Genomic DNA, 57,671 nt, shown 5'->3' with positions numbered 1-57,671 from the left:
CGTACCCTCCATTGCGTGGTCTGGTTCGGCTGCAGCACGACCATCCCCGTATCCTCAGCCTTAGCCCACTCATGTCCAAAGGGATCGTCGTAGTTGAACTGTGGTTCGATCGAAATATACGATCCGTCCAACGGAGCGTATACCCGCAAAGCCTTGATGGTAGGCGACGTTGCCGTGATCCGGAGTCCATAGCCGCTCTCCGGATCGCGCAGCTCCGCGACCGGGCCATCTGCCATCATGCCCCGCTTCAACTGCACAAAGCTGTCGTCGAGGTTTAGCGCACCCAACTGTGCCCCCTCCCGCCTGGTAAAGTCATACTCGGTTCCTGTCACCGGCAGCAGTCTTCCACTCAACTCCCCGCTGCGACGATCCTTCACCTCCGCGCGAAGGCCTTCCGGCAGACGCAGTAGCATCTGGCCGCGATGCCCGCTCAAAATCGCAAATCGCGGATGCCAGCCGATGCCGATCGGTTCCGCGGTATCGCCGACATTATGAGCGACGATCCTCATCTCGATCACCCTGCCGCTCAACTCGACAGTCGTCGTAATCTCCGTCTTCGACAGCCAGTGGCCGTCGAAATCCCCCGGCTTAAACGTCGCCCTGGCCTCCCCTCCATCCGGCATGATGTTCGTGCTCACCGAAGTAGAAGGCTCCTTCAACAGTAACCCTCCAGCCGCAGCTGCACCATCGAGCCCGTAGCTGTCCTTCACCCCGGTCGGCAGGTTCAAATGAACTCCGCGCCACACCGCGGTCAGTCCTCCGTCCGGTGTTCGCGTCCCATAGATCCGGCCTGCCCAGGGAGCTTCAATCGCCGCCCCCATCGCCAGGCTCTTTGTTCCCGCAGCATCCGCCCCACTGCCGCTCAACTGCTCCGCCGCACTCTCAAGAGGTGGCGAAGCAAGCAGATTCACCTCTCCCATCTTTGGAAGATAGGCCGAAATCTGCAACATATTCATGCCGCGTCCCGGTAGCAACGTGGCCGACAGAAACTCCGGCCCGTTCCCGCCTACCATCTGGGTACGCTGCAGTTTAATCACATCCTGCCCACCCGGCCGAAACACAACGTCCTGCTTTGGCTTCGCCCGCAGCTGCTTCTTCAGCATCGCAAACTGTCCCAGTCTGTGGGTCCGCCACCCAAATGCCAAACCCGCCAGCAGCAGCGCCAGAACCAGCACAGTCAGCAGGCCGGAACGCATCACCGCCACATGCCATATGCTCCTGCGACGCTTAGCGGCCCACTCCTTCAGGAGTGCCCAGTACATCCTGCTCAGTCTTGGATCTTCCAACTTCCCGCCTATTCCCGTCGTGATATACGAACATCATTCTACTCAGTTGTTGGACGCGCCCATCTACCCTACCGTCTCCCACCAACTATGATGAGAAAGAGTGACACCCGCCAACACACAAAGTACGTCTCCACTCCTGCAGCAGATTCGCGAAACCATCATCACCTGTGAGCGTTGCCCACGTCTTCGCGACTACTGCCGCGGCATCGGCGAGACCAAACGCCGCGCCTACCTCGACCAGACCTACTGGTCACGCCCTGTTCCCGGCTTCGGAGATCCTCGCGCTCGCATCCTCATCCTCGGCCTCGCCCCTGGCGCACATGGAGCCAACCGCACCGGCCGTCCCTTCACCGGCGACGGCTCCGGCGACTTCATGTATCCCGTCCTCCATGAGCTCGGCCTCGCCAGCAAACCTCGCGCCGTCACCCGCGACGACGGCCTCAAGCTTCGTCACGCCTGGATCGCCTCCGTCGTTCGCTGCGCCCCGCCCGGCGACAAGCCACTCCCTCAGGAGATTCGCAACTGCGGCACGCACCTCGCTCACGAGATCCAAGCCTTACCCCGCGTGCGCGTCGTCGTCTGTCTCGGAAAGATAGCCTTCGACGGCTACATGGCGTTTCTTCTGCAGACTGGCGCCATCACCCGCAAATCAGACTATCGCTTCTCTCACGGAGCCGAATACCTTCTCCCCAACGGTCTTCATCTGCTCGCCACCTACCACCCATCCCTGCGCAACACCAACACCGGCCGCCTCAATCGATTGATGTTCACACGCATCTTCCTGCGGGCAAGGGAACTGGCCGGACTCACCGTCTAGAGCTGGTTCTTCTCCCCAAAGACATCCAGGGCAAAGAAGGCTGGTCCCACGATCATTGCAAGGAAAACAAGCGCGATCAAAACGTCTTTCATTGTCCACCTCTTCCTCACTGTAGCCTGCACCTACCCACTTTTTTGCGGAGCATGCAAAGTCAGGGAACCACCTCGCCATTACCTCGAATGATTCCCTGTAACTGTCTCAAAACCTTCGCAATATCAAAAAACAACCAACCAATTGCTGCCCCGGCGAATCCTATCCTCTAGAGAAGCAAAATCTCGCACGAGGTACTTCGAATGAGTGCAAAGAATTACTGGTTTGCCTTCGGCATCGGCGTTAGCGCAGGAGCCGCAATCGCTCTTCTCTACGCTCCACAAACCGGAGTCAAAACTCGCAAGCAGCTCCGCAAAAGAGCGGAGGACGCAGGCGACTATCTGGAGGACGCAGGCAACTACCTCAAGGCTCAGGCCGAGCGCCTCAGCGACGAGGCTCAGAAGGCCATCAAACGCACCAAGGGACAGGTGGATTACGCCGTCGACAAGGCAGGCGATGTCGTCAACAGTGCTGTGAAGTCGGCACAATCTCTCGTTTAGTTTTTCATTGTCCCAATCTGCCTTCTCTGGAACGCGAACATCCCGGAACCTTCCGGGATGTTTCGCGTTAACCCATCCGAAGCCTGTCAAATCGCCAAAAGTTCACACCGCCAAGAACCCGTCATTCTGAGCGCAGCCAAGAACCTCTACATTTGCTTTTGCTGTTGCCTGTTCTTTCACCCACCCTCAAAAAAACATCGTCATTTCGACCGAAGCTGTTCACGGCCTCATCGTGAACAGCTCAGTGGATTGCGGCTACAACTTTCAATTGCAGCGAACCGATTCATGCTGCGGTATCCGTCAAGACCCCCGCATTTCGCCTTTGCTGTTGTCCGTTCTTCACTCACGCTATTTCAAGCTTCGGCAAGCTCCAAAAAATCAAACGCCCCGGCGGTCAGCCGAGGCGTTTGAAGTCGAATCCGCGCTAACAGCGCTAAACGGTGGTCAGTTCAAGCCCAGCCATCTTCTCTTCGCCATCGGCCGAGATCGGACGGTAGTACAGCTTGTTGTTCTCCATGTAGACCTCAAGGAACGCCGGCCGCTCAACGATCCCGCCGCCGATCAGCGCCTCCGACAGAGGATCCTCGACGAACCGTTGCAGTGCGCGACGCAGAGGCCGCGCCCCATAGCTCCGATCCGAAGCCGTCTTCTCGATGATCCACTTCTTCGCATCATCGGCCACAGAGATAGTGATCGCCTTGTGCACAAGGTTCACGTTCAACTGTTGCACCAGCAGCTCGAGAATCTGCATCAGGTCAGCATCCGACAGCGACGTGAAGATGATGATCTCGTCCAGACGATTCAGGAACTCCGGGTTGAAGGTCCGCTTCACCTCGCCCCGCACCAGCTCCTCCATCTTGTCGAGAACCATATCCTCCTTCTCGCTCTGGAAGCCCAGCCCCTGCCGCTTCTGCAGATGCTTCGCTCCAATATTTGACGTCATGATAACGATGCAGTTCTTGTAGTCGACCGTGTTGCCCAGACCATCCGTCAGCTGCCCGTCTTCAAACACCTGCAGCAGAAGATTGAACACATCCGGATGTGCCTTCTCGATCTCATCGAGCAGCACCACGCAGTACGGATTACGCTTCACGCGCTCCGTAAGCTGGCCGCCCTCTTCATACCCCACATATCCCGGAGGCGAACCGATCAACTTGCTCACAGAGTGCTTCTCCATGAACTCCGACATATCGAAACGAATAAGCGCCTTCTCGCTGCCGAACAGGAACTGCGCCAGCGTCCGCGCCATCTCCGTCTTACCCACGCCCGTAGGTCCAAGGAACAGGAAGCTTCCAATCGGTCGGGCAGGATTCTTCAACCCCGCACGCGATCGCCGAATAGCCCGCGCCAGCGCCGAGATCGCCTTATCCTGCGAGATCACGCGCTTGTGCAGCTCCTCCTCGACCCGCAGCAACCGCTGCGTCTCCTCTTCCTTCAGTGACGTAATCGGCACGCCCGTCCAGCGGCTCACCACATCCTCGATATCTCCCCGCGTCACAATCCCCGCCGAAGAATCGTCCAGGTGATACTTGTCGCGCAGCGCCCGCAGATTCTCCCGCTCCTTGCGCTCTTCATCCGAGTAGAACCGAGCCTTCTCGAACTCATGATTCGCAATCGCGTTCTCCATCCTGTGCACGATGAACTTGATCCGCTTCTGCACCTCGGTCAGCTCTTCAGGCATCGAGGTCTGCCGCAACTTCACGCGCGCACCAGCCTCATCGATCAAATCAATCGCCTTATCCGGCAGGAACCGATCAGGAATATACCGGCTCGAGTGCGACACCGAAAACGTAATCGCGTCGTCCGTATAACTCACCGCATGGAACTTCTCGTACTTCTCTTTGATCCCCATGATGATCTTGATCGCATCTTCTTCGTTCGGCGGTGGAACTTTAACCGCCTGGAATCTGCGCTCAAGCGACCGATCCTTCTCAATCGACTTCCGGTACTCCGCAGGGGTTGTCGCGCCGATGCACTGAATCTCACCGCGAGACAGAGCAGGCTTGAGGATATTGGCAGCATCCAGGGACCCCTCCGCCGACCCAGCGCCAACCAGCGTATGCAACTCATCGATAAACACGATCGAGTTCTGATTCTCCATCAGCTCCTTCATGATCGTCTTCAGCCGTTCTTCAAATTGCCCGCGATACTTCGTTCCCGCAACGATCAGCGAAAGATCAAGCGCCAGCACCCGCTTATCCGCAAGGAAACTCGGCACCTCGCCATCGGCAATCTTCTGCGCTAGCCCTTCAACGATGGCAGTCTTACCCACGCCAGGCTCACCAATCAGCACCGGATTATTCTTCGTGCGCCGGCACAGAATCTGGATCACCCGATCCACTTCGCTATCCCTGCCAACCAGCGGATCGAGTTGTTGATCCATCGCCGACTGCGTCAGGTCCCGCGAAAACTCCGCCAGCATGCTCTGCTCGCCGCGCTGTCCCTTTCCGCTGCCAGACGAAGGAGCCTTCTCCTGCGTCGTCCGCTGCAGCTCTTCACGAATCGCCGGCAACCGCAACCCACGCTCCTGCAGAATCTCTGCCGCAAAGCACTTCTCCTCGCGCAGCAGTCCCAGCAGCAGATGCTCGGTCCCAATATGTTTATGCGAGAGCCGCTCTGCCTCCTCCGCCGCATACGCCAACACTCGCTTGCACTCATTCGAGAGCGGCAGATCGACCGAAGTCGACACCTTCTCCCGAATCGTCGTATGGCCTTCAATCTGTTTGCGTATCGACTCCACCGACGCGTGCGACCGCAAGAAGCGGTTCGTCAATGCCTTGTCCTCACGCAACAGACCAAGCAGCAGGTGCTCAGTCTCGATGTAAGGCGACCCAAACTGACTGGCCTCATAGCGAGCAAAAAAGATCACCCGCCGCGCCTTCTCCGTATAGCGTTCGAACATATATCCCCTTCAAGCCGGCCACCATCCAGCCCGAAGGCCGCATAGCGCCGTTGGTCCCAACAACCGTCTCCGTGCCGCTCGCTCCCAGAGACAAATCAGGCTACTTCAACCTGCGAAGCATCCATCCCACTACTTCTTAGTGTAGTCGTCCGTCCAAAATATTCGAAATCCCTCGAAAGTTATGCATAACTTAGCACTCTTTTAGACGCAACCTGTGCAAAACCAGCACCAAATTAGGTGCACTTTAGAAAACTTCCATTCCTTCTGTTGATTAGATGATTTCGAGAGCAGGGAAGGAGCAGTCTTGCCAAATCACTGAAGGATAGGAAGATCGGACGCTGTTCACTGTGGAGATCTCGGTCCTCTCGGAGGTTGCTTCCCAAAAAAACACTAAGTCGAATCAAAGCCGCCACAGCAAAGATACGAGTCAGCTTTGTCAGATCGTGAACGCCCGAACGTAGCGGCTGAACCTTCGATCTCTCGATCCCGTTCCGTTCGAACTACATCTTCCCCGTTCGCGCGTCCACCAACCGACCCTCTCGCAGCTTCAGCACCCGATCGCATCGCTCGGCAAACTCCAGGTTATGCGTCACCAGCACACTCGTCAGCCCATGCGCCTCATGCAGCCGCTGAATCAAACTGAACACCGCCTCCGCCGTCTTCCCATCCAGATCGCCCGTCGGCTCATCCGCCAGCAGCAGCCTCGGCTCCGTCACCAGCGCCCGCGCCAGGCTCACCCTCTGTTGCTCTCCTCCGCTCAACTCCCCCGAACGGTGCTCCGCCCGATCCCCCAGTCCCACCTGCCCCAGCCAAAACCGCGCCTTCTCCAGCGCCTCCGCCCGTTTCAAGCCGCGAGCCAGCAGCGGCATCGCCACATTCTCCAGCGCCGAAAACTCCGGCAACAAGTAATGAAACTGCCAGACATACCCCACATCGCGATTGCGATACTCCGCAGCCTGCTTCGGCGTAAACGAGCTCAACCGACTATCACCGCACCAAACCTCGCCCGCCGTCGGCGTATCCAGCGCCGCCAGCAGATGCAGCAGGGAACTCTTCCCCGCGCCACTCTCGCCCACAATCGCGACCATCTCGCCAGCGTGAACCCGTAGATCCAGCCCACGAAACAGCTCCAGCGCCGGTCGCGCCGAGCTACTACTCGCCGAACCTCTGCTCGAAGACCCGCCACTCGAAGCAACCGCCGCATAGATCTTCGTCAGCCCAACCGCCCGCATCACCACCGTCCGCTCCCGCACCACCGGCAATGGCTCCAGCGTCCCCTCATTCTCAAACCGAACATCGCCATTCAGCGGATCGCTCAACCCTTCACCTCATCCATCCATTCCCAATAGAAGCGCCATCTCGACCGGAGTCGCGCGGCCTCATCGCGCGACGCAGTGGAGAGACCCCCGCATTTTGCCATTCAGCCACGTATCTCTCCACCGACGCCCTTCGCACTGCCGTGCCCCGAATGCGCCCCCAGCGAAATCGCAATCCGATTCCAGGCATTGATCGTCGTAATCACCAGCGTCAAATTCACTGTCTCGATCTCGCTGAAGTGCTCCCTCACCTCGTCATACACCGCATCCGGAGCATGTCCATCCTGAATATTCGTCACCGCCTCCGTCCAGGCCAGCGCCGCCCGCTCCCGCTTCGTGTAAGCCTCAGACCCGCGCCAATCACCAACCTCCGCAATCCGCTCCGCCGTCTCATTCGCCCTCTTCAGCTCCGCAGTATGCACACGAACGCAATACTCACATCCATTCGTCAACGAAGCCTTCAACCGCACCAACCCCATCAACGAAGCCTCCAGCCCCGTCTGAGTATTCAGGTAATGCTCCAGCTCTTGCATCCGCGCCAAACCCTCCGGCGCCAACTGCCCATACTTCAATCTCGGACTATTCATATCGCAAAGCCTCCGCCGGCAACACCTTCGCCGCACTTCCACTCGGGTAAATCGTAGCAATCAGACTCACTCCCAGACTCACCGCCGCCACAATCACCGCATCCACAACCCGCGGCGCGAACGGCAGATAATCAATCGAATAAACCGCAGCATCCAGCCGGATAAACCGGTAGTGCCCACCCAGCCAACTCAATCCATATCCAAGAATCAACCCCAACACCGTCCCAATCACCGAGATCAGCAACCCCTGCATCAAGAAGATCCGCCGCACCTGATCCGCCCTCACCCCGAAGCTCATCAGCACTGCAATATCGCGCGTCTTCTCCATCACCATCATGGTCAGCGCAATCAGAATATTCAGCGCAGCCACACAAACAATCAGCGCCAGCACGATAAACGTCACCACCTGCTCCAGCTTCAGTGCGCGAAACAACTCACGATTCTGCTCCATCCAGTTCGTCGTCTGAAACCCCTTGCCCGCCGCATCTTCAATCGCCCTTCCCACACGATCCGCGTGATAAAGATCATCCACCTTGAAGCTGATCACCGAGATCAGATCCGGCTCGCTGAACAGCCTCTGCGCATCCACCAACCGAAGAAACGCATAGCTCGAGTCATACTGATAAAACCCCGACTTGAAGATCCCCGCCAACTGAAACCGCTCATACTTCGGCACCAGCCCCAGCGGCGTCAACTCACCCTGAGGACTCGTCACCAGCACACCATCCCCAACCTTTGCCCCCAGCGACTCCGCCATATCCTGTCCAATCACAATCGGCGGAATCTCCCGCGACACACCTCCTCCGCAATCATTCCGCGCACTCGTCCCGCTCCCGCAAGGAGCAGCCGCCACAGCAACCGGCTCCAACGCCGCAGCCGAGCCCTGCACCACACTCTGCAGCAGATCCCCGACCGTCTTCTCATCCGCCGGAATCACGCCCTTCACCAACCCACCACCACTCCTCGCCCCCTTCGAGATCAGCACCTGCCCATACAATCCCGGAGCAGCGGCCACCACATGCGGCACGCCGCGAAGCCGCGCCAGCAGCGGTCGCCAGTCCCGTATCCCATCGCCCGCCACCCTCATCAGGTCCACATGCGAGGTCGACCCCACCAGCCGCTCCTGCAGATCCCGTCTCATCCCATTCGTAATGGCCAGCGCAATAATCAGCGATGCGACACCCGCCGCCACTCCAATCACTGAAATTGCCGTGATCACCCCTACCACAGCCTGCCGTCGCTTCGCCCGCAGATAACGCGCCGCAATAAAAAATTCAAATCGCATCGACTTCCAGCTTACTATCCGCCACAGCCGAGCAACGCGAGGCCCAACGCCTTTCACCCGCCTCAACAAGGTATACAAGTCACGAAGTGACCGCGCGCCGCGCAGGCGGCCCGTCCGGCAGGACAAGCAGCCTCAGTGCGAGATCACCTTAGGCAGATTCCAATGCCGCGCCACCGCCACCATCCGCAGCACAAAGCAACAAACCCCACCCACCGTCATAGCAATCGTCCTCGGCACCTTCAGCGCCAACCCAATCACCATCACTGCCGCTCCCGCCAGCGCAGCCGACGCATAAATATCCGTGTTCAAAATCCCTGGCACCCGCGTCATCAGCACATCCCGTATCGTCCCACCACCCACGCCGGTGAGCACACCCATCAGCACCGCGATCATCGGGTTGATCCCAAACTCCAGCGCCTTTCCCGCGCCTGCCATCGCAAACAACGCCAGCCCAGCCGCGTCCAGCGTAATCAACAACTGCTGCGGCACATGCTGAAACGATTGATAAAAACAAAACACCGCTCCACCACCCGCAAACGCCGTAGCTCCATACCTCCAATCGCGAATACTATTCGGAGGCACCGCCCCGATCAGCAGATCCCTCACCGTCCCACCACCGAGCGCCGTCACGAACGACACAACCAGCAGTCCCAGCAGATCCAACTCGCCGCGAATCCCCGCCAGCGCCCCCTCTACCGCAAACACGAACGTCCCCACCAGGTCCACCGCCAACAGCACCACATCCTGCCTGTACTTCGGAAACCAGTCTCGCAGCGCCACTACCGCACCACCGCCTTCACTGCGACGACATTCTCATACCGGTCGTATACCCTCACCGCCAGCACATGCTCCTTCGCATCCTGCGCGGCATCAGTCGCCTCCGGTGCCTCAACCGTAAAGTCATACACCTCCGTCATCGAATCAGAGACTTTTCCCTTTGGCTCCAAATACTGCCACGGCCCCGCATCGATGGAATACTCAGCGTGAGCGATCGGCGAAGTAGCGTCCCGAGCCTCCAGAGCCGCATGAATCCGAACCCATGAATATTCATTCGCTTTACCCGCACCACTCTTCGTAATTCCCCGGACGACAACCTCCGCCGTCAGCACCCCAGGCACCGGCGGCGTCGTATCCACCACAAATACCTCACTCGCCCGCTCTCCCGTCAACGCCTCCGCATCCGTATGCACAGGAGCATCGCTCGCCACCACCTTCACCTCGTATCTCCCATCAGGCAGCAGCGCAGAATCGAAGCTGTAGACCCTCTCCGAAATTTTGTCCTTCAATAACCGCCAGTTCGCCTCACCCACCCCGCGATACCACACGGCAAACATCAGATCATCGCCGTTGTCGTCATGTGCCATCCACCGCACCGTAACCGCCGTCTTGTCCTTCTGCGCCATCAGCGGAGCAGCGTTCGAATCTGTCGAAAAACTCACCGCAGGCGTAGCCCCCGCAGCAGCAGGGAAGGCGACCTGCACCGTAGCGTTCGCCGCAACCGGCGTCACCGGCGTCACCCGCGCCCCCGGCTGCACCACCACCTCGTCCACCACCGGAGCCAGATTCCGCTGCAGATAGTTCAGCCCCACAGCATCCACCGATCCGCCGCTACGCAGCACAGCCTTCCACTGCACAAATCGTCCCGGAGGCACCGCGAAGCTCCCGTCCCTGCCAACGCGAGCCCACTCACTCCATCCCATCACCGGGCTCTCCACATTACCGCTCCGCACAAACAGATCGAACCCCGCGGCCGACCCAGCCCTTACCTCCGCGCGCCCCCACTGCGAAAAGCTCTGCGCATCGAAGACATCACTCGTATAGGTCGCCGGCGCAACCGCATCTCCCAGCCGAAATACCTTCCCGCTATTACTCGTCGCTATCAGCAACCCATCCTTCACTGCGGCAAACGCCATCCCTTGCGAGGCCTCCAGATGCGCAACATCACTGAAGCGCCCGCTGCCACTCGCATCCAGGCGTCCCGCATCCGTCTTCCCCGCATCGATCTTGCCCACATCAATCCTGTAGACGCGCCCGCGATTTCCCGTCGCCGCCAGCAAACTCCCATTCCGAACCGCCAGCGCATACACCACATCATCCTTCAGCGTCAGCAGCTTCTGCGGAGCCCCATCCGCCGCAATCCTGTAGATCTCCGACCCATCCGGCACCAGCGTATTCGACCCCGCTGCCGTCGACGACCCCGGCTGCACAAACGTGATCGTCACCCCCACGCCGCCCGTCACCGGCAGCGGCGGCAGCGTCGAGTGTCCCTTCGTCCCCACACCCGCCGCATACACATCTCCAGCTGCATCCATCGCCAGCGCAGTAATCTCTCGCCGTCCCGCGGCGTAAGCCGCAAACGGCTTCGCCCCCACCGTCCCCGTCGCAAACCGGTACACCACACCCGAGCCATCCGACCCAGCCCACAACGTTCCATCTGGCGCCAGCAACAGACACCGAATGTGCTGATCCGCCGTCTTGAACAACACCTCCGCCTTGCCGCCTCCCGCAGGCACCCGGTACACCACCGCCGGAGCACCCGCCGCCACATACACCTCGCCGCCTTTACCCACCGCCAGGTCCCAAAGATACTTCGGCTTCTCCTCCGTCATCGCAGGATCGAACACCACCACCGCCGCCCCACCACCCCCAGGAATCCGATACACCTTCCCATCCGGCGAAGTCGCCGCCAGCACACTTCCATCCGCCGCCACACGAAGCGCCTGCACCGCCAGTTCCTTCCCCGCAAAGATCTGCGTAGCCGCCCCCTCCGGCGTCACCTTCATCACCAACGCTGACCCGGCCGCCGTCCCACCCAACCCCACGTAGCCGTTCCCCGCGGCATCGCTCGCCAGCGCCCACGCATAGCTCTTCCCACTCTCATACACCAGTGAACTGGCCGGCCCCGCCTCCAGCCGTCCATCGCTGCGGATAGACACACCTTCCGCATTGCCTTTTTCCATCTCGTCGTAGCGTTCCACGCTCCACAGCTTCGTACCCTGCGCGCTCGCCCACCCAGACAGCAGGGAAGACCCCACCACTAATCCAGTAACCAACACTCGTCGCATCATTCTGATCCTGAGTCTAAAGTATCTGCGCAAACTTGAGACCTCGACCTATTCAGCAGGCATGCCTAAAATCGAAGGTATGACCAAACCCGCCATCGTTCAAGCGGTCTTCACTGGCCAGCCCAAATCGATCACCGACGAGCGTGGCACCTGGACCTCGTCGATCTTTCGTGATCGCGTCGATGGTCCGGTGCAGGTCTCTCTTCACGGACTCGCCGGTGACAAGGTTGCCCAGCGTTATCATGGAGGTCCGGGCGCAGCGGTCTGCGCGCATTTGACCGATCACTACTCCTTCTGGAACACCCACTACAAGATGAATCTGCAAGCCGGATGTGTCGGAGAAAACGTCACCCTCGATCATATTGCCGAAGATCAGGTATGTGTGGGCGATAGAGTGCGGCTGGGAACCACGCTCGTCCAGGTCAGCGGCCCGCGCGTCCCTTGCGCCAATCTTGCCCGACGAATTGGACGTCCAGACTGGGTCAAGCTCACCATTCTCGAAAATCGCACTGGCTTTTATCTGCGCGTACTAGAACCGGGCACCCTTCAAGCAGGAAACCAGTGGATCATCGAGGAACGAGTCAACCAGGAGGGCTCGATACCGGCAATCAACCGCTGCATGTATCTCGAATTCGACGCTAGCTATGCTCGCAAAATGCTGGAGATGCCCGGTTTGGAAGCGTGGTGGAAAGACCAGGCCCGTCAAAAAATCCAGGATCAAACCGGCCACTGGACATCAACCATGAAGAGTGGAGGCAACTGATCGCTGTGCCCTCCGCAAGCTGATCTCAGCTCTGGAGCAATTTTTCTATTTGGTATAGAGATTCTTGTCATTCCGCAGCGAAGCGGAGGAATCTGCTTTTCGTCCTCAGTCGGCAGCCTCTATACCAAGCGAAATCCGCTCTAGTTCGTCAGTACAGCGCGATACCGTACCTGGTTCTTCTTCACCTTAGTCACAGCGTCGTTCGCCTTCGCCATCGCAAACCGCTCCGTAACCGCCTTAACCCCATGACGTGCCGCAACGTCCAGCATCTCGCTTATCTCATGCGGACTTCCGATGTTACTTCCGGCAACAACCTTCTGGCTCGTAATCAGCGATGCCCCCAGGATAGGCATCGGAGACGGCGGCGCCCCAACGATGCAAAGAGTCCCCTTGGGTCGCAGCGCATTCACATAAGCCTGCCAATCCTGATCCGCGCTTACCGTCGAAAGCAGAAGATCAAACGACCCGGCAACCTTCTTCAAGGCGCCAGTGTCACGCGTATTCACAAAATGATGCGCCCCCAGCTGCTTCGCCTCAGCCTCTTTATCCTTCGAGGTCGAGAACGCCGTCACCTCTGCGCCAAACGCCTTCGCAAACTGCAGTCCGAGATGCCCAAGACCGCCAATTCCGATTACCCCCACCCGCGACGACGGGCGAACTTCATAGTTCCTCAACGGCGAGTACACCGTAATTCCACCACACAGCAGCGGAGCCGCACTCTCACTCTCGAGCGTCGAGGGCAAAGGGACCGCAAACCGCGAATTTACACGGACCTTGTCGGCAAACCCCCCATTACGTCCTACACAAGTCGGTTGCGCCTTCGCGCACAGCTGCTCCTGCCCCTGCCGGCACCACTCGCAGATCCCACAGCTATCCGCCTGCCAGCCAACTCCCACACGCTCGCCCATCGTACGGTCCTTCACCGCCGAGCCCACCCCCACAATCGTCCCCACAATCTCATGGCCCGGAATAAACGGATACTTACTAATGCCCCAGTCATTGTCGATCAGGTGAACATCGCTATGGCACACGCCACAGTGCGAGATCTTGATCTCGACATCATTCCCCTGCAACTCGCCCGGATCGTATTTGTAAGCTAGTAAGTGTGCGCCGGCCGCATGAACAGCGAGACCATGTATTTCACTCATTTGAAGTCTTTCCCTTTTAGCGCGGAACATATCCGCCGCGCCTACCCTCTGATGCTACAACACCACCCCGAGCAAAAAAATCATCCACACGCTAATCGCACTTGTCGCAACCACCGTGTAACAAGACCTGCCTCACCACTTATTGGCCTGCCCTCATCTTCACCCTGCTACCTCACCACCAGATTCAATACCTGGTAGCCACTCACAGCATACCCCGCGTCCACCGACCCCGCAGCCAGCACACTCTCCCCCGTTAGTTGCATCTTCTGCGCATCTTTTAACGGCTCGAAAACATTCGCCATCGATAGCGGCACCCCCGGCAGAGCCTCACCCTCCAGCACCGCCTGCGTCGCATGATTCAGCAGCGTCACATACACACGGTCGTTCTCATGCATCCGGTTCAGCGTCGCCACCGTATCGGCCAGCCCCACCGACCGCTCCGCCCCCGTCTTCGTCGTCAGCCTATCTACGGTCGCGCCATCGCTCACCACAACACGCATCGCTCCCGCACTCACACTATCCGGAACCCTCACCTTCACCCGCACCATCCGAGCCTCAGCCTGGTACGGATGCACCACCGCCTCCACCTCAATCTCGTCCCCCGCACGCGCCTCCGTCCTGCTCAAGCGCGCCGACTCCAATACCGCCGACATCCGCGCCGGAATCGCCTCCACCTTCAGCCTCACCCCCGTCACCACCGGCTGATCCAGCGCATTCCCATACACCTTGCTGAACCGGTCATTCACCAGCAGAGCCGCATTGATCGTCGCCGGGTTCAACTCGTTTTGCGCCATCAGCCCCTGCATCCGCACCGGCGGCAGCCCCTTCACGTCGATCTCGCCCGACAGCCGGTAACTCAACTCCTCCGCCGCAGTATTGTTCGTCTGCAAGCTCTGGTACACCGACACCAGCATCGCCGACGGCGTCAGCTGCCGGTTATCCAGCACCTCAAAGTGCAGCGTCTTCGTCTTCCCCTGCAGTCCTTTCTCCATCGCAGGAGGAACCACCTCCACCACCACCGGAATCATCCGTGCCTCCACCCCAAACCGCCCCATAATCGCCGAAGCACGATCCTCCGTAAACGCCCCTACCGTCTCCGTCGTGTTAATAATCTTGAACGCATTCAGCGGAGAAGCCAGCGACGCTAGCACCGTTGCCTTGGTCATCGGCATATCCACCGGCCCATACTGCGTAATCGGATGTCCGCACGCCAGCAGCCGCGTCGGGTCCACATACGTCACCGTGCAAGTCCCCGCCATCGACAGATCCCCCCGCACCAGCACCGCGCTCACCGCACTCCCCGGCACCAGCGGCTCCGGCTGCACCGCAGCAGAGTCCGCCCCACCCAACCCCACTACCGGCGTCAACCCCATCGCCCGGAAACGATCCCCAAATCGCTCCACCGTCTCCTGGCTGAACCCGCCCATCACCAGCGGAGTCTCCATCGCCCGCATCTCCGGCTGCCCCTCAAACTCTCTGCTCACCTCAGGCAGCTTCACTCCGGCCAACTTCATCGCAGCCGCGCCGTCTCCATCCCGCACCTGCAGCATCGACTCGATCGGTGTAATCCCCGCAATCGGCTCCTTGCTGAACTGCCCAATCCGATAACTCAGCGCCCCCACCAGCCGCCCGTCGATGTACACCGGGCTCCCGCTCATCCCCGCCACCACGCCCGTATACTCCGGCTTATCCCCATGCAGCCTCGCCAGAATCATGTCCTGCCCCGGCCCCAGCGCATCTTTCAAAAGTCCGAGAATCTCCACCTGCATCGGCTCCGGGTTCACCCCTTCGAACACCGTATAAGCCACCCCGCGCATCCCCCGCTTCACCTCACCCAGCGGAAAAAACTTCGTCACCACCGGAGCAGTCGAAGGCGCCGCCACCGCAGTCCATCCCCCCGCCCCACTCACCGCCTGCCCCTCGGCCCAGGCCCCTTCTACCAGCACAGAACTCCCCAACATCCCGCCTACTGCCAGGCCAACTATCCACAACCGAGTCTTTACCGCAGCCATCACGTCTACAGACTACTAGAACGCCCTCATCATTGGCCGCCGTGCTCTATGCGAATATTGAGGCACTATGAACCGGAGACAGCTGCTCACCGCCGCCTGTTGTACCGCGCCCTCCATTCTGCTCTCCACCGGCAAAGCTCAATCGAAGCCACCCGGCAACCAACTTCAGGGCTCTCCCGCCCAAAGAGAGTCTCTCCACAAAACCGGCGATGCGATTCGATCCGCGTTCGCCAAGGGCGATGTCGACGAAATCCTCGCATACCACCACCCCGAGGTCATCAAAGCTCTCGCCTATCAGAACTACATCGTAGGCATCGAAGCCCTCAAAGCAAGTCTTCTCAGCACCTTTCGATCCTTCAAGCTGGAGTTCCTTGAAAACACTCCGGAAACCATCCTCTTCCACGAAGGTACCGCCGTAGAGATAAGCCTCTTCGCCATCCGAAGCGTCCCCAAGGCAGCTGGCTCACCCGCCATCTTCAAAGGACGTTCCATGGTCGTCTACGTCGAGTATCCTGCAAGTCCTACGGGCTGGGCCTCCATCCGGGAAACAGTCCAGCCCGCAACCTGAACCACAAGCCCGCCGACAACCACCCGGCCGAAGCCCCAACTCACCATCCCAATGAAAAGCCGTCCAACATTCGGAGTAAAGTTTTAGATGATGACTATCCTTCCGCATTTCAGGGCTCGCATCCTTCTCCTGCTCTCCTGCTCCATCGTTCTCACCCTGCCCGTCGCCCATGCGCAGGAAGCCCCGGCCCAAAACCCACCCCAGCAGACCAAGCCATCCCCCGACGACGCCGGCCCCGACACCGACAACGGCACCATCGTCCTCAAGAAAAAGAAGGAAGCCGACGAGCCACCACCTCCCGCCGCGCCCGTCGCCCCCAAGGTCAAAAATCCCGACAACGAAACCTTCTCCCTCCGCGTCGACGTCCCCATCGTCAACATCGACGCCAGCGTCATCCTCGACAAGACCCACCAGTTCGTCCCCGGCCTCAAGGCCAACAACTTCCTCATCCTCGAAGACGGCGTACCTCAGACCATCACCAGCGTCCGCACCATCCAGACCCCCATCACCGCCGTCATGCTGCTTGAGTTCGCCGCCAACAGCTACTACCTCATCAACGACATGCGGAACGCCTCCTACAGCTTCTTCCGCTCCCTCCGCCCCGACGACTACGTCGCCGTCGTCACCTACGACCTCCGCACCCACATCCTCACCGACTTCACCAACAACAAAGAGCTCATCGCCCAGTCGCTCCAGTCCCTCATGATCCCGGGCTTCTCAGACACCAACATGTTCGACGCCCTCTACGAGACCCTCGACCGCACCAGCCGCATCGAAGGCCGCAAGTACATCATCCTCATCGGCTCCGGCCGCGACACCTTCTCCAAGCTCACCCTCGACAAGATCCTCGCCAAAGTCAAAAACACCCCCAACGTAACCATCTTCACCATCGGCACCGGAGCCATGCTCAACGAACTCCGCTCCGGCGGCGGCCCACGCGAGCTCGACTACCTCCAGGCCCAGAACCAGATGCGGACCTTCGCCTCCATGACCGGCGGCCTCAGCTTCGCCCCCATCTTCCAGGGCGAGCTCCCCGACATCTTCGCCCAGATCAACCAATCCATCCGCAACGAGTACATCCTCACCTACCGCCCCACCAACAACAAGAGCGACGGCACCTATCGCAAGGTCAAGGTCCTCCTCGTCGACAACGAAGGGCACCCCCTTCGCATGCAGGACGAAAAGGGCAAACCGCAAAAATACTCCGTCATAGCCCGCGACGGGTACAGCGCCAAACTCCCGGTCGAATAACGCAGGCGTCGATTCTCAGACGTCGATCCTCAAAATACGATCAGAGATCCAATTCAATCTCTGACAAGGGTGTCGAGCAACAGATCAAAACGTCTCCCTCAGAGGGCCGATCAAGCGGCTCCGGCGCATAGTTGATTGTGCCGCCAATCAACCCGGACTCGCACACATGGCAGACGCCCGTCCGGCAAGCCCATCGGGCAGGAACATCGCAAGCTTCAGCGAATTCGAGAAGACTTCCATATCGCTCGTTCCACGGAACTGTGAGACCGCTGCGGGTGAAGAAAACCTTCGGGCCCCCGCCAACTGTTCCGGCAGGCTGATGCGGCTGCACCAATGTAGTAATTGCGATTCCCGGTGTTATTGCTGATTCCGTACCGAACGTCTCTGAATGAATGCAGGAATCAGCGATACCCCACGCCTTCAACGCTGTAGTCAGATCCGCAAGAAAACTGACAGGCCCACACAGATAGAAGTCCGCTGCCTTCGGTACGTTGCGCTCTTCCAATAAGGAGAGATTCAGATGCCCGCGAACGTCGTAGTCCTCTCCCAGCCGATCTCCCTCCTCTGGCTTGCTGTACGCAATCAACGAACGGCCTTGAGGAAGACCCTTCAAAAGCTCTCGTGCTTCCAGCGCAAATGGATGTTCTCCGCCGTTGCGGCTTCCGTAACACCACCAGATCTCCCGGTTGGAATCTGCTTCTGTCGCCGCAAGTGAGTGAAGCATGGACAGCACCGGCGTCGCCCCGATACCCGCGCTCAGCAGCACTACGGGTCTGTCGTTCGGAGCAAGTGTAAAGCTGCCTCTCGGCGCGCTCACCTGAAGTACATCGCCAACCTGAATACGTTCATGAAAGTAGCGGCTGCCTGCACCACCAGCCCGCTTCACGCTGACCCGATAGGTCCCTGCCCCCTGCGGACCAGACATCGAATAACTTCGCAGGATCGGAGCTGAGTTCTTCTCCACTTCAACCTTGAACACCAGAAACTGACCTGCAAGAGGCGCCGGCAATGGGCTCCGATCCTCCGACTCGAGAACAAAGGAGAGCACATCAAAGCTCTCTCGTCGCACCGCCCCCACTCGCAGCGACCGAAACCCGCTCCACGCCGGCGGTGGCGCTGAAGATCGGGCGAGGCCGGCATTGCCACCCTTCTCGTCTGCCTCCAGCAGAGCTTTCAACGACCCCTTCCAGCCTGCACTGAGTGCCGGGACACGAAGTGCACATTCCAGTCGATCGCGCGGATGGTCAGGCAAATAAAGCAGCGCATCGATCTCGGCAACGCTGACGCGCTCCTCTCCTTCCGCCACCTTGACAATCTCATCTCCCGCGCCGATCTCGCCTTCCTCAATTACGCGGAAGTAGAACCCCGGTCGCTTATGCGAAACCAGGAGCGCGGCCATCTGCGGGTTGTTCATCCTGATGCCGACGCGATAGCAGGTAACTCGCGGCTGCGTCACTTCGAACAGCGCTCCACCGATCCGGTAGCGATCGCCAATACAGACCTCCTCATCGGACAGACCGTCAACCGTCAGGTTCTCGCCGAACTGACCATACTCAAAGTCATGCCGCTTCAGGTGCGTCTCCCAATAGCGATAAGAGTCGAGTTGATACACCATCACCGCGCGGTGCTCTCCGCCGTGTCCTGCAAGGTCGCCCTGCCCATCGCCATCAAGATTAATACGACGCGCCATCACCCGGCCTGGCACTGATCGCTTCCAAACAGCAGTGCGGACCACCTTGCCTTGCCACTCCAAGTCGCGTGGCAGACCGACATTCACCGAAATAAGAGCACTCATCGTCTGGCTCCCTCACGCTGAAGATACAGCGGAATTATCTCCGATGAGCCGTGCGCTTCTATGAACCTCCCTGGCACCGCGTCCCAGTCACCGGCCGCCTTACTGTGTCAGCGTGAAAGCCAAACTGCGAGTCCGCCGGGCCAACCGCGCACCAGCAGCCCAAACGCCGCTGGCACGCAGTCCGCTCAGACTAGGAGTACTTCATCTGTTCGAGATCGGCGATCAGCCCGGGCCCCGTCGGGTGCCATCCCAGCCGCTCCTGGGTTTGAGCGCTTGACGCCGGCATATCCCAACCGACAAACGGCGCAAGCCATCCAAAATGCCCCGCCGCGTCCTCTTGAGACAGAGAGGCCACCGGTACCTTCAGCCCTCGCCCAATCACTTCAGCGATGTCCCGAACCGTCACACCTTCTTCAGCAACGGCGTTATACCTTGCGCCTGCCTCTGCCTTTTCCAGTGCCAGCCTGTAGAGACGCGCAGTATCGAGCACATGCGCCGCAGGCCAGCGGTTCAGCCCATCGCCCACATAAGCCGAGATACCCTTCTCGCGAGCCACTGCGACTGCATAGGTGACCAGTCCTTGCTTCACCGTATCGTGCACCTGAGGAAGCCGCACAACCGACACATTGACACCCCGCGCCGCCACGGAAGCCGCCGCTAACTCCGAACTTTTACGCGGATTCGGGTGATTAGGATCGAAGTGATCTTCAGTCGCGGGTTTACCCGGCGCAGCGTTACCCATTCCGGTCCCGGAGGTGATCACCAACGGGCGGTCAGATCCGACGAGCGCGTCGCCGAGAGCCTCGATGGCGCGCCTGTCCTTCTCGCAAATCGCCACGAAGTTCGAGAAGTCGTGGTCGAACGCGAGGTGAATCACGCCGTCCGCCTTGGCCGCCCCGGCCCGCAGGCTATCCGGGTCTTCGAGATTGCCCCGATGCACCTCGGCTCCGGCGGCGATGAGAGACTGAGCGCCCGCATCCGACCGCGTTAGTCCGAGTACCTGATGGCCAGCATTGATAAGCTCCGGAACAAGGGCGGAACCGATAAAACCGGTAGCGCCGGTGACAAAGATACGCATGATGAATTCTCCTTTTACTTCGGTTGAGGGATGTAGTTGTAGCTAGTTATTGGAGGTAAATCGATTCGCATCTGCTCAGGCTTTGAAGTAGTCCGCCCCATCGAGATCCGAGAGCAGGCCGGTCTGTGTTGGGCGCCACCCCAGCCGTTCCTGGGTCAACTTGCTCGAGGTGGGATTGTCGACGGGGACGAAAAGACCTAGAAAGCTAAACTGTTTGGCGGCCTGAGCTGGAGTTTTGCTCACAACCGGCACGTTCAGGTGTCGCCCGATGACCCCGGCTATGTCTCGGAACGGCACGCCCTCTTCAGCAACTCCGTGATACGTTGCTCCCGCCGGTCCCTTCTCCAGCGCCAGACGAAAGAGACGGGCCGCATCGAGCCGATGCACCGCGGCCCATCGGTTGCGACCATCTCCAACATACGCGGACTCTCTCTTCTTCTTGGCAATCTGGAACAGCCGTGGAGCGAAACCGCCGTCGCCTTCGCCATGAACGATGGGCGGAAGGCGAATCACCGAGGTGCGGATGCCGAGCGAAGCCAGCTCCCGCATGGCGTCTTCCGACGCACCCCGCGCAGCCCCAACGGAGTTGGTGTCGTACGCATCATCCTCCAGAGCGAGTCGACCTGGAGTCATCGCCATGGTTCCAAACGCCGCAACCAACGGGCGGTCCGGTCCTGCCAGCGCTCGGCCCATCGTCTTCAGTGCGCGCCTGTCTGTTCCGACGGCCGCCGAGAGAAATCTCGACACAATGCCGCTCGGACTTCCACCCAGGAACACACGCAGCCGCGTTCCAACACCCATATGCGTGATCTCGTGATAGAACGCCGTGTGAATCGCCCCATCCGCAGCGGCCGCGCCACGGCGCAGGCACTCCACGTCTTCAATCGAACCACGATGCACTCGCGCACCAGCAGCGACCAATTTCTGAGCGGAAGCCTCCGAGCGTGCCAGCCCGGTAACTTGATGGCCTGCGTCGATCAGCTCCTTCACAACGGCAGATCCGATAAACCCTGTTGCCCCAGTTACAAAAACACGCATCGTTTGTCTCCTCCGCTTCCTTGAAAGGCCGCAGTCGCGTCCTGTCCTATAGCTAGATGGGCTTGCAGGAGATACGATCTATGCAGAAAGTCCGTACTATTGGCTCGATCGTCCGGAGGCTTCATGGATCCACTCTCAGATGTGTTGTCGTTGCTCAAACCGCGAAGCTATTCCTCCGGCGGCTTCGAGGTCCGTGGTGACATGTCTATCCAATGGCCAAAACATCCCGGCATCAAGTGCTACGCCATGGTCTCGGGACAGTGCTGGCTCTCGGTGGAAGGCGTCCCTGATCCTGTCCTCCTCACAGCCGGCGACTGTTTTCTCTTGCCGCGTGGACTACCCTTCAGCCTTTCGACCGATCTGTCACTCAAGCCTGTCGACTTCAACATATTTCTCACAGCACTGAGGAATGGTGAGCTGTCGCGCAACGGAAACGGCGACCGCTACATCGTAGGCGGCCACTTCATCCTGACCGGCAGTCACGCTGAGATTCTGCTCAAGTCTCTGCCGCCCATCGTGCATATCCGGAAAGAGTCGGATAAGGCGGCGATGCGTTGGTCGCTCGAACGCATGAAGGAGGAGCTGCGCGATCCGCAGCCCGGCGGCTCGTTGATCGCACAGCAACTCGCCTACATGATGCTCGTCCAGGCGCTTCGTCTGCACCTCGCCGAAGGCGCGAGCGGCGGCGTCGGCTGGCTCTTCGCACTCGCGGACAAACAGATGAGCGCAGCGATCACATGTATGCACGACGACCCAGGGCATCCATGGACACTGCAGAAACTCGCCGAGCGCGTCGGTATGTCGCGATCGATCTTTGCTCTAAGGTTCAAAGAGACCGTCGGCTCGACCCCCATGGAGTACCTGACACGTTGGCGTATGATGCTGGCCGGAGACAGGCTGAAGAACTGCGAAGATTCGATCTCCGTAATCGCCTCATCGCTCGGTTACGAATCCGAAAGCGCCTTCTGTAAAGCCTTCAGAAGAACCATGGGCTGCTCCCCAAGACAATACAGTCGTACGAGACCTCCCGCACCGCCTTCTTCAGCCTCTGCTGAAGCCACCTACGGCCATCAGATGGAGCTGGCCGCTGTTGGGTAACCTCTTACCGAACACCTACGAAACCTCTACCCCACACTCTTGCCCAGCAACTCCCTCATCGCCAACGCAACCTCGTCCACATGCGTCTCCAGCGCAAAGTGCCCCGTATCGAGAAACTGCACCGTAGCATTCGGAAGATCACGCTTATAAGCCTCAGCCCCTGGAGGAATAAAGAACGGATCGTTCTTCCCCCAGATCGCGAGCAACGGCGGCTTCGACGTCCTGAAGTACTCCTGAAACTTCGGATAAAGCTTCACGTTATTCGCGTAATCCAGAAACAGGTCCAGCTGAATATCCGTGTTCCCCGGCCGGTTCACCAGCGCGTAGTCCAGCCAGTAAGCCTCCGGCCCCACCGCCTCCGGATTCTTCACCCCCTGCAAATATTGAAACCTGATCCCCTCGAAGCTCACCGCAGCCTTGCGTACCTCCTCGCGGTTCGCCGCCGAAGGATCACTCCAATACTTACGAATTGGCGCCCACGCATCGCCAAGCCCATCTTCATAAGCATTCCCATTCTGCGAGACAATCGCCGTCACCCGCTCCGGCCTCGCCATCGCCATTCGGAATCCCGTAGGCGCACCGTAATCGAACACATACAACGCATACCGCTTCAAGTGCAGCGCATCCGTAAAGGCCAGCATCGTCTGCGCCAGCGCATCGAAGCTGTACTTGTACTGCCGCCTCTCCGGCACCTCGGTAAATCCAAACCCCGGAAGATCCGGCGCAATCACCCGATACTTGTCAGCCAATCGCGGAATCAACTCGCGATATTGAAACGAAGAAGTAGGGAAGCCATGCAACAGCAGCACCACCGGCGCATCCACCGGACCCGCCGCGCGATAAAACACAGTCACCCCATCAGCCTCAACGCGTCGAACAGCAGTCAGCGGCACCTCTACACTGTTAGGCATAACCCTTCCTCTCTTGGCATCCTCGGTATCTCCCAACAGACCCTGTGAAAGACCAGCAGGAGCACTGCTGGCCAAAGCCAGAAGACTTCCACCTGCCGCAATAAAGTTTCGACGATCCATTCTGCCTCCGGAAGCAACTAAAAATATATGTGTAACCTGTGAACCATCAGTTCACAGGTTACAACTAAAATGGATTGATCTTTATGAAAAAGGGTTCACTAGTTACACGCCAAACAAGAGAAAGTCGCCCATGCCAATCCTCTAAGAACCTATCCGCCCGAAGGGAGACTCACCACAAGCCCGCGCCACGCCCACCCGCGCCACCAATCCACCACATATCCACCACATCGCAACCACAAACCACCATCTTCAACCAACCAAACGAGCCTGTCGTTTCGAGCGAAGCGAAGAATCACAACTTGGCTTCCTGTTGCCATTGCCTCTCCCGCCTCGAAACCGGTCAACTCAACCCTGCGAAAACCTCAGCAAATCCCGCTGTCAAGCCCCACTCCACTCTAAGTCGCTCTAGACAAACAACATTCGCGTGGCACATGAGTTAACCTCGCCGAACTATACTTGAAGAAGAAATAGAAAACTTCAAGTCGAAACAGAAAAGCTTTTGTTCGGACCGGCCGTATCTCTCCCTAACTTATTGATTATAAGTATTTTGTAGGCAATTCCCCTGCAATCAATATTTTGCAGGCAGCACCACCGCGCAAGCTGATCAAAACAAATAACTTCCCTGCAAGATACCCTGGGGGAGGGGAGGGGGTATCCCGCGCTATCGGGGACGAGGAATCGTAAGATCGAGATCCCCAGCGGTCATCTGCTTAGTCAGCAAAATAATCTGACCCACATGCTGCTGCACATGCCCGACCACCTGGTAGATCGCCTCCAACACGCTCACATCCCGACCCTGCGGAGTAATCCTCTGCACCAGCCGCTCCGCCGGCACCGCCGCGATCACACCCTTCGCTTCGGCAAGCGTCGATTCAAACAGCGCAATCAACTCCGCCCCACTCATCCCACCCTCTGCGCTGAACTCCGCATCCCGAACCCTCACATCGGCCGCCCCACCCACCCCATGCATCACCCACTGCCGCGCATTCCCGCAAAGATGAAGCACAAGATTTCCCACAGCATTCTCATGCGCCCCCTGCCGCTGCCACACCTGATCGTAGGTCAGCCTTCGCAAACAAGCTTCAAGGCACTCCCTCATCATGTCGAGCCTCCGGCAGGAGACATCAAGAAAATCGGCAGCAACAGCATCAAGCGTCGTAGTCATCCGAGCATTCTAACCCGCCCCACAGCGCCTGAATCCCGCTCTGCGAGTAGCTCCTGGTATTCGGTGCAGGCAACCAGTTGGCGCTTGTCGCCTTCCGTCGGAGTGGATTGAACATAGATCGTAAGCGAACCGTCTGGTTAGAGGAGTGCGAGGAAGTACGTGGTTGGTTGCCCCCCAGGGATTCGAACCCCGATTGATCGGTTCAGAGCCGACTGTTCTACCATTGAACTAGGGGGCAAAGTGCTTAGCGTGGTGCGCTGTCGCGTCGCGAACAGGGTGTTCGCTGACTGCCTTTTACGAGTGTACGAGGTGAGGGAGATAAGGTCAACGGCTGACGGGGTAGGGGGATAGGAGCCGGGAAAAGTGCACCCCTCGGGAGGTAGGTCCTTGCGGTCAACACTTTTCTGTCATGGAACTGAGTGTAGATGGTTGGCCATCACCTGAGGGCCTTTCGGCGTCGCCATTGCGAAAGCCTGACCGAGGTCGCGGAGAGTTCCCATTTTCGCGGACGATATATATTCCATCCCGGTCATCTCGCCCGCAAGTCGGTCTCTGGCAGATGCTATGCCGGTCAGCCCGCTGGTCCACCTGAGCTCGTGATGCATCCACTCAGAAGGTAAAGGCATTGAGACCTTTCCAAGGTCTGGATAACTTATAAACCATACGAGCTCATCTTCCGATGAGCCATCCAGATGGGTGACTTTCTTGGTTTCTTGAGTGAAGACCGCAGGAGAGTCTCCTGTGAGCTCCTTCCAGAAGCGGGCGTCATTCGAGTACCATGCGAAGCTATAGAGTACCTGAGCAGTACCGTCGGCGTGGTGTAACTTATTCCAAATCCAGTATCTGACTATATTTTCTGCTAAAACCGTTGCAACTCCCTGGTCCTCCCAAAGATTTTGCAGATTCTTCCTTCCTTTATCGTCCTCCAGCAGGGCAGCCAAATCTGGAAGAATGAGATCGCCGACCATCATCGTTTGCTGAGCAACTGCGAAATTCGAGAGCGTTAGCTCACGGTTCCAGCGCTTACTGACGTCAGGGCCATATTTCTTCCACCAATTCAGAGCATTGTCAAAACGGGCCGCGGTTAACAGAGCACTCTGTTCTAAATTGATGTAAGTTGCCATGATCCCCGGTTCTATAAGCGGCTGCTGAGTTAGCAAGAGATCACAACTGACTTTCGGCTGATCGCGGCTGGCGACAATTTTCTCTTGCAACGTGTCAATGTCTTGGCTCGCTGTGAATAGACCGTTGCAATTTCGGTCACGAGCTAGCTTGGCCAGAAAGGCCCTGGCATTCCGTTCGAGGGATAATTTTTCTTTAGCGTTATCTGTCAGGCTCTTGGTCGTGAGGTTTGCCTGGAGGGTAAGTGGCAGCGGAGTGCCTAAAGGCGCATAGAAAAGGTCGAGCAGGTTTTCGCACTCAGTAACATACTTAAAAGCTTTTGTTGGCACTTCACTGTTGCTGGCTGCGCCACAATTATTGAGAATTGGCGCGTGGACCTCCCATAAAAGGAGACTTTGTGTGCGTTGAACATCAAAGGAGATAGCCTCCAGAGCGGAGATCAGCTGCTCTTGGTTCTTCCGGATCTGATCCGAGATCTGGTCGAGCTTGGAGTTTATCTGGTCCAACTTTCCGCTAATTTCAGCCAACTGCTGCTTAATCGCGGCAAAATCCGCACTGTAATCTTTGCCCCCCCCGCCGAACCCACTGACAAAGCTGAGCGGACCGCTGCCGCCAGCTAGCCCTGAAATCAATGACACCGCTCCCACGCCAGTGAAGAGACTAGCTGCGGTGGCCATCAAGGGCAGGGCACTCTGAAGAGCTGGCGGCGGATTGATCCCGAGACTTGAAGCGAGGCCGAGTGCGGCGCTTGCGTAATTTCCCTTAGTGGTCGTTAGAGCTGCAAGACTGTTTGTGAGCTGAGGACTGGCGAGCTGGACCTGTTTGATTCCAATCGATGCCAACCCTAAGCTAGCTGCGTTAATCGATCCGTCGGAGCGCCCTTTCAATAGATTCGAAAGCGTAGTGAACTGTTGTGTAAAGGATGACGCTCTTTCGACCGCCTCAGATATTAATTTATTGTCGGAGCTGAATTGAGCGGCGCTGACGTCATTGAGGATCGAGGGTAAAAGCTGCTCTGCTGCTGGAATGTCCCTGCCTAAGGAGTCCGAAAGTGCTTTGGACTGCGACGCAAAGTTCGTCACGAACTTAGCTTGGGCTTGGCTGAACTCGCCAAAACTTTGAATTTGTTTGAGAGCCACTTTAACATCGGGTTCTATTTGCGGATTCGCCTTTATAACCTCGGAAAATCCGAACGCTATATTGGCGATCCGGTGGTATTTATCGAGACTTTCGGGAAGAGCCTGGAGTTCTGCTTGCGCTTGAGGATTCAGTGTGTCGAGGATGGCTTTAGCCTGTTTGCGCGGGACATCGAGAGATCCGTTGTCCGGCAGAAACTTAAGAGTAGAGACGAGTTGTTCAGCCGAACTTCTCGCAGCGGCAACTGCTTCAGGGGTTATCTTGTCGCTTGTAACTGCGGCCGTTACGTTTATGCGTATAGTTGTCGATGCTCGCTTTATTGATGCAAGAGTGTTAGAGACCTGTGCCGGGGCTAAAGTATCGATTTTGTCTTTGAGTTCCCGAAAGTCGGCATTGGATGACGCGAGCAGTTGGATCGGGCCGGGAGGAACCCCCGTGTCGGTCAGAACCGAGAGGCTAAGCGTCTGCAGTGATTGCTGCGTTTCCTCTGTCCAACGAAGCCGATTGTTCAATTGGATGAGAGGGCTTCCTTGAGAAAAGAGTCGCTGGCTCGGCCATTCAGCACTCAAGGTTTTCGCCTGGATCAGGGCATTCAAGATACTCCAAGGTATTTGCGATCCGCGTGTCGTTTTTAGGATTGTGGACTCCAGAATATAACTACCTCTCTCGTTGGCGCGACCAGCGCTATCGTTTGGCATCTGGGGGAATGCGGTCGTCGAGATCAAACAGTATATTGTCAGAACTGCGAATAGCCGTCGAATCATGGTGTCGCCTTGCTCGGTGGGCTGGGTACCGGGTTTGCTAAATCAGCCTTAACCCTTGCAAGCACACGCGCATACAGACGGCTCTCGATACTCTGAACAAGAGCATCAATCTCACCGGCCTTAACGGAGTCGTTGGCAACGGACTTCTCAATAGCTTCAATTGCCTTTTTGGTAAGGTCATCGACCTTAGTATTGAGCGTTTTGAGCTGGGCATCCACCGCTGTTTGTGTGTACACCGAAACAAACGGCACGTCGGCCACACCCCCTATTTTGTGGCAATCGGACGGCAGCTGCAACTTGGCCACCATTGAGATCCCGTTTGGCCCGATTGTTGGGGGATTAAAACAGTGCTCATCGAAGGCATAAGCAAGAGTTTGTCCGATAGCCATAGTTGAGTACCCAACGGCGATCAGTGCGATGAGAACGACTCGCAGGTAGCAATGAACACTCTTCATAGAGAAGCCTCAAACGGATAGGATATGAGAAGGGGCCCGGACCAACACGAGGAATAAACAGTGGGCTTGAAACCGAATATCGAGGCGTTCATTTTTAGGTTATGATTCAAATATTGTCAAGTGTTTTATTAGGACCTAGAATATGATCCCGCTCGTTGCCTTGATCGCGCTCGCTGGTCCTTCCGTAATAAGCATCAGCTGCTCGGATTTCCAGTCATCGCTTTACTGAGCCCTTCAACTACACGAGCAACTCCATGTGTTGCACCTAATATGACCCGGGTAGGCACGAACAGGAATCTCAAACTGATAACCTCCGTAGGTAAAGCGACCGGGAGATATAAACTCCCGACAGGCCCGTAAAGCCCGGTGTTTCTTTGGGGGGGAGGGAGGCTTCTTATGCGAATGCACTGGTCATTGTCTGCACTATATTGCTTGATAGCTGTATCAACTGCGATTGGCCAGGGCACCTGTCCAGCCAAAATCCCTAATGAATTCAAGATCGATCTTGTAAGGCTGGGAACGGACGAGGTAATCGACAGGGGAGTAAAGGTGAAGCGAGTCTATGGCGACATCGGAATCAACAATCAGAACTTTGGCCGATTCTACGAAAACCCCATGGTTATGATCCCCGAGGGCTCATATACGGGCAACCTCCGATATCAATCGAACCATAATTTTGTACTTTCAAGATGTGGAGTGGCCACACGTGAAGGAGATTTCCTTATCGAGGTCAATGGCGTAAAAGATGCAGGGGGCAAGACACGTGCGGACATACTTTTCCATCCTGGAGCACTACCTAGTAACTCACAAGGATGCGTTCTCTTCGGAGCGAGAAAGAAGGACCCCGACGGTGGTCTCCTGCCTTTGGATTCAGATTACCCGTTAGTCAAAGTTAGACAAGCTTTCTACGGGACCGACGATCCGAAGGAGTGTCCAAACAAAGTCATCACAATAACTGTGAAGGGTTCTCATTGATTTGACACGGGTACTAATTAAGCTTTTTCTCTAGGCTATTGCAAATTTGGTTGGTCCCTATTATTAGGTGGTCTACTTCTGTTTACGTCTGTGCTGTGCCGCGCGAGACCCTATCCACGACTTTAGTTAGTAGTAATTGATTACGAACATGTGGTCTCACTTGCCCTTTACGAGCCTTTATCACCATCCTGCGTGATAACCCCGTCATATCGGTCAACTCAGCGATCTTAAACTTCTTCAGTTGAGGCCACACTCGGGACCATGCGTCGCGTCTTTGATCCGGGTAGACTGTATAGACGCTTTCAGCCGCATGAACCAAGCCAGCGTCAACCTCTTCCAAAGAATTTGATTCTTTCCCAATTGGGATAATCTCCCCGATACAGACGTGACGTCTGTAAAGCAGTCCAACGGTCTTTTTGTCGCAAATGTTTCCGTTTACGTCAGCGCATTTCGATTCGGGGTGATGCTCATAATCGGCGATAACATCCCCGTAAGTTTTGACTCTGGCGGTCGTTCTGCTGCTGAAATTCTTCTGTGTAGTAATTTTGAATTGTTTTCCGGAATATTGATTGATCCAGTCCATCCGCAACCATTTGTTTGAATTAAGTTCGAATGGCGCGATCAGATGGAACTGCTCCGGATTTGCGGCCAAAGGATACCCGAGTGGAGTGACGTGGCATGTCAACAGGAAATTAAACGGTTTGATTTGATCATGATATTTTTTACCGGCATTCAAGTTGGAAAGAGGTTCAAGAATTGCTGGACTGGTAATCGTTACGCGGCCAGGCCCTCGCCATTCACACTGGTACAGCGTTTCGAATCAGCAGAGAGTTGATCGATCGAAAACTTGCGGGGCAAGAGCGCGTCGCGCGCGAATCCCTAAAAGACCTGGCGACATCGGTACAGATCAACCAAATTCGGTCTGAATTGGCCGAAGCCGAATCCCTTGACGAGGTTAGGTCTGTAGAGTTGCGCGCGGCCAAACTCTATTGGAAAGCGTGGCGCACGGTCCCGGTCAAATTCCCAGACAAAGAACTTTTGCGCGTACCGGAACATTGGCAGAAATTCGGCTCACGTGCGTCAGTTCTTTCAGGCTCTCCGCGGCTCGCCGTAAATCCTGTAAACGCAATCTTGAACTATATCTATGCGCTCCTCGAGGCTGAATGTCGTCTGGCTATTGCATCCCTTGGGCTTGATCCCGAGATGGGAGTTTTGCACATGGATACGATCAATCGAGACAGCCTTGCGTGCGATCTGATGGAACCTCTCCGGCCTGATGTGGACGCGTATGTTCTCAACCGTATTCTGCGCCAGCCGCTAAAAAGAAATTGGTTCTTCGAAGAGCGCAATGGAAACTGCCGTCTGATGGCTGATTTGGCCAGTCAACTTGCGGAAACAACTTCTACTTGGGCTCGCTTAGTCGCACCTCTCGCAGAGTGGGCCGTGAAGGAGATTGCCTCAACCACGAAAACTCGTAGAGCAGTTCCAGCAACTCGTCTAACGCAGAACAACAAGCGTGAGACGAGAGGTGGAGACCCGTTCGTGGCGTCGAAGAATGCGGTAACCCTGCAGAACGTCTGTGCTGACTGCGGCTGTCCAATCACTAATGCAAATGAGAAATGTAGGATCTGTGCTGTAGAAGAGTCAGCTCAGCGACTGACAAAGATCGCGACACAGGGTCGTGTCGTCTCCCATACTGCTCCTGCCCAAGCTAAGCGATCCAAGACACAGATTGCCAATCAAGCAAACATCCGGAAATGGTCAAGCTCAGATCAAGCATCATGGCTGACAGTTGAGTTCTACGCGGAAAAGATTCAGCCGCGAATGTCATCTTTATCTGCCAGTCTGATTACGAGCCGTCTTTCAGTTTCGCGAGGTTATGCAGGCAATATTAGAAAAGGCCGGGTTCCCCATCCGAGGCACTGGAAAGCGCTCGCTGGGCTTGCCGGTGTGCATCTGAAATGACGGCAACCTTTCTAGTCAGTGAATAGGCATGTGCTAATTTTTGTGAAACACTTTTTTAACAAATACTCGTACACGGTGCTAAACGAGAGCACTGGAGATCTGAATGGGACGCTGTATAGGCAAAACGCTTAGCAATACACGATGCGCCCGGGATGCCAGCCCGGGTCGTAATTACTGTTATCTTCACGGGGCGTCGCCAGCGATAACGGCGCACTACTTCAAAACTAAGACAATGAAAAAAGCCGCCAAGAAGAGTCCGAGAAAAGCGGCCAAGAAAGCGTCAAGACATTGAAGGGTGAAGATTCTTTTAGCTCTCCTTTTTCCCATCCGTCATCTGTGCCATCGGCGGAAGATAAGGAAGATAAGTGTCTGCGCGAAAAAGTCGGGGTTGCGACTGCGGCTTGTGACAATGCGGCAAAGCAATACGATGATTACTACAAGGGATTCGTCGCGCTAGATGGAAAATCACAGTCGGCAGTGACGATAAGTGCTCTTGTGCTCGCAGCTGTGGCCACTTTTGTGAAGGACGGACGGATTCCTGTTCTGATTTCCAGCAGTCGTTGGTGGATTGTGCTCATTTTAGTCGCGCCTGTCTCTGCGTTGATTTCGGTAATCTTTGCACTGGTAGGGTCTAAAGTGACAGAGGTCGTCGTTCCGTTTGATTCTCCAGAACAGATTAGGGAGGCAAAAGACCTCGCACAACTCGGTTCTGATGAATTCTCTCAGGCCCACGTACTGAATTATTACAATGCAAGACTCGAGCACTGGATAGGCGCACTCGAAAGCATCGAATATGTTTCGGTCGGAAAGGCTAGATGGGTTTTGAGGAGTCAAATGTCTATGTTATTTTCCTTAGTCTGCCTCCTAGCGCTTTATATGGTCATTCTTCTCAAGTCATGACTGAGAGTGTCTGAGGTTGTAATCAAATCGCATTCGGTCGAAATGGAATTCTTAGGTGGAAACCAGATCGTGCATCCAGGTACGCCCTAGGTGGCGCGGGCGGCGACGACACGATAGAGAACACCGTCGCGCTTTGCCCAAACTGCCATCGGCGGATGCATGTGCTCGACAGAAGCCAAGACAGACATAACATATTATGGAGAGGCTCGGTCGAGCAAAAGGTGCTCGAGCCGGAATCATTAAACAGAAGAGGATATACCAAATGTCCGCTCTGCTTGGGTAAAGGCTTGCTTGTATGAAAACGAAACATTCCCGAGTGCGGTGGTTAAGGTTCAATGCCCCAACGGCGCGCTGAAGAAGCTGACATAAGCCAGTACAAGCGTACGAAATGCTCAGTTTGCGAGGGAAAGGCTTATTTGACGGTGAAACCGGTCCTGAATGCGGCGGCGAAGGCTCTATGGCTCGATTGCTAGCCGACAAAGGCTGATCTAAGTCAATACAAGAGGATGGCCTGCCCACTCTGCGAAGGCGAAGGTCATTTGACGGTGAAACCTGTCCTGAATGCAGCGGTGAAGGCTCCACGGCTCGATTGCTAGCCGACAAAGTTGATCTGAGTCAATACAAGAGGATGGCCTGCCCACTCTGCGGAGGCGAAGGTCATTTGACGGTGAAACTTGTCCTGAATGCAGCGGTGAAGGCTCCACGGCTCGATTGCTAGCCGACAAAGTTGATCTGAGTCAATACAAGAGGATGGCCTGCCCACTCTGCGAAGGCGAAGGTTCATTTGACGGTGAAACCTGTCCTGAATGCGGCGGTGAAGGCTCAATGACTCGATTGCGCGCGGAACGGGTCGATATAAGCCGATGTCAAAGATAGTCCAATCAGCGTTAAGGCGGCAACACTTGAAATTTGTCTGCGGACCGTCGAAAAACGGATATATTCAGTCTGATTCTTTGGACAGACTTCGGATGCATCCAGAAGGAGGTCAAAAGTGGATAACTTCATGAAGAGGTCGCGTGCGAATAGGGGTCGTTTGCTGGTCCTGCTCTTATGTGCATCCTTCCAATGTGTAAAAACTTTTTCCCAGCAAAATGGACCAGGGTGGCTATCGCAATTGCTATCCACCAAGGGGACACGTCAAGAGTTTTCCGTGCGGGGGAGAAGGGCGGTCTGCGTTACTAAAGAATTAGCTGATCAAATGAACAGCCGGGATGGGTTGAGGCTGATTTACTTTGAAATACCAATGCAGAACTATGAGCTTAGTGCTTTTGCAGTTGGCCCTGAAGGCACCGCAGCTTCGCTCAAGAAAAATAGCGCTGAAGGAACTAATGCGATAGTGATCGTCAACGGAGGCTACTATGGGACGGATGACAATAAGACCTTCTACCCCCTAGGCCTCCTTATTCACGATGGACTCCAACTCAACAAAATGAAGGACTGGAATTCGGGCGGGGTGCTTTATTCAAGCAATGATCGATCGAAAATCGTAAGGATAAAGGATTTTCATAGATCGGCCGACATTCTTGAGGCCCTGCAATCAAAGCCGTTGCTCGTTGAAGACTCCAGGTCAGGCATACATACTGACGATCATCAATTGGCTAATCGGACAGCTGTTGGCCTAAGAAGAGATGGGGCAATTGTAGTCGCGGGAGCTTTCTCTCCATCCAACAATGCGATGACCCTCGCTGAGTTTGCTGATTTCTTGAGCACTCCCGTTATTCAGGGAGGGGCGGGAGTGGACTTCGCCCTCAATATGGACGGAGGTCCGAGCGCATTGATTTTTTGTCCAGCTCTGAATCTCAAACTCGCCAGTGGGTCCGATAACTTTATTCCTAATGGGATCCGAATCAGCGCGCGTAAGTGATCAGGGGGGAGATTTTGTGAAAAGCAAACTCAAAGCTGACGCCCCGTCGATCAAAGACATAAAAACCGATTTACCCAGTAGAGTGCTCGAGCTTGTAAAACCATTGCTAATTACGGTTGGGACTGCGACATTGGGCTACATAGGAGTTTTGCTGACACCAGCCAGGCCGCTTCTAACGCACCTGTTTTACCACGAAGACGCGAGAGTCATTTTGTCCTCCGACGTCAATCGAGTTAATGTGGGCCAAGAAATTCATGTCCGCGGATACATTGTTCCCTCGGGTTCGCTTCCCGTTTCAGGAGGCCAGTTCGAAATCTCTTACGATCGAAATCTTGTTCGATTGGCTTCCGGTCAGCCCCTATTTATTACCCCGCAAATAGACGCGCCAATCCAGGTACCCCAAAGCGACGGGTGGACGTTCGTTGCAGTGAACCCCGGAATCGCTGAATTTCATGGAGTGTTGACCAACCCATATGGCACCTTTCCGAAATCAACAGCGAATTCGTCATCTTCACTTTTGACATCAGAAGTGAAGACTGAGATATTGCCGAACGATGCGGATCCGCACGCAACTCGAGACAACTTCTCAGGAAAATGGAAGATTCGTCTCGGAGATGTAGACGGAACGATGACTCTGAAGCAACTCGGCGACAAAGTCTGGAGTCCTATCCCCGGAACCTACGAGCTAGAAGATGGATCACACGGCTCGGTAAATGAGGGTTATCACGACGGCCACGACTTTGGAGGTCAGCTTATCAATGGCGGTTCGGTTACCAAATGGTCGCTCGTTGATCTACCCTTCTCGATTACAGATGACGGCTTTATTATCATCCAGGGCCAAGCAACACTGTTGAAGGCTGACTCATCGGGATGGAAGAAAGTAGCAACAAAGCCCTTCACAGCAACGATCGGTCTACATTAGGTTGAGACACGCTCTTGATTCAAATCCTGCGACTAGATGAAAATCAGTCGGTCCGGGATGGGGTGCACTTTTGCAGCCTTCTATCCCCCTACCCGTCAACGGCTGACGGGGATAGGAGACAGAGGGCTCCAAAACTGCCCTACCCGGACTCACTCCGGCGTAAAGACCTAAGGAGCGTTGCAATCAGCTCCTTCCGCGGCCTTGCAGAATCTTAATAATCATAAGGTTCCGTAGTCGCCCCCTGCTTGTAAGCTTTTGACACTAGCTCTAAGGCGATCTTCCATCCCTGGGATCCCATGTTTGAAAGATCCAGCGCGGCAGCTAGAACGAATTCAAGGGCCACACCGTTCCTGCAAAGATTTTTCTTCAAGCATTCAAAGAGGCGAAATTGGTCAATAGTTGGTCAACCAGCCTGAAAGGAGATCAGCTTCTCAAAGGGTCTTCAAGTGCAGGCCCTCCAGCCCGCTTCCGCGAGTTTCACCGCCAACGCAGAGCGCGACGGCGTACGACTTCGACTTCCTGATCGGAGACCCTTTGTTTGCGGAGTTTAGGTCCAACCTACGAATTACGCCTTGCGCAGGTCGTAGCGGTCGAGGTTCATGACCTTGCTCCACGCGGCAATGAAATCCTTCACGAAGATCTCCTTTGAGTCGGCCGATGCGTAGACTTCCGCGATCGCACGGAGCTGAGAGTTGGCACCGAAGATCAGGTCGACACGAGTGGCGATCCACTTAATCTCACCTGTCGCACGATCTAACCCCTCAAACGAGCCCTCCGAGGTAGAAGATGCCTTCCAGTCGGTCGCCATGTCGAGCAGGTTGACGAAGAAGTCATTCGTCAGCGTCTCGGGCTGCGTGGTGAAGACACCGTTCTTCGAGCCACGGAAGTTGGCACCGAGAACGCGCAGGCCACCAAGGAGAACAGCCATCTCAGGAGCAGTTAGAGTCAGCAACTGCGCCCGGTCGAGGAGCAGCGCTTCAGCCCGTTCGGTGTGTCCCAGTCGGAGGTAGTTGCGGAAGCCGTCTGCCGTCTGCTCCAGCGGGGCGAAGGCCTCAACATCGGTCTGCTCCTGCGAAGCGTCCGTGCGGCCAGGCGCGAAGGGGACGCTGACGTCGTATCCGGCCTTCTTCGCCGCCGCTTCTACCGCACCGCAACCGCCAAGAATAATCAGGTCGGCGAGCGAGACTTTTTTGCCTGTCGCATTGAAGTCCTTCTGAATCCCCTCAAGGGTGCTGAGAACCTTCTCGAGCACGAGAGGCTGGTTCACTTCCCAGTTCTTCTGCGGCTCGAGACGAATGCGCGCACCGTTCGCTCCACCGCGCTTATCAGAGCCGCGGAACGACGACGCTGCCGCCCAGGCAGTTGAGACCAGCTGCGAGGTCGAGAGACCGGAGGCGAGAATCTTCGCCTTGAGTGCGGCAATCTCCGCTTCGCCGATGAGTTCGTGATCGACAGCGGGGACGGGGTCTTGCCAGATTAACTCCTCCTTGGGAACCAGAGGACCAAGGTAGCGGACGATGGGGCCCATGTCGCGATGGGTGAGCTTGAACCATGCGCGAGCGAAGGCGTCGGCGAACGCGGCGGGCTCCTTCTGGAAGCGCTTGCCGATCTTTTCGTAGGCGGGATCGAACTTGAGTGCGAGGTCCGAGGTGAACATCATGGGCAGGTGCTTCTTGTCCTTGATGTGCGCGTCAGGAATGTTGGCTTCCTCGTTCACGGCGTACCACTGCCATCCGCCGCCGGGGCCTTTCTTTAGCGCCCAGTCGTAGTTGTAGAGGTTGTCGAGGTACTCGCTGTCCCACTTGGTAGGACTGCTGGTCCAGGCGCCTTCGAGGCCGGAGGAGATGGTGTCTTCCGAGTGTCCTTTGCCCTTACCGTTCTTCCAACCGAAGCCCTGCTGCTCGATGGGTGCGCCTTCGGGTTCGGGGCCCACGTTCGGACCGGGGTCGTATGCGCCATGGCCTTTGCCGAAGGTGTGGCCGCCGGCGATAAGAGCGTAGGTCTCTTCATCGTTCATGGCCATGCGGCCGAAGGTCTCGCGAATGTCGCGTGCCGAACCGACCGGGTCGGGCTTGCCGTCGGGGCCTTCCGGGTTTACGTAGATAAGTCCCATCTGCACGGCGGCGAGGGGGTTGTCGAGATTACGCTCACCCTGGTAACGATCGCTGCCGAGCCACGTATTCTCCGAGCCCCAGAAGATATCTTCTTGCGGCACCCAGACGTCAGCGCGACCGCCGCCGAAACCGAAGGTCTTGAAGCCCATCGAGTCGAGCGCGACGTTGCCGGCAAGGATCATGAGATCGGCCCAGGAGATCTTCTTGCCGTACTTCTGCTTGATGGGCCAAAGCAGGCGGCGAGCCTTGTCGAGGCTGACATTGTCCGGCCAGCTGTTGAGCGGCGCAAAACGCTGCGTGCCCATGCCTGCGCCGCCGCGGCCATCATGGGTGCGGTACGTGCCTGCGCTGTGCCATGCCATACGGATGAAAAACGGGCCATAGTGGCCGTAGTCGGCGGGCCACCAACTCTGCGAGTCGGTCATCAGGGCGTGGAGATCTTTGATGACGGCGTCGAGGTCGAGAGTTTTGAACTCTGCTGCGTAGTCGAAGTCCTGGCCCATGGGATCGGCCAGTTTGGTGTTCTGGTGCAGGATGGCAAGGTCGAGGCGGTCGGGCCACCAATGCTCGTTGCGCGTGATCTTGCGCGAGTTGTGCGTGACAGCGCCATGCATGGGCGAGGCAGTCTCTGTGGCGGTGATGTTTGCGCTTGGGCCGTTGCCGTGTGGTACCGGGCATTTCATTTCTTCTGACATTTTCGCTCCTTCGTTCTCATTGCCGGGGAAATCCATCCCACGATTGGGCCGCGAGGGCCAACGGTTTGCGAGTTCGGGTTATTACCGCCGCAGAGCTGGCGCCGGTGGATCAAATATTTGCTTCGATAGCCTTCGGCATATTGCAACTTCTTAAGTTCGGTTAGCGAGCGAATGGTGTTAGCTGCGTTTTGCTTTCTGGCACGCGGCACAGATTCCGATGACGTCGATAGCGAAGCGTTCCGCCTGAAACCCCCCGGGCAACCGTTGCAGTGCCGGGAGGACGCCGAGATCCTTTTCTTCTATGTCGGTGATGGCCTTGCAATGCGAGCAGACCATGTGGTGGTGGAGGTGGCTGTTCAGCTCGACTCGGAGGGAGCCGTGGTGCATGCTGACTTCTTTTAGAACGCCTCTTTCGACGAAGAGATGAATGTTTTTGTAAACCGTCGCGAGGGAGATCGCTGGTATACGCTTCTTGACCCGCGCGTAGACCTCTTCCGGGCTGGGGTGGCCAGGCATGGTCTGCATCACCTCGTAGAGAACCTGGCGCTGGTGGGTCGCGGTGAGTCCGTGATCCGCACAAAGTTCACGGAAGGGACGGGTCTCGACGGTGGGAGAGGCTTGCATCAAGAGCTAGTAAACGATAATTATTCTTGTTCGTCAAGGAGTGACGGAGCGTAACGACTCTGCTGCAAGGCTGTAGCTTTGATTTGCGAGGCACGGGGCAGAGTTTCGCGATCAATTTTGGGGGGAGACTGATAGGATCTCCTCCGTTCTCTTCACAGCCCGGCTCGCCAAACCAAATGCCAGGTCCAGGCGCAGGCCGCCACTGTAATCTCTGTTCCTCAACCTCGGTCCACTCTCTAGCGACTCTTCCGGTTTCTACGCCTAAAAATTTGTACTAAGACGGAGAGCGAAGCTTCGTCCGGGCGCGATCGCGTTCCCAGAGAAAAGACCCCCGAAGTCAATGACGTTGAGACGGCTATTCAGGTTACTGCCATCGGCCTGAAAGCGAATGATCATTCGGTCGCTCTTGTGGATGTCCGCACCTAACGTGGCATCGGTAGCGAGCAGAGGCAAGATGCGGCCGCGGTCGAAGTTGATGCGGCTGATTACCTGCGGGCCATACTGGGCGAGAGCGTCGGCTTGATCGCCGGTGTAGGCGAAAGGCAGACCCGAGCCGTAGCTTAGGCCTGCGGCGAACCAGAGCCACGGTACGAACTGATAGCGAAAGCGCGTGCGCAGAGTGTTGCGCTGGTCCTGCGATGCGGGGAAGTGCCCGATGGTTTGAGTGACGGCGGCGGTTACGTCATCGCCAAGGAAGAGGCCACCGGTGACCGGATACCAGACGTTGGCGACCATGTAGGAGTAGCTGGCGTAGCCGGAGAGTTTCGCGAGGTGAAGCAGAGAGAGCTTTGCTTCCGCTCCGTAGACAATCGCTTTGTCGAAGGAGATGGGATAGCTGACTCCGGTGTTGAGAAGTTGATCGTCGTCCGCAAAGTCGGCGACGTTACGACGGTAGACGTTTACGTCGAGACTCATGCACTGCGCGAAGGCTTCGCTGAGGCCGCCTTCGTAATAGTTCCCGCGGGACGGCTGGACGGGAAGGCGAAGGAAGTTATTGTTGAGTGCGTCAATCTGCGGCGAACTGGAGATGAGGATGTTCTCAAACGACGGAGTCTGGAAGATGCGGTCGTATGAGGCGTGCCACACCATGTTTAGCGATGGCAGGTAGCGGCCAACGGAGATGCGAGGGCTGAAGGCGCTCTGGTTGAGCAGGAGTTGATAGTGATCCCAACGTAAGCCGGCGCTGATCGTCCATTTGCCGAGACGTATCAGGTCTTCGACGAATGCGGATTGCTCGAGGTCTGGCCGGTGTTCCATGAAGGCCAGGCTTGAAGGAGTGTTGTCATCGAACTGCGTGGGATCGGTGATGCGATAGCTGAAGTCTTCATGCAGGAAGACGTTGTCGGATTCGACGCCAGCTTTGAACTCGTGATGGCCGTGGTGGAAAGAGTAGGTCGCTTTGAAGAAGCCTTCGCGGAAGTTGTTATGTTGAAACGCGATGATCGGGGTGGAGTTCTGATTTGAATTGAGGTTATTCGCGTTATCGCGCACCATGGCGGCGAGAGTGCCGAGGCTGTCGGGGGAGAAGATGTGCTGGTAGCGAACTGTGCCCATCGTCTCGAAGTTGCTGCCGGTCTGCAGCTGGCCGGCTTCTTGCTGAACCAACTCATTGGGAATCTCGAAACGCGAGAGTTCGTGGCGGACGCTCATATTGAGCCGATCGTTTTGGGTCAGGTCACGTTCGTAGTGGGCGGAGAAGTCTCCGGTGGTTCCACGGTTAGTGTAGTTTTCCGGCACTACAGGATTTAGGTAGTGCGCAGACATGCTGCCGGAGGCGGTAGCGCCGAAGGTGTTCTTGCCGTGCACCTCCTGCAGCTGGCCGTAAGCGGCTCCAGTATCGTAGCTGCCTCCGGACAGGACGACCTCCCCGTGCAGACCGTCGGCGGTTTGGCGGCGGGTGTTGAGTTCGACAATGCCGCCCATCTTGCGGCCGTACTCAGCAGGGAATCCAGCGGTGAGGATACTCATGGAGTCCAGGTCGTCGGCGCCAATCTCCGGGCCAAAGCTTGGGGAGCGATTGTCGGTGAGAGGTATGCCGTCGATTACGAACTGCGTCTGGTACTCGGAGCCGCGCGGATGAAGGACAGCGTTGCCCTCATAGAGCCAGCCGGGCTGCGTATCGACCAGGTCCTGCACCGACCTGCCAGGCAAGGATGCCGTACGATCCTGAATCTGCTGCGAGCCTATCTGCATGACAGAGGAGGGACGATACGGATCGATCAGCGGTGCGGAGCTGCTTACCTGCACCGACGTCTTTACCGGCGCGACAGTCAGCTTGATGGTGTGCTCAGAGGGAAGTGCCGATCTTATTTCTACTGTTTCGGTGGTTGCTGTGAAGCCCAGACTCTCTGCGCGTAGGAGATAGATCCCATAGGGTAGGGTCTCAATATCAACCTCGCCGCTTTTACTGGTTGTTAGTGAGTTGAGGTATTGGCTGGAGTTGCTGGAGATCGTGATGGAGGCGCTGAGGCCCAATCCGCCAGGATCGGTTACTTTGAGACGAAGCTCTCCTGTGTTCACTTGAGCGAGGAGCATCGGCCAAGTGCCACCGACCAGAAGCAGCGATACTGACTTAGCCAAAATGAGGCGGACGGGCATAGCGTGGGCGGCGGGCCGACTATTCTAGCCCTTAGAGACTGACTGTGAGAGCCCCAGTCCCTTGTAGTCTGGCCCCTCGATAGATTATCAATCAGCAACTACCGAACTGATTGAATTGTTGCTACGATTTCGTGGCTTTGCGGTCGGTGCTTTATGCAGTAGCTTTGGAGATTTCAAGACTGGAACATCGCGGTTTATCGCCTGACTGCAGCTGAGACAGGGACGCCCCGGCCACGATCCCCGGCATTTGTTGAAGCGTTTGCGCCCCGCATTTCTGAATTGGCGCAGTTCAGTCGGCTTCCGGGCCAGCAAAGAGGATGAGATTCTCATCCGGATCCGAGACAACAAACGTTTTGGCGCCCCAAGGCTCCCTCTTAAGTGTCTGATGGAAAGAGACTCCTGCAGCTTGATAACTCAGAAACAGCTCTTTGATTTCCATCGCGGTGGCAACCGCAATGGAAGCGGACAGCAGATGTTCGCGCTTGCGAATATCGCCAGCGAATACAGGTTCGCAGACCAGCTTCAAGTTGAGTCGTGCGTTGTCGCGGAAGACCTGCCCGTAGTATGGAGGATCGCCATAGACGAATTCGACCGCGAAGCCGAGCTTGCCTCTATAGAAATCACAGGAACTCTTGATGTTCGCAACGAAGAGTTGCGCCTCAATTGAACTGAGAACGGGACGTGACATCGTCTGTCTGTGTTCATCGGTCATAGCATCTGCTCCTGACTTAAGCGCCTGCCATCCGTCGAACCCCATTTGCCTCGCTACAAGCTCCTGCGCATCCGCGAGCCTGAAGCTTGACTCCAGTATCTGCACGTCCCCAATGTGGCGAAATCGGGGTAACGCAGCTCTGATTTGGGCCGCGACGGGATAGTACCGTTCACGGTGCCAACGCAGATACTGTTTCGCTTGCTTTTTGAGGTTTCGATATTCGGCATAGGCGCATTGGTGTTCACTTACCGTAGGTGGGCGTTGCCCTTTCGATCTGCACCGATGCGCCCTACGCAGCACTGAAAGGTTGCCTCGATCAGCGCTGCATTGTCAATAGCCGAGACTTGTGGAAGCGCGCGTGGTCACCGGTACGGTTCAGAAGATTGCCGCGACCAGAAGAAGGATAAGGCTTGTAAGCCCGGCACCCACTCGAACGAGATGGAATCTCATCCAACGATCCCGAAGCTGCAGCCAATTGTCCGGTAGCGTCGAGGCAGTCCAGGTCACGATCTGCTGGACAATAGGAACTTCAACCACCACCGTGACGAGCAGAGCTACGATAAAGAGCGCGAAAGCAATCGCATTCAGATAGCAAACTATCGGCCGCTCTCGATAGGACAGCAGCAGAACGGGTACGATCGACAAGAGGGTGGCAGGCATCAGAACGGTCATTACCGGTGCCATGTTGCGGTTCATCCGATCCACAATGGCGAGAAAGAGTTCAGGTGGGAAGGTCTTCATTGACCTGCTCAATGCAACCCATGGCCCATAGAACATTCCAGCCGTAAGAGCCGACAAAATGATGCTGACCAACTCCCATGTCTTCATGATGAGCACTCCGTTTTTACCGTACACCGCTGGAATGCACAACTCGTCGCCTCAAAGACATCGTCTTTTACTTGCTATCGGTAGACGTTCATTCGTCGATAGCTTCTTCAAGGTTGGCGCGCACGCGGAGCAAAAGGCGATTCAAAGCTGTGATCTCTGCGAAGGTTTCACGCGTCGACCGTCGAATCTGTAAAGCAACTGGATCTCTCATCGACGCAGAACGGAATAGCGCAAGGTGTGAATCCCGGAGAGGCAACCACGCCCGTCGCAGCGCTACCGCACCCACCCCTCCCGTAAAAAATCAAAGCTCCCCGTCCCTCGCGGCACAACTCCCCCAACCCGCCGCGTGTGAATCACCTCATTATTCGGATACCACAGTGGTATCCCCGGCAGCTCATCCGACAAAATCTTTTGCACCTCCACATAATCGGCTCTTCTGGCCGAGCGATCCGAACTAGCGGCAGCCTCAGTCAGTAGCTCATCAACTCGCGCGTTCGAGTATCGTCCCCGATTTCCTCCCTTCGGCGGAAAGCTGCTCGATGCGTAGGCATACCGAAAGATATCCGGATCTTCGTTGCTCCCGATCCAGCGCAGCGCATACATCTGAAACGCCCCCTTTGTCACGTCCGCATAAAACGTCCCAAACTCCGCCGACCTTATCTCCAGCCGAACCCCCGCTGCCCGCAGCTGCTGTTGCAACACCGTCACCATCAGCCGAGTCGTCTCATCCGTACTTGTCTTCATCGTCAACCGCAGCCGCACCCCATCTTTGCCGGCAGGGAAGCCAGCCTCCTCCAACAGCCTCTGGGCCCGGGCCACATCATGCGGATACTGCGCCAACTCTGCATCATTAGCCGCCGCCCAATGTCCCGCCGGCAGTAAAGTATTCGCCAACCTAGCCTGGCCCCGCCAGATCGCATTGACAATCGCCTGCCGATCCATCGCGCATGCGATCGCCTGTCGCACCCGCTTATCCTTCAACAACGGATCTGTAACATTGAAAGTCACATAAACCACCGGCGACCCCACCCCCGACTCCACCTTCAGGTTCGGCGCACTCTCCAGAGCATGCACCATATCCAGCGTCACCACATTGCTGGCCAGATCCGCCGATCCCTTCTTCAACTCCAGCGCACTCGTAATCGCATCCGGAACTACCTCGAACCGCACTCGCTCAATATCCTGCGCACCCGCCGGAGCAACTGGCAGCCCCGCCCAATACTCATGGTTCCTTGCAACGACCACCTCTTTATCCTGCACCGCGCTCACAAACCGAAACGGCCCGGATCCCACCGGATGCAGGCCAAAATCCCTCCCGCTCCCACGCGGCACCACTCCAAACAATCCATCGCTTACGTTGAACAGCAGCCCCGCATCGGGGCGCTTCAAATGCACCACAACGGTCAGCCGATCTTTCGCTTCAACGTTATCCACCGCACCAAATCCGCCACCCTTCGCGGTAACAAGCGAGCCGTCAATCAAACTCCGAATCGTATAAGCAACATCCTCTGCCTCCAGCGGCCTCCCATCATGAAACCGCACGCCATCGCGCAGATGAAACACCCATGTCAGCGGATCGGGCTGCTCCCAGCTCTTCGCCAGCCACGGCTGCAGCTCATAGTGCTCATCCTTCTTCACAAGCGCGTCAAAGATCAGGCCACCCACCCGCTCCGACTGCGCATCCGCTCCTATCCTCAGATCCAGGTTATTCGGACTACTCTCCAGAATCATCACCACCGAACCTGGTCCCTCCACCCGGCCACGACAACCCGCTAAGATGCCGAATCCAATGAGCGCCAACACGCACAATAGCTTTTGAGTCAGGATTTCACCGCCATATAATCCGTGATAAATCTGTTATCCGCTAAGGACCTGATCCTCGATTTATTCGTCGTTTGGAAATACATGGTATGCACGACAATTCGCTAGACCGTTGTCACTTTCCCCAGCACCGCAGCTCGTTTCGCTCCTGTTGCAGCCGGAATATTTCCTGGCAGATGAAACCAACTCAACCACGCGAGCAGCGCAAAGGCCACAGCCTCTTTCGCCTGCGCCGGGACCCCCAACTCTTCCATAAAGCGCACCTTCACTCCCATCGGTTCTAGTTCTGCGCGTAGCATTCTCATCAAGGAAACATTCTTCGTCCCACCACCCGCAACCACAAACTCCACTCGTGACAAAGGGGCAGCCTGCCCCACATGTCCCCACACAAACTTCCTATAGGCCTGCCCAACAGATGCCGCAGTCAACGCTGTTGCCGTAGTAATTACATCTTCATTGCGGTCTTCCACTCCACCAGCCTTCCGACACATCGCAATAAACCGCGAAACAAACACCTCTCCGAACTGCTCCCGCCCGCAAGACTTCGGCGGGAGGGCAGAGAAGTACTTCTCCTTCAAAACTTCCTGCACAACATTCTGCAACACGCGCCCCGTTCGACCCACCGCACCAGCCCGGTCAAACTCCCTTGCATACAGCCTCTTCATACAGGCGTCGATCACCATATTCCCCGGACCGGTATCGAAAGCCATTAGCCCATCGACACCGGCCTCCGCTGGAATAGCCGTCAAATTCCCAATCCCGCCAAGATTCAGAAGCACCCGGCTCACCTTCGCCGAACGGAACATACAGTAGTCCAGCATCGGCACCAGAGGGGCCCCCTGCCCACCGGCAGCCAGATCCCCCGGCCTGAAATCACTCACCACCGGAACCCGCAGCCGCTCCGCAATCACGGAGGCCTCACCGATCTGCCACGTAGCCCGCAGCGTTTTCCCCAGATACTTTTCCGGCGAGCCTTGGTGGTAGATCGTCTGTCCATGACAACCCACCAGATTAACCGTCACTCCGAACTTCTCCTGCGCGCTCACCACAGCGTCGGCATACAACTCACCCAGCCGCCAGTTCAATCGTGCAAGCTCCGCCACCGAAATCGCGTCGGCGTCCATCGCACCGAGCACAGCCGTTCGCAGAGTCTTTGAATAGGCGAGTCCCAAATGTCCCAGCAGTTTGATGCGCGGCGTCCCACCAGCCATAAGCGCCGGCGAGATCTTACAGATCGCAACGTCCACCCCATCCGCGGAGGTCCCACTCATCACTCCCGCCACCACCATGCTCTTCACCATGCCTCCCCAATCGAATGACACCGGGCAACGCCCGGTCCCGTGCATCTATCGCCACAAAAGGTACACAAATCACGAAGTGACCGCCCGCGGCGCAGGCGGCCCGTCCGGCAGGACATCATCCCTTCAACTCCCTCTGCAACTCCGCCAGCAAATTGAGAGCCTCACGCGGCGTCAACCCATCCACATCCGCCTCAGCCAACCGATCCACAATCCTCTGCGACAGCGGCGTAAACATCGTCATCTGCATCTGCGGAGCCAGCGTTGGAGAAGCCTCCCTCACCTGCTGCGTCTCGGCCCGCTCATGCACCTTCAGCACCTCGCGCGCCCGCGCAATCACACCACTCGGCAACCCCGCCAACCGCGCAACCTCAATCCCATAGCTCTTACTGGCCGGTCCAGCTTCCACCGTATGCAGAAACACAATCCCCCCCGCCGTCTCTTTCACCGTCACCCTCAGATTCGTCAGTCGCGCCAATCGATCTGCAAGCAACGTCAGCTCATGATAGTGCGTAGCAAACAGCGTCCTTGCGCCGATCCGGTCATGCAGGTGCTCTACCGTAGCCCAGGCTAAACTCAACCCATCATACGTAGCCGTCCCACGTCCCATCTCATCCAGCAGCACCAGCGAGCGGTTCGTAGCCGTATTCAAAATCGCAGCCGTCTCTGTCATCTCGACCATAAACGTTGAACGCCCCCGCGCCACGTTATCGCTCGCTCCAATACGCGTATAAATCCGGTCCACCAATCCCAGCCGCATCCCCTCCGCCGGAACAAAGCTCCCCATCTGCGTCATAACCACGAGTAGCGCAGCCATTCGCAGGTAAGTGCTCTTTCCCCCCATATTCGGCCCCGTAATCAGAAGCACTGCCGGTCCAGCATCCGCATCCAGATGAACCGAGTTCGGCACAAACCGCCCTCCACCCGACTCCTCCATCCGTCTCTCCACCACCGGATGCCGCGCCTGCACAAACTCCAGCACACCCGACACCTCAACGTTTGGCCTCACCCATCCACGCAGCGCAGCCAGATGAGCAAAACATCCAAGCAGATCGATCTCCGCGATCTTCCTCGCAGTCTCCCGCATCCGCCCCGCGGCCTCCAGCAACTGCCTCCGCAGCTCCGCAAAGATCTTCTTCTCGATCTCCCCACTCCGTTCCTGCGCGGTCAAAATCTTCGTCTCATACTCCTTCAACTCCGGCGTGGTAAACCGCTCCGCATTCACCAGCGTCTGCTTGCGCTCATAGTCAGCCGGGACCGCCTTGGCATTCGCCTTCGTCACCTCAAGGTAGTAGCCAAACACATTGTTAAACCGCACCTTCAACGATCCAATCCCAGTCCGTTCGCGCTCCCGTTCCTCAATCGCCGCCAGCGCCTGCCGCCCGCTCCGGCTCAACTCCCGCAGCTCATCCAGCTCCGCATCCACTCCAACCCGAACTGCCCCACCATCTCCAATCGACACCGGCGGTTCCTCTGCAATCGTCCGCACAATCATCTCGTACAGATCCTCCAGCGGATCGACGCTCTCCCCCAACTCCCTCCACCGCGCAGCGCCAAACGCCTTCACCGCGGCCACCACGCCAGGCAAACACCCAAGCGTCTTCGCCAGCGCCATCACCTCCCGCGGCCCAGCCGAATCCAGCGCAACCCGCCCCAGCAGCCTCTCAAGATCCAGCAATCCATCCATAGACCGCCGCAGCTCCTCCCGCCGCCGCAGATCACCCACCGCCTCACCCACCGCCTCCAGCCGCGCCTCAATCTCCCCCAGCCCACTCGCCGGCCGCAGCAGCGACGCGCGCAACAACCTTTTCCCCATCGGCGTACAACAAGCGTCCATCGTGTAAAACAGCGTAGTCTGCGCCGACTCGCCCGAAAACAGAGGCTCCACCAGCTCCAGATTCCGCACGCTCACCGCATCCAGCTCCAAACAAGTAGACCGCTCATAAAACCGTAGTCCATCCACATGCTCCAACCCGCCCTGCTTGGTCGCCCGCATGTAGTGCAGCAGAGCCCCAGCTGCCACCGTCGCCGCCTCATGTCCACCCAGCCCCATCCCATCCAGCGAATGCACCTTGAAGTGATTCCGCACCAGCGGCACCGCATACTCCGCCGTAAACACCCACTCCTCCACCGCCGTCTTCGTCCGAATCGCATCGAGTCCCGCCGCTGTCTCATTCTCCCCGGCAAGATTCACGCCACCCAGCAACCCCGATCCATATAACAACTCCACCGGCCGCACCCGCCCCAGCTCATCCACCAGCGCTGCCCATCCGCCGCCACCAGAAAACTCCGTAGCCCGAAACTCCCCCGTAGAAAGATCCAGCAACGCCAGTCCACAAACCTGCGCCGCTCCTGAACCCAACACCGCCGCACTTGCCAGATAATTGCTCTGCTCCGCCCCCAACGCAGGATCGAGCGCAGTCCCCGGCGTCAGTACCCGCGTCACCTCCCGCCGCACGACGGTCTTCGTCAGCTTCGGGTCTTCCATCTGCTCCAGCAGCGCAACCTTGTACCCCATGCGCAGCAGTTTCTGCAGATACACCTCAGCCGCGTGATAAGGAACCCCGCACATCGGCTGCTTTTTCTCGCGATCACGCGCCGTCAGCGTCAGTTGCAGCACGCGCGAGACAAGAATCGCATCCTCATAAAACAGTTCATAGAAGTCCCCAATCCTGCAAAACACCAGGCAGTCGGGATATTGTTCTTTCGCCGCAAAGTACTGCCGCATCGCCGGTGTCGCTCCAGCCGCTTCACCCGCCAAATTAGTAACCGTCTCGTTCGCCATCCCATTCATAATCACACAACAGGAAAGGCGCCGAAGGCGCGTCAGCCTCGATGGTCGATCGCGCCGTGCGCGCAGCACGCCGTTGCCTTACCGTCTCCCTGCAAACCAACCGCAAGATACGGTACACTTATATTCAGTAGTTTTAGATCTTCCACGAGAGGTTCTATCCAATGACACAGTCGACCTGGGCCACGCCCGACTTTGAAGAAATTTCCCTTAACTGCGAGATCAACTCCTACGCTCCCGTAGAACTCTAAGCAGAGTTCCCGTGAGGATTAAAGTCCTGGGGGCCGCCGCGGGTGGCGGCCTTCCCCAATGGAACTGCACCTGCACGAACTGTTCCGCCCTCCGCCAGAATCATCCCCACATCCAATCGCGAACCCAGTCTCAACTAGCCGTCACGGCAGATGACGATACGTGGTTCCTCATCAACGCCTCCCCCGATCTCCGCCAACAGCTCATCAACAACCCCGAGCTTCACCCAGACCCCACCAAGGGCCTGCGCAACACCCCCGTCGCCGGCATTATCCTTACCAGTGCCGACCTCGACCACGTACTCGGTCTCCTCCTCATGCGCGAGTTCACCCCCGTCCGCATCTACGCAACGCGCCCAGTCATCAGCATCCTCAAAAAAAACAGCTTCTTCCAGATGCTCGATCGTCTCCCCGGACAAAGCCGCTGGACCGAAATCGAACCGAACGTCAGCTTCAACGCAGGCGGCCTCACCTGCACTCCCATCGCACTCTCAAACAGTCTCCCTACCTACATCAGCGAAGAAGACCGCACCGCGCTCGGCCCAACAGGCGCAACCGTCGGACTCATCCTCGAAGATCCTCAAGGAGCACGTGCCGCCTACCTTCCCGCGCTACCTTCTGTATCCGCGCCCTTGAAGCACCTTCTCTCCACCTGTTCGTCTATCTTCATAGATGGAACCTTCTGGACCGATGACGAACTACAACGAATCCAACCCGGAACACCCTTAGCCCGTTCCATGGGCCATCTTCCCATTAGCGGCCCCGACGGCTCGCTCGAAACTCTCAAGTATCTCAAAGGCACTCGCAAAATCTACACCCACATCAACAACACCAACCCGATCTTGCAGGAACAGAGTCTGGAGCGTCGCACAGTTGAGGACGCCGGCTGGGAAGTGGCATGGGACGGACTAGAGATAACGCTGTAGATCACACAGACGCGGTTCTGTTGAGCAAAGCTGAGCTACGCCAGCGCCTCCAGCAGGTAGGCGAGGCCATGTATCACTACCAGCATCCCTTCCATCTGCGCATGCACGCAGGCCAACTCACACGCGGCCAGATGCAGGCCTGGGTGCTGAATCGCTACTACTACCAGAGCCGCATCCCCATCAAAGACGCCGTCATCCTCTCCAAGTCCGAAGATGTAGCCTTCCGCCGCGCCTGGCGAAAACGCATCGTCGACCACGACGGCGACACCGGTGTCGGTGGCATCGAAAAGTGGCTGCAACTAGCAGAGGCCGCCGGCCTCGACCGCGACTACGTCACCCGCACCCACGCCATTCTCCCCGGCGTTCGCTACGCCGTAGACGCGTACATCGATCTCGTCACCAACAGCACTCTGCTCGAAGCCGTCTCTTCGTCACTCACCGAACTATTCGCCGGCCAACTGATCGCTTTACGCATGGATGCTCTCGCGAAACACTACCCCTGGCTGCAAAACGGTCTCGCATACTTCCAAGGCAGGCTCACACAAGCTCCGGAAGACGCCGCCTTCGCCTTCGACTACTCAGCCGAACACGCCGACACCCCGTATCTCCAGTCATTGGTAGTCCGCTCGCTCGAGCGAAAGTGTGCTCTGCTGTGGGCCCAACTCGACGCCCTTCAATACTGCTACGTCGAACCCGGAGCGCTCCCTCCACAGCCCGGCGTCTTCCGTCCAGAGGCATCATGAGCGAACCCATCTCAGACTCGAGAATCCCGCGTCTCGCAGTAGGTTGTCGCGTTCGAACCGTCTCACCTGACGAAGCGATGCTTCTAGTTCCCGAAGGCGCGCTACGACTCAAAGGCGCAGCCAGCGAGATCATCGGCCTCATCGATGGACAACGCTCTGTCGAAGCAATCACAATCGAACTCCAACAGAAGCACGCCACAACCGACTCATCACAAATCACCGCCGAGGTTAAACAGTTTCTCGACAAACTCCACGCACGCAGCGTCCTTCTCTACAAGGACTAGAAGGCCTTCCGGCCGGGACCGCTACGCGCGGAGCGGTCACTTCGTGACATGTGGACCGGCTTCGCCTCCTGATCGCGACCAACGGGAGCGCCACCCAAAGGGGTATACAAGTCACGAAGTGACCGCCGCCCGCGCAGGGCAAAAGCATACAATTTTCTTGTAAGCCGAATATGTCGACACTTCCCGGTCCACTCTCTCTCGTAGCCGAACTCACCCATCGCTGCCCCCTGCACTGCGTCTACTGCTCAAACCCCCTGCAAATGCAGTCAGGAGAAGATGAGCTATCAACCGAAGACTGGGCAAGAGTCTTCCACCAAGCCGCAGCTTTAGGCGTCCTCCATCTCCATCTCACCGGTGGCGAACCCCTCGCACGATCAGACATCGCAAAACTCGTCGCCGCAGGCAGGGAAGCGAACCTCTACGTCAACATGATCACCTCAGGCCTAGGCCTCACCGCTGACCGCATGATCGAGCTCAAAGACGCCGGCCTCGAACACATCCAGCTAAGCCTTCAGGACGCTGATGAAGAAAAGGCCAACGAATTCGCAGGCGCACGAGCCCACGCCCACAAACTCAAACTCGCCACCCTCATCCGCCAACAAGACATGGCCTTCACCGTCAACGTAGTAGTCCACCGCGAAAATCTAGACCGTCTCGAAGACATCCTCGCCCTCGCCGAGTCCCTCGAACCGCAAAGAATCGAAGTCGCCCACGTCCAGTACTACGGCTGGGCCCTAAAAAACCGCGACCGACTCATGCCCACCCCCAGCCAGGTAGAGCGTTCGGTCCAACTCATCCAGGCAGCGCAATCACGCCTAAGCGGCCGCATCCTACTGCAAGCCGTCTTTCCCGACTACTACGCCCGCTACCCCAAGCCGTGCGTCGGAGGTTGGGGCCGCCAGATGATGCTCATCGACCCCGCTGGTCTCGCCCTCCCATGCCACGCCGCCGCCATCATCCCCGGCCTGGAGTTCGACTCAGTCCGCACCCACTCCCTCGAATGGCTCTGGCAACAATCGCCGGCCTTCAACCGCTTCCGCGGCCAAAGCTGGATGAAGGAACCCTGTGCAGACTGCGACCGCAGAGAGATCGACTTCGGTGGCTGCCGTTGCCAGGCCTTCCAGCTAACCGGCGACCCTGCAAACACGGACCCCGCCTGCAGCCTCAGCGATCTGCACGCAGACCTGGTCGCCATCACCCAGACCCCACCACCGCCTCCATCCCAATGGGTCTACCGCATCCTCGCCAACTCGTGAATCTATAACCTGAAGGAAACAAACCACATCTTCCTCCTCGCGGCCAAGCCGTGTCAGAGCGCAACAACGTACATCGTTTGAGGGATGTCCTATCGAACTCTCATCCCCGTAGTCTCGTCCTCGTTCCAAAAGGACAAGATCATGGCCAGAATGACAATGCCGGTGGGGATCACCCTCAACCTCATCTCTTCAAACCGAACCAAAACCGAAAAGAATCCCGAAAAAGGTCTCCGCACCGACTCGAGCGCGGCCGCTGGAATTGTCTTCGGCCTTCTCTGTTCCGTCATTGCCTGGCTCTTTCTCGCGTACGGGATATATCGCATCCACGCGATGTCTATCGCAATTCGATAGCCGGCGACCCGCACCACCATCACCGACAGATCGGCCGATTGACCTCAACAACGCTAGGTCTCCCCACGATCCTCAGCGCAATCCAATCGGCACCCCTCCCTTCTGCGTCACAAGCAGCTTGAGTCTCGATGAGACCACGCGAAACCGTTCGCGCCCACACAGAATCAAACTCATAAGCGATATACTTAATGTTTGCGGAAAACTCCGCGAAGCACCACCCGGTACGTCACCTATGTCCCTCCTCTGGCTCAGAGTCGCGGTCTTACTCTACGGCGTCGCCGCGCTCGCGGTACTGCCGGCAGCCCTTTACGATCGCCCCCGCTGGCGCCACATCGCCATCCCTGCCACCGTAGCCGCCGTCTTCTTCCACTTCGTCTCGCTGGCAGAGATGCTCAACGCCGCCCACCACCGTCTCCCGGTCGACACCCACGAAGCTCAGTCCTTTCTCGGCCTCCTGCTCGCTCTGGCTTTCCTGCTCGTCTATGCCCGATACCGCACCGTCTCCCTCGGCATCTTCCTGCTGCCCATCTGCTTTCTCTTCGGCCTTGTCCCGGCCTTCCATCCAGGCCAGGAGAGCACCGCCTTCCCAATCCTCCACACCGGCTGGATCTTTCTCCATGTAGCTCTTCTTCTCGCTGCCTACGCCGCCCTTCTCCTCTCCCTGCTGGCCTCGCTCTTCTATCTGGTTCAAGAGCGCCGCCTCAAGCAGAAGTCCCCCACCATCTCCTGGCTGCCTCCGCTTGAAACCACCGATCAGATCGCCCACAAAGCCCTCATCTTCGGCCTACCCTGCATGACCGCAGGTCTTCTCATCGGCTCACTCATCGCCCAGGCCACCGTCGGGGCCACTTACTTCCGCGATCCCAAGATCCTTCTCGCCTTCGCCATGTGGCTCGTTTATATCGCGATGATCCATATTCGCCGCATCTCCGGCCTTCGCGGGCGCCGCGCCGTCTATCTCTCCAGCTTCGTCTTCCTGATCGTGCTCGCGGTCTGGGCGGCTAACCAGTTCTCGGCAGTCCACAGGTTTACCGCCCCATGAACCAATCCAAGCCCACATCCACACAGGGGCGTCTTATCCTCCTCGGCATCAACCACAACACTGCGCCCATCGAAGTGCGCGAGCGCCTCGCCATCCCCGCCGAGCGCCTGGCCGACGCAACCCGCACCCTTCTCCATCAGCCCGGCGTCCGTGAAGGCCTCATCCTCTCCACCTGCAACCGGGTAGAGCTCCTCACCCTTCAGGACGACGCCGAATCCTCCCCACCTCAGGCCAAAACTGACCTCCTCCGCTTCCTTCACGAGTACTTTGCCGTCCCGCCGCACGACATCCAGCCCCACCTCTACGAGTTCCGCGAGCGAGAAGCCGTCCGCCATCTCTTCCGCGTCGCCAGCTCGCTCGACAGCATGGTCGTCGGCGAACCCCAAATCCTTGGGCAGGTGAAAGAGGCCTACACTGTCGCCCGCGACGCCGGCGCCGTCTCGACCCACCTCGAAGCCCTGATGCAACGCACCTTCACCGTCGCAAAAAAGATCCGTACCGAAACACAGATAGGTTCAAGCTCTGTCTCCATCGCCTCGGTAGCAGTCGATCTCGCTCGGAAGATCTTTGGCTCTCTCTACGGAAAGACCGTACTCCTCGTTGGCGCAGGAAAAATGTCCGAGCTGGCCGCCCGTCACCTCATCCAGCAAGGCGCGTCATCCATCCTCGTCACCAACCGCACCCAGTCTCGCGCTGAAAAAATAGCCTCCGACTTCAGCAGCCTCACCGTTCACACCGAAGCCATTCCCTTCGAGTCACTCTACGAGCAGGCCGACCGCGCCGACATCGTCATCACCTCCACTGGCGCTCCTCAAAAGATCTTCGGACGCTCTCACGGCCAGCACTTCCTCCATCGCCGCCGCAACCGTCCCATGTTCTTCATCGACATCGCTGTCCCCCGCGACGTCGACCCGCGCATGAACGAGGTCGAAGGATGCTTCGTCTACGATATCGACGATCTCCAGCAGGTAGCCGCGGCCAACCTCGCTGACCGCAGCCGAGAAGCCGCCGCAGCCGAGAATATCGTCAGCAGGGAAGTAGACAAATATCAGGAGCGTCTCCAGTCCCGCGACGCCGTCCCCGCCATCAAAGCCCTTCAGCAGCAGGCCGAACATCTCCGTCAGGCCGAACTAGCCCGGTCACAATCCAAGCTCGCCGACCTTACCGCGCAACAACGTGACGCGGTCGAAGCCCTCACCCGCTCGCTCACAGCCAAGCTTCTCCACCCGCAACTCACCGCACTCCGCGAATCCACACGCAAAAAAGATTCCGAGTAGACTTAAGGCGCCTTGCCTCGTCTCTACTCGGAATCCGCGACTACCAATGTGGCTCGCCGCAAAAGTGTGACTACACCGCGCCTGAGCCACGAAAAACTGCGGGAATCGTCTGAAACAGGATCTTGATATCAAGCCACACCGACCATTGATCGATGTAACGCATATCCAAAGCCATCCACTCGTCGAAGCTGATTGAGCTTCGCCCCATTACCTGCCACAAGCAAGTAATTCCGGGTTTGACGCTGAATCGTCTCCTGTGCCAGTCCTTCGAGAACCCTTCATAATCTCTCACTGGAAGTGGCCGCGGACCGACAAGACTCATGTCTCCAAGAAATACATTGATGAGTTGAGGAATCTCATCGAGACTCGACTTACGCAGAAACTTACCCAACGGCGTAATACGAGGATCGTTCTTCAACTTGAAGGTCGGGCCGTTGGTCTCATTCAAATGCTCCACCTGAGCCATGAGCTTCTCGGCATCCACCACCATTGTTCTGAACTTTAAAATCTCAAAAGGTCGCTTGCCGTAACCAATTCTGGTCTGACGAAAGAAGACGGGTCCCTTCGAAGTCAACCGGATCAACGCCGCAACCGCAAGAAAGACCGGAGCCAGCGCCAGCAACAGCACCGCCGATACCACGGCATCGGTGAGCCGCTTTATCATAAAGCCCCATGCGTTCCACGACTCATCATGCAGGGTGATCGTGCCTACCCCTCTCTGCAGATACGCAGTTCGTTTCGTCTGTTCCTGGTCGAAAAACGTTCCAATGCTTCGCACTGCGATCCCGTGGTCGCGACACGAGGCGACGATCTCGGCTATCTGCTGATAGAACGACGCCAATGGCAAAGCCACGATCACCTCGTCAACCGGAAGAGTTCGCAGCAGAGCCGGGATCGAATCCAACCCTCCCAGTAAAGCTCCTGCGTTGGACGCGACCGTCTCTTCAGACCACCATTGATCGTCAACGAAACCCTGAAGGTGGTAACCCCACTCCGGGTGAAGTGCTACATCCTGCGCAAACCCATGGGCCCGCCGATTCGTACCGACCACCAAAACATGGCGAAGGTTATAGCCCTTCGAACGGAACACTCGCGCTAGGGCTCGCCCGATAAGCCGCGTGGATACGAAGATGGCGAAGCTGATCAAGCCAAAGACCGCGCTGATCAAACCAATCTCTGCGATGCTGTGTCTCGAGTGCGAACACACCAACCATAGCCAGGCGCAGGAGGATAGCGCGCAAAGCATGCTCGCTATGCAAACATCCATGACCTCTCGAAAAAACCCATCCACTCTGCGAGATCGATAAAACTTATTCGACCGGAGAATTCCGTGCCATACTACCGCCAACACCAGGGTCGCAAGGAAGACCTGTATCGGATGACGGGTCTCCAGGGAGTCAAGAAATCCAAAAAAACGGTGGCCGGACGTAAAGGCATACGCACCGCCCAAACTGCCGAACAATAGACAAATGTCGCCAAATTCCACCAACTCTAGAAAGATCTTCCTGTTGGGTGGTGTCATAGGTCTAGCCCCTTTTCATTAACGCTGTAACGGAAGTTATGATGCGAAGCCGACAAGGGAAAAGCTGATTACCACACGTCACTAGGGTAACCAAAGGAACAGAACTCGACAATGAAGCGGACGGTCCGAGAAGGCCTTCTCATATTCGTCGGTAGCTCGCCTATCTCAACCTGCATAAGCAATTCTGGGGCCGGACTGAGAGAGAGGAAGCCAATCTGCCAAATAAAGGAACAACTCTGATAGAAGTGCCCCGCAAGCATCTCTTCCAGAGTGCGATGGCCGGGTTTGAGAGTTGCACTGCAGGGCTTTGCAGGTTTGGACTTGAAAATGCTAACAACCCGGGTAGCAGGCAGTCCGTTTGTCTGGACAAGGGAAGAAATCTCCCGGGAGAAAAGTAAATTGCTCATGACAAAGAAGTGATATTGCTAAAAAATTGCTACTTCCTTGGGAACTTTCGTTCCATTCGTACCTCGGCGGGTGCGCTTTGACCGGCTTCAACCGCGGTACAGAACTATAATGTTTATTGATAAAGCAGCTTCTTGCGTTCCGTGCGACGGAGAACTATGCAAAACGAAACGGGTATCCGTGATGTGTCCAGGCTGCTTGACCAGCTCTCTCTCTCGGAGAGTTCATCCAGCTTAGCCAATCGGTATCAGAATAACCGGCCATTTCCTTATCTCACGATCGATAACTTGTTCGATTCGGAGCAGCTCACGGCAGTGCTTGAAGAGATGTCCCACACCAAAAAATCGGATTGGGTACATCACAATACCCAAAACCTGGAAAAACTCGGGCAGAAGTCCGCAGCGGGGCTTGGACCAGCGGGATTTCAGCTGGTAGCTCTGCTTCACTCAGCTCCGTTCCTCTATCTCCTCTCCGAGATCACGGGAATCTGGAATCTCCTGCCTGACCCCTATATGCATGGGGCCGGCTACAGCATTATCCCGCCAAAGGGAAAGTTCGATGTTCACATCGACTCCAACGCCGACATTACGAGCGGCCTCATTCGCCGTCTGGCTCTTATCATCTATCTCAATCATGACTGGACCCCGGACTACGGCGGCCAACTCGAACTTTGGAACGAGGATGCCAGCCGTAAAGAGGCGGAGATCGAGCCTATCTTCAACAGAACTCTGCTCATGAAGATCTCCGAGACCTCCTATCACGGCATCAACCCAGTAGTCGAACCCAGCGGAAGATCACGTTACTCCTTCATGATCTACTACAACACCGCCGGGAGCATTCTCGGCAAAGAGATGGGTGTGCACAGCTCCCTCTACGCCCCGGATTGTTATCGACCGAAGCCCACGGTGCGCAGTCTGGTTCGGAAGTGGACTCCACCTGTCTTCTACGACTTCGTTCGTCAGAGGATCCGGTAGCTCTCGCTTCGATCAAGTGGGATATCAAGCTCTGCGTTCTTGTCGGACGAAGTAAGTTCTTTGTTTTAAATCTTCAAGTTCTGACGAGTTTAACTTAGGGCTGACAGCAACGTGTCTCATCTGCATCTCACTCAGTATGCGGACGCTTTGCGATGGAAATGAGAGTATCTTCCTATCCCACTCGCATCATCTCTCCCCAATGCGAAAGCGAAGCGACTACGTTACAGTGAAAATACAGATAGATTTTTGAGGCCTGATGCGGA

General features: G+C 57.1%; 46 protein-coding genes, 1 tRNA gene and 1 pseudogene (1 of these 48 running past the window's edge). 21 read left to right on the top strand and 27 right to left on the bottom strand.

The features are described from left to right. On the bottom strand, nucleotides 1-1,286 hold the 5' portion of the coding sequence (locus tag HDF12_RS13300) for an aldose epimerase family protein (protein ID WP_179584101.1). 46 nt of this gene lie to the left of the window's left edge; the window shows 1,286 of its 1,332 coding nt (coding positions 1-1,286); its start codon is at nucleotides 1,284-1,286; the stop codon falls past the left edge of the window. 100 nt (nucleotides 1,287-1,386) lie between these two features. Between HDF12_RS13300 and HDF12_RS13295 the strand changes: the two genes are divergently transcribed. Together HDF12_RS13295 and HDF12_RS13290 are read left to right on the top strand one after the other, a co-directional pair. Beyond that, the gene (locus HDF12_RS13295; protein WP_179584099.1) at nucleotides 1,387-2,103 is read left to right on the top strand and encodes a uracil-DNA glycosylase family protein; all 717 of its coding nucleotides are present in this window, start codon (nucleotides 1,387-1,389) and stop codon (nucleotides 2,101-2,103) included. A 293-nt stretch (nucleotides 2,104-2,396) separates the two neighbouring features. Then, nucleotides 2,397-2,693, top strand: coding sequence for a YtxH domain-containing protein (locus tag HDF12_RS13290; RefSeq protein ID WP_179584097.1), 297 nt, complete (start codon nucleotides 2,397-2,399; stop codon nucleotides 2,691-2,693). A gap of 433 nt (nucleotides 2,694-3,126) precedes the next feature. Here HDF12_RS13290 and HDF12_RS13285 read toward each other — a convergent pair whose 3' ends face one another. The 6 genes from HDF12_RS13285 to HDF12_RS13260 form a co-directional block, all read right to left on the bottom strand. Then, on the bottom strand, nucleotides 3,127-5,595 hold the full coding sequence (locus HDF12_RS13285) for an ATP-dependent Clp protease ATP-binding subunit (protein WP_179584095.1): 2,469 nt from the start codon (nucleotides 5,593-5,595) through the stop codon (nucleotides 3,127-3,129). Nucleotides 5,596-6,095: 500 nt separating this feature from the next. Next, nucleotides 6,096-6,914 (bottom strand): ABC transporter ATP-binding protein, encoded by an 819-nt coding sequence (locus HDF12_RS13280; protein ID WP_257025657.1) that lies wholly within the window; start codon nucleotides 6,912-6,914, stop codon nucleotides 6,096-6,098. A 101-nt stretch (nucleotides 6,915-7,015) separates the two neighbouring features. Further along, nucleotides 7,016-7,498: a carboxymuconolactone decarboxylase family protein gene (locus HDF12_RS13275; RefSeq protein WP_179584094.1), complete on the bottom strand. Its 483-nt coding sequence runs from the start codon at nucleotides 7,496-7,498 to the stop codon at nucleotides 7,016-7,018. Beyond that, entirely contained in the window at nucleotides 7,491-8,783 is a 1,293-nt protein-coding gene (locus HDF12_RS13270) for an FtsX-like permease family protein (RefSeq protein ID WP_179584093.1), read from the bottom strand. Before HDF12_RS13270 ends, HDF12_RS13275 begins: the two co-directional genes overlap by 8 nt. 132 nt (nucleotides 8,784-8,915) lie before the next feature. Continuing rightward, the gene (locus HDF12_RS13265) at nucleotides 8,916-9,563 is read right to left on the bottom strand and encodes a trimeric intracellular cation channel family protein (RefSeq protein ID WP_373563926.1); all 648 of its coding nucleotides are present in this window, start codon (nucleotides 9,561-9,563) and stop codon (nucleotides 8,916-8,918) included. Further along, nucleotides 9,563-11,851, bottom strand: a complete 2,289-nt coding sequence (locus HDF12_RS13260; protein WP_257025656.1) for a hypothetical protein — start codon at nucleotides 11,849-11,851, stop codon at nucleotides 9,563-9,565. Before HDF12_RS13260 ends, HDF12_RS13265 begins: the two co-directional genes overlap by 1 nt. 58 nt (nucleotides 11,852-11,909) lie before the next feature. Between HDF12_RS13260 and HDF12_RS13255 the strand changes: the two genes are divergently transcribed. After that, nucleotides 11,910-12,611, top strand: coding sequence for an MOSC domain-containing protein (locus tag HDF12_RS13255; protein ID WP_257025655.1), 702 nt, complete (start codon nucleotides 11,910-11,912; stop codon nucleotides 12,609-12,611). A 140-nt stretch (nucleotides 12,612-12,751) separates the two neighbouring features. Here the strand turns inward: HDF12_RS13255 and HDF12_RS13250 are convergent, their stop codons facing one another. After that, nucleotides 12,752-13,759, bottom strand: a complete 1,008-nt coding sequence (locus tag HDF12_RS13250; protein ID WP_179584092.1) for an NAD(P)-dependent alcohol dehydrogenase — start codon at nucleotides 13,757-13,759, stop codon at nucleotides 12,752-12,754. Between the two features lie 167 nt (nucleotides 13,760-13,926). Next, entirely contained in the window at nucleotides 13,927-15,771 is a 1,845-nt protein-coding gene (locus HDF12_RS22670) for a SpoIVB peptidase S55 (protein ID WP_306458023.1), read from the bottom strand. 67 nt (nucleotides 15,772-15,838) lie between these two features. Here HDF12_RS22670 and HDF12_RS13240 point away from each other — a divergent pair, with 67 nt between their 5' ends. Both HDF12_RS13240 and HDF12_RS13235 read left to right on the top strand, forming a co-directional pair. Beyond that, nucleotides 15,839-16,339: a YybH family protein gene (locus HDF12_RS13240; RefSeq protein WP_179584091.1), complete on the top strand. Its 501-nt coding sequence runs from the start codon at nucleotides 15,839-15,841 to the stop codon at nucleotides 16,337-16,339. Between the two features lie 87 nt (nucleotides 16,340-16,426). Further along, nucleotides 16,427-17,590: a VWA domain-containing protein gene (locus HDF12_RS13235; protein WP_179584090.1), complete on the top strand. Its 1,164-nt coding sequence runs from the start codon at nucleotides 16,427-16,429 to the stop codon at nucleotides 17,588-17,590. 40 nt (nucleotides 17,591-17,630) lie between these two features. Here HDF12_RS13235 and HDF12_RS13230 read toward each other — a convergent pair whose 3' ends face one another. The 3 genes from HDF12_RS13230 to HDF12_RS13220 form a co-directional block, all read right to left on the bottom strand. Then, nucleotides 17,631-19,385 (bottom strand): MOSC and FAD-binding oxidoreductase domain-containing protein, encoded by a 1,755-nt coding sequence (locus tag HDF12_RS13230; RefSeq protein WP_179584089.1) that lies wholly within the window; start codon nucleotides 19,383-19,385, stop codon nucleotides 17,631-17,633. 190 nt (nucleotides 19,386-19,575) lie between these two features. Continuing rightward, entirely contained in the window at nucleotides 19,576-20,463 is an 888-nt protein-coding gene (locus HDF12_RS13225; protein WP_179584088.1) for an SDR family oxidoreductase, read from the bottom strand. A gap of 75 nt (nucleotides 20,464-20,538) precedes the next feature. Next, a complete protein-coding gene (locus HDF12_RS13220; protein ID WP_179584087.1) occupies nucleotides 20,539-21,501 on the bottom strand; it encodes an SDR family oxidoreductase in 963 nt (320 codons plus the stop codon). A gap of 123 nt (nucleotides 21,502-21,624) precedes the next feature. Here HDF12_RS13220 and HDF12_RS13215 point away from each other — a divergent pair, with 123 nt between their 5' ends. After that, nucleotides 21,625-22,599 carry an AraC family transcriptional regulator gene (locus tag HDF12_RS13215; protein WP_179584086.1) on the top strand — a complete coding sequence of 325 codons (975 nt, stop codon included), beginning with the start codon at nucleotides 21,625-21,627 and terminating at the stop codon, nucleotides 22,597-22,599. A 26-nt stretch (nucleotides 22,600-22,625) separates the two neighbouring features. On the opposite strand, the gene HDF12_RS13210 is transcribed toward HDF12_RS13215, so the two are convergent. From HDF12_RS13210 to HDF12_RS13190, 5 genes are all read right to left on the bottom strand, one after another. Then, nucleotides 22,626-23,510: an alpha/beta fold hydrolase gene (locus HDF12_RS13210; RefSeq protein ID WP_257025654.1), complete on the bottom strand. Its 885-nt coding sequence runs from the start codon at nucleotides 23,508-23,510 to the stop codon at nucleotides 22,626-22,628. 781 nt (nucleotides 23,511-24,291) lie between these two features. Then, on the bottom strand, nucleotides 24,292-24,795 hold the full coding sequence (locus HDF12_RS13205) for a DUF1572 family protein (protein WP_179584082.1): 504 nt from the start codon (nucleotides 24,793-24,795) through the stop codon (nucleotides 24,292-24,294). Between the two features lie 164 nt (nucleotides 24,796-24,959). Then, nucleotides 24,960-25,033 (bottom strand) — tRNA-Gln (locus tag HDF12_RS13200). Between the two features lie 169 nt (nucleotides 25,034-25,202). Beyond that, the gene (locus HDF12_RS13195) at nucleotides 25,203-27,650 is read right to left on the bottom strand and encodes a hypothetical protein (RefSeq protein WP_179584080.1); all 2,448 of its coding nucleotides are present in this window, start codon (nucleotides 27,648-27,650) and stop codon (nucleotides 25,203-25,205) included. Between the two features lie 164 nt (nucleotides 27,651-27,814). Beyond that, a complete protein-coding gene (locus tag HDF12_RS13190; RefSeq protein ID WP_179584078.1) occupies nucleotides 27,815-28,273 on the bottom strand; it encodes a hypothetical protein in 459 nt (152 codons plus the stop codon). Between the two features lie 396 nt (nucleotides 28,274-28,669). Between HDF12_RS13190 and HDF12_RS13185 the strand changes: the two genes are divergently transcribed. Beyond that, nucleotides 28,670-29,248 (top strand): hypothetical protein, encoded by a 579-nt coding sequence (locus HDF12_RS13185; protein ID WP_179584076.1) that lies wholly within the window; start codon nucleotides 28,670-28,672, stop codon nucleotides 29,246-29,248. An 82-nt stretch (nucleotides 29,249-29,330) separates the two neighbouring features. On the opposite strand, the gene HDF12_RS13180 is transcribed toward HDF12_RS13185, so the two are convergent. Continuing rightward, complete coding sequence (locus tag HDF12_RS13180) at nucleotides 29,331-29,984, bottom strand: hypothetical protein (RefSeq protein ID WP_179584074.1); 654 nt, start codon at nucleotides 29,982-29,984, stop codon at nucleotides 29,331-29,333. A 53-nt stretch (nucleotides 29,985-30,037) separates the two neighbouring features. Here HDF12_RS13180 and cas1 point away from each other — a divergent pair. The 5 genes and pseudogenes from cas1 to HDF12_RS13155 all read left to right on the top strand — a co-directional run. Next, a pseudogene (gene cas1, locus HDF12_RS13175) lies at nucleotides 30,038-31,213 on the top strand (CRISPR-associated endonuclease Cas1); the annotation flags it as partial. A gap of 288 nt (nucleotides 31,214-31,501) precedes the next feature. Further along, nucleotides 31,502-32,113: a hypothetical protein gene (locus HDF12_RS13170; RefSeq protein WP_179584073.1), complete on the top strand. Its 612-nt coding sequence runs from the start codon at nucleotides 31,502-31,504 to the stop codon at nucleotides 32,111-32,113. Nucleotides 32,114-32,139: 26 nt separating this feature from the next. Further along, entirely contained in the window at nucleotides 32,140-32,412 is a 273-nt protein-coding gene (locus tag HDF12_RS22920) for an HNH endonuclease (RefSeq protein ID WP_179586861.1), read from the top strand. 692 nt (nucleotides 32,413-33,104) lie between these two features. Next, nucleotides 33,105-33,977, top strand: coding sequence for a phosphodiester glycosidase family protein (locus HDF12_RS13160; protein WP_179584071.1), 873 nt, complete (start codon nucleotides 33,105-33,107; stop codon nucleotides 33,975-33,977). Between the two features lie 16 nt (nucleotides 33,978-33,993). Next, nucleotides 33,994-34,899 (top strand): hypothetical protein, encoded by a 906-nt coding sequence (locus HDF12_RS13155; RefSeq protein WP_179584069.1) that lies wholly within the window; start codon nucleotides 33,994-33,996, stop codon nucleotides 34,897-34,899. A gap of 565 nt (nucleotides 34,900-35,464) precedes the next feature. Here the strand turns inward: HDF12_RS13155 and katG are convergent. The 8 genes from katG to mutS form a co-directional block, all read right to left on the bottom strand. Beyond that, nucleotides 35,465-37,708 carry a catalase/peroxidase HPI gene (katG, locus tag HDF12_RS13150; RefSeq protein ID WP_179584067.1) on the bottom strand — a complete coding sequence of 748 codons (2,244 nt, stop codon included), beginning with the start codon at nucleotides 37,706-37,708 and terminating at the stop codon, nucleotides 35,465-35,467. A gap of 177 nt (nucleotides 37,709-37,885) precedes the next feature. Beyond that, nucleotides 37,886-38,332, bottom strand: coding sequence for a Fur family transcriptional regulator (locus HDF12_RS13145; RefSeq protein ID WP_179584066.1), 447 nt, complete (start codon nucleotides 38,330-38,332; stop codon nucleotides 37,886-37,888). A gap of 261 nt (nucleotides 38,333-38,593) precedes the next feature. Continuing rightward, a complete protein-coding gene (locus HDF12_RS13140) occupies nucleotides 38,594-40,867 on the bottom strand; it encodes a TonB-dependent receptor (RefSeq protein ID WP_179584065.1) in 2,274 nt (757 codons plus the stop codon). A gap of 352 nt (nucleotides 40,868-41,219) precedes the next feature. Continuing rightward, nucleotides 41,220-41,642, bottom strand: coding sequence for a VOC family protein (locus HDF12_RS22015; protein ID WP_218892456.1), 423 nt, complete (start codon nucleotides 41,640-41,642; stop codon nucleotides 41,220-41,222). A gap of 375 nt (nucleotides 41,643-42,017) precedes the next feature. Next, nucleotides 42,018-42,470, bottom strand: coding sequence for an anthrone oxygenase family protein (locus HDF12_RS13130; protein ID WP_179584064.1), 453 nt, complete (start codon nucleotides 42,468-42,470; stop codon nucleotides 42,018-42,020). A gap of 273 nt (nucleotides 42,471-42,743) precedes the next feature. Next, nucleotides 42,744-44,273: an ABC transporter substrate-binding protein gene (locus HDF12_RS13125; protein WP_348641527.1), complete on the bottom strand. Its 1,530-nt coding sequence runs from the start codon at nucleotides 44,271-44,273 to the stop codon at nucleotides 42,744-42,746. Between the two features lie 122 nt (nucleotides 44,274-44,395). Further along, nucleotides 44,396-45,592 carry an anhydro-N-acetylmuramic acid kinase gene (locus tag HDF12_RS13120; protein WP_257025653.1) on the bottom strand — a complete coding sequence of 399 codons (1,197 nt, stop codon included), beginning with the start codon at nucleotides 45,590-45,592 and terminating at the stop codon, nucleotides 44,396-44,398. 115 nt (nucleotides 45,593-45,707) lie between these two features. Next, nucleotides 45,708-48,374 (bottom strand): DNA mismatch repair protein MutS, encoded by a 2,667-nt coding sequence (mutS, locus tag HDF12_RS13115; RefSeq protein ID WP_179584063.1) that lies wholly within the window; start codon nucleotides 48,372-48,374, stop codon nucleotides 45,708-45,710. 170 nt (nucleotides 48,375-48,544) lie between these two features. Here mutS and pqqA point away from each other — a divergent pair, with 170 nt between their 5' ends. The 8 genes from pqqA to hemA all read left to right on the top strand — a co-directional run bounded on the left by pqqA (nucleotide 48,545) and on the right by hemA (nucleotide 54,507). Then, a complete protein-coding gene (gene pqqA, locus HDF12_RS22915) occupies nucleotides 48,545-48,631 on the top strand; it encodes a pyrroloquinoline quinone precursor peptide PqqA (RefSeq protein WP_179586853.1) in 87 nt (28 codons plus the stop codon). Between the two features lie 11 nt (nucleotides 48,632-48,642). Further along, nucleotides 48,643-49,554, top strand: coding sequence for a pyrroloquinoline quinone biosynthesis protein PqqB (pqqB, locus tag HDF12_RS13105; RefSeq protein WP_179584062.1), 912 nt, complete (start codon nucleotides 48,643-48,645; stop codon nucleotides 49,552-49,554). Further along, a complete protein-coding gene (gene pqqC, locus HDF12_RS13100) occupies nucleotides 49,527-50,297 on the top strand; it encodes a pyrroloquinoline-quinone synthase PqqC (protein ID WP_179584061.1) in 771 nt (256 codons plus the stop codon). The genes pqqB and pqqC overlap by 28 nt, the downstream gene beginning before the upstream one ends. Beyond that, nucleotides 50,294-50,581: a pyrroloquinoline quinone biosynthesis peptide chaperone PqqD gene (gene pqqD / locus HDF12_RS13095; protein WP_179584059.1), complete on the top strand. Its 288-nt coding sequence runs from the start codon at nucleotides 50,294-50,296 to the stop codon at nucleotides 50,579-50,581. The genes pqqC and pqqD overlap by 4 nt, the downstream gene beginning before the upstream one ends. Before the next feature lie 170 nt (nucleotides 50,582-50,751). Next, nucleotides 50,752-51,837, top strand: a complete 1,086-nt coding sequence (pqqE, locus tag HDF12_RS13090) for a pyrroloquinoline quinone biosynthesis protein PqqE (protein WP_179584057.1) — start codon at nucleotides 50,752-50,754, stop codon at nucleotides 51,835-51,837. 141 nt (nucleotides 51,838-51,978) lie between these two features. Next, nucleotides 51,979-52,188 (top strand): hypothetical protein, encoded by a 210-nt coding sequence (locus HDF12_RS13085; RefSeq protein WP_179584056.1) that lies wholly within the window; start codon nucleotides 51,979-51,981, stop codon nucleotides 52,186-52,188. A 232-nt stretch (nucleotides 52,189-52,420) separates the two neighbouring features. Next, nucleotides 52,421-53,230, top strand: a complete 810-nt coding sequence (gene ccsA / locus HDF12_RS13080; protein ID WP_179584054.1) for a cytochrome c biogenesis protein CcsA — start codon at nucleotides 52,421-52,423, stop codon at nucleotides 53,228-53,230. After that, nucleotides 53,227-54,507 (top strand): glutamyl-tRNA reductase, encoded by a 1,281-nt coding sequence (gene hemA, locus HDF12_RS13075; RefSeq protein WP_179584052.1) that lies wholly within the window; start codon nucleotides 53,227-53,229, stop codon nucleotides 54,505-54,507. Before ccsA ends, hemA begins: the two co-directional genes overlap by 4 nt. Nucleotides 54,508-54,577: 70 nt before the next feature. Here the strand turns inward: hemA and HDF12_RS13070 are convergent, their stop codons facing one another. Continuing rightward, a complete protein-coding gene (locus HDF12_RS13070) occupies nucleotides 54,578-56,029 on the bottom strand; it encodes a sugar transferase (protein ID WP_257025652.1) in 1,452 nt (483 codons plus the stop codon). 563 nt (nucleotides 56,030-56,592) lie between these two features. On the opposite strand from HDF12_RS13070, the gene HDF12_RS13065 reads away from it, so the two are divergent. Then, on the top strand, nucleotides 56,593-57,408 hold the full coding sequence (locus HDF12_RS13065) for a 2OG-Fe(II) oxygenase (RefSeq protein WP_179584048.1): 816 nt from the start codon (nucleotides 56,593-56,595) through the stop codon (nucleotides 57,406-57,408). Nucleotides 57,409-57,671: the final 263 nt, after the last annotated feature.

The organism is Tunturiibacter gelidiferens (genome assembly GCF_013410115.1).
Taxonomy (GTDB): Bacteria; Acidobacteriota; Terriglobia; order Terriglobales; family Acidobacteriaceae; genus Edaphobacter; species Edaphobacter gelidiferens.
The sequence above is the reverse complement of the archived record's forward strand: the minus strand, read 5'-3'. Positions and strand labels throughout refer to the sequence as shown.

Excerpts from the sequence above, each read along its gene's own strand:
- HDF12_RS13290 (WP_179584097.1), top strand. The coding sequence starts at position 2,397 with ATGAGTGCAAAGAATTACTGGTTTGCCTTCGGCATCGGCGTTAGCGCA.
- HDF12_RS13285 (WP_179584095.1), bottom strand. The coding sequence starts at position 5,595 with ATGTTCGAACGCTATACGGAGAAGGCGCGGCGGGTGATCTTTTTTGCT.
- HDF12_RS13275 (WP_179584094.1), bottom strand. The coding sequence starts at position 7,498 with ATGAATAGTCCGAGATTGAAGTATGGGCAGTTGGCGCCGGAGGGTTTG.
- HDF12_RS13270 (WP_179584093.1), bottom strand. The coding sequence starts at position 8,783 with ATGCGATTTGAATTTTTTATTGCGGCGCGTTATCTGCGGGCGAAGCGA.
- HDF12_RS13260 (WP_257025656.1), bottom strand. The coding sequence starts at position 11,851 with ATGATGCGACGAGTGTTGGTTACTGGATTAGTGGTGGGGTCTTCCCTG.
- HDF12_RS13255 (WP_257025655.1), top strand. The coding sequence starts at position 11,910 with ATGCCTAAAATCGAAGGTATGACCAAACCCGCCATCGTTCAAGCGGTC.
- HDF12_RS13250 (WP_179584092.1), bottom strand. The coding sequence starts at position 13,759 with ATGAGTGAAATACATGGTCTCGCTGTTCATGCGGCCGGCGCACACTTA.
- HDF12_RS22670 (WP_306458023.1), bottom strand. The coding sequence starts at position 15,771 with ATGGCTGCGGTAAAGACTCGGTTGTGGATAGTTGGCCTGGCAGTAGGC.
- HDF12_RS13240 (WP_179584091.1), top strand. The coding sequence starts at position 15,839 with ATGAACCGGAGACAGCTGCTCACCGCCGCCTGTTGTACCGCGCCCTCC.
- HDF12_RS13235 (WP_179584090.1), top strand. The coding sequence starts at position 16,427 with ATGATGACTATCCTTCCGCATTTCAGGGCTCGCATCCTTCTCCTGCTC.
- HDF12_RS13230 (WP_179584089.1), bottom strand. The coding sequence starts at position 19,385 with ATGAGTGCTCTTATTTCGGTGAATGTCGGTCTGCCACGCGACTTGGAG.
- HDF12_RS13225 (WP_179584088.1), bottom strand. The coding sequence starts at position 20,463 with ATGCGTATCTTTGTCACCGGCGCTACCGGTTTTATCGGTTCCGCCCTT.
- HDF12_RS13220 (WP_179584087.1), bottom strand. The coding sequence starts at position 21,501 with ATGCGTGTTTTTGTAACTGGGGCAACAGGGTTTATCGGATCTGCCGTT.
- HDF12_RS13215 (WP_179584086.1), top strand. The coding sequence starts at position 21,625 with ATGGATCCACTCTCAGATGTGTTGTCGTTGCTCAAACCGCGAAGCTAT.
- HDF12_RS13210 (WP_257025654.1), bottom strand. The coding sequence starts at position 23,510 with ATGCCTAACAGTGTAGAGGTGCCGCTGACTGCTGTTCGACGCGTTGAG.
- HDF12_RS13205 (WP_179584082.1), bottom strand. The coding sequence starts at position 24,795 with ATGACTACGACGCTTGATGCTGTTGCTGCCGATTTTCTTGATGTCTCC.
- HDF12_RS13190 (WP_179584078.1), bottom strand. The coding sequence starts at position 28,273 with ATGAAGAGTGTTCATTGCTACCTGCGAGTCGTTCTCATCGCACTGATC.
- HDF12_RS13185 (WP_179584076.1), top strand. The coding sequence starts at position 28,670 with ATGCGAATGCACTGGTCATTGTCTGCACTATATTGCTTGATAGCTGTA.
- katG (WP_179584067.1), bottom strand. The coding sequence starts at position 37,708 with ATGTCAGAAGAAATGAAATGCCCGGTACCACACGGCAACGGCCCAAGC.
- HDF12_RS13145 (WP_179584066.1), bottom strand. The coding sequence starts at position 38,332 with ATGCAAGCCTCTCCCACCGTCGAGACCCGTCCCTTCCGTGAACTTTGT.
- HDF12_RS13140 (WP_179584065.1), bottom strand. The coding sequence starts at position 40,867 with ATGCTCCTCGCTCAAGTGAACACAGGAGAGCTTCGTCTCAAAGTAACC.
- HDF12_RS22015 (WP_218892456.1), bottom strand. The coding sequence starts at position 41,642 with ATGACCGATGAACACAGACAGACGATGTCACGTCCCGTTCTCAGTTCA.
- HDF12_RS13130 (WP_179584064.1), bottom strand. The coding sequence starts at position 42,470 with ATGAAGACATGGGAGTTGGTCAGCATCATTTTGTCGGCTCTTACGGCT.
- HDF12_RS13120 (WP_257025653.1), bottom strand. The coding sequence starts at position 45,592 with ATGGTGAAGAGCATGGTGGTGGCGGGAGTGATGAGTGGGACCTCCGCG.
- mutS (WP_179584063.1), bottom strand. The coding sequence starts at position 48,374 with ATGGCGAACGAGACGGTTACTAATTTGGCGGGTGAAGCGGCTGGAGCG.
- pqqA (WP_179586853.1), top strand. The coding sequence starts at position 48,545 with ATGACACAGTCGACCTGGGCCACGCCCGACTTTGAAGAAATTTCCCTT.
- pqqC (WP_179584061.1), top strand. The coding sequence starts at position 49,527 with ATGGGACGGACTAGAGATAACGCTGTAGATCACACAGACGCGGTTCTG.
- pqqD (WP_179584059.1), top strand. The coding sequence starts at position 50,294 with ATGAGCGAACCCATCTCAGACTCGAGAATCCCGCGTCTCGCAGTAGGT.
- pqqE (WP_179584057.1), top strand. The coding sequence starts at position 50,752 with ATGTCGACACTTCCCGGTCCACTCTCTCTCGTAGCCGAACTCACCCAT.
- HDF12_RS13085 (WP_179584056.1), top strand. The coding sequence starts at position 51,979 with ATGGCCAGAATGACAATGCCGGTGGGGATCACCCTCAACCTCATCTCT.
- ccsA (WP_179584054.1), top strand. The coding sequence starts at position 52,421 with ATGTCCCTCCTCTGGCTCAGAGTCGCGGTCTTACTCTACGGCGTCGCC.
- hemA (WP_179584052.1), top strand. The coding sequence starts at position 53,227 with ATGAACCAATCCAAGCCCACATCCACACAGGGGCGTCTTATCCTCCTC.
- HDF12_RS13070 (WP_257025652.1), bottom strand. The coding sequence starts at position 56,029 with ATGACACCACCCAACAGGAAGATCTTTCTAGAGTTGGTGGAATTTGGC.
- HDF12_RS13065 (WP_179584048.1), top strand. The coding sequence starts at position 56,593 with ATGCAAAACGAAACGGGTATCCGTGATGTGTCCAGGCTGCTTGACCAG.